Here is a 57,671-nt window from a genome sequence, read left to right as displayed (position 1 = left end):
AAATTTATTAACCTATCAAAACAAAAATACGCCCCAAAACTTGGTTCCTCCGTTCCCACGCTGTTGACTCTGATGCGTTGGATTAGGCTGACTTACTCACAATTAATAGTAATAGCGAAAATATAACATTGATTAACAGTAATAACATCAGTATAGAAAATATAAATTAGTTACTTACCTACTTACATCAAGCGGTTCAATTCATTTTTCGCTGTACAATAAACATATTTCGTGAGGGTAAATACAAAGACATTAAGAATAATCTTACGTCTTTGTTTGAAATTAACAGTTATTAAGCCAATAAGCCTCATTTTTTCAATCTAGCTAACGCATCTTCAGCCGCAGCCTTTTCTGCTTCTTTTTTATTGCGTCCTTTACCTTCACCGTATTCTTCACCTTCTACTAATACTTTAGCTCTAAACTCTGGTGCGTGGGATGGTCCCCCTATTTGTTCTGTTACATATTTGGGAGGATTTGTGATACCTTGAGCTTGTACCCATTCTTGAAATCGGTTTTTGGAATCAACATTTGAACGAGGTTCTACAATGTGTTCTGAGACAGATTCAAATAATGGTTCAATAATAGCTCGGAGTGGTTCAACATCGCAATTATTATCTAAATAATATGCACCAACGACAGCTTCAAATGTGCTACTGAGTAGGTTAGGGTTTTGAAAACCTCCATCTCTAATTGTGCCTTTTCCTAATCTCATTCTGAAGTCTAAACCTACTTCTAGGGCAAATTTTGCTAGTTGTTTTTCTTCTACTAATCCAGAACGACGACGAGTTAATTCATCTTCTCCTTTTTCGGGATGACAACGATACAGATATTGTCCACTGATGAAGTTGAGAATAGCATCACCGAGAAATTCTAAACGTTCGTTGTGTTCTCCTTCTCCTGGGTTTTCGTTGACATAAGAACGGTGGGTTAATGCTTGACGGAGAAGTTTTTCATTTGAGAATATCAGAAGTTTATGTACCTCAGATAATTTTTCTTTGATACGAGCTTCTTCCGCTTTTTCTGGAGAAAGCATGTTCAAAACTTCTTGTTTTTGCTTTTCAATAATATCTAGTTCAGAGGCGGAAATTACTTTCATAATTCTTGTCATACTATCAAGAGCGCGATAAGTATCATCTGTGGAAAACCTTGATTGATGCGCCCATTTATTTCTCACGTCAATTAACTCACTGACCAAAGCACGTTCAGCGTTACTTAGTTTTTTCTTGAAAACATTATCCCACTGCTTAATAATTAATTTTAGCAGAACTGAAACATCTTCTTGTAAAGTTTCTTCTAGATTTCTTCTGAGTGTTAGATCGTCAAATATACAAGATTTAGCTACTGATAACCAACGTTCACCATGTATTGTTCGCATTTCTTTTTCTACATAGGAATATAATCCTTGCGATAGAGTAGCTAAAGCTCTATTAATTCGTTCGTGATTACTAATAGCCATTGGACTGTGTGATGAAATTATACAATATATAATTTTACTGTTTTTAACAAGATGCTGTCTATACAAGAGATGTAAAATTTAGTACGCAAGGGCGGTCAGGATGCACACCCCACAACATTTATGATATTACAATGTGTAATTCGTTTATTTACAAAAGGCATTAGGAGGAATAATACTCAAGTTAGACATGGCGAAATACTGTTATTATAATAGATAAAAAGACTAAATTATCAATTCATGTCAGCTAAAGATATTTTCCATGATGCTGTAAAAAAAGGATTAGAAAAAGAGAGTTGGGTGATAACAGATGACCCTTTGAGAATTCGCTCAGGTAGGATTGATATGCAAATTGACTTAGGTGCAGAAAGAATGATAGCTGCTGAAAAAGGAGAAGAAAAGATCGCAGTTGAGATTAAAAGCTTTATTAGTTCCTCTAATATTTCTGAATTTCATACAGCATTAGGTCAGTTTCTTAACTATCGTTTTGCTTTGAAAAAACAACAACCTGAAAGATTTTTATATTTAGCAGTTCCCAAAACACCTTATGAGACATTTTTTCAATTGCCATTTGTAGTAGATGTGATTGAACATTTCCAACTGAGTCTAATAGTTTATGACCCAAATGATGAGGTAATTGTATTGTGGAAAAAATAGAAAAATATCGTCAATATATACAACAATTATTAATTGAATATGCTAAGGGAAGTCCATCAGATGAGGAAGTAGAAACACAACTGATTTTTGATAAAGAACGAGATCATTATCAGGTTGTTTATACAGGTTGGAAAAATCGCCGACCGATGTATGGTTGTGTTTTACATCTGGATGTTAAAAATGGTAAAATTTGGATTCAATATAATGGAACTGAGATAGATATAGCAGATGAATTAGTTAAATTAGGAGTACCAAAATCAGATATTGTGTTGGCTTTTCATGAACCTTTAATGAGACCATATACAGGTTTTGCGGTTGGTTAGTTGTAGATCCCCAAATTCAAGAAATCGGGGATCTAATTTTTCTGATTTTTAAAGTGTATTGATATCAATTCCTTTAGCTTGCAATTTTGCTAATAAGTCTTGATAATTTTGACGTTCTTGTTCCAATTGTTGATTTAATTCCAGAGATGTAAGAAACTTTCTTCCATCAGGATAATAAATTTCTAAATTGTCTGATGTTAACTCAAAACGTATTCCTAAACGTGGACTTATCCAACCATTAATTTCTTCAATTTCTTCTAACCATTCTTTTTGGCGAATAAGTCCGGTTAATTCTAGTGTTGTTGGTTCATAGATATAATATTCTTCTACTCCATAACGATGATAAAAAAGTAGCTTTCTCGCCATTTCTTGGCTACGATTTCCTGGCGATAGAATTTCAAATACCACCTGGGGAGCAATATTATTTTCTTCCCATTGTTTATAAGAACCACGTCTACCTTTTGGTCTACCAAAAATAACCATGACATCAGGTGCTTGACGGGTTTTTACACTTCCTTCTACTGGATACCAAAGCAAGTCACCTGCTATGAATACATCATTTTCTGAAGCAAATAAGATTTCTAAATTTTCTTTAATTTTAACTATCCATTCATAGTGTTCTGTATTTTCTGCCATTGGTTTTCCATCACTATCAGGGTAGATGATTTCTGGTTTAGTGTCTGGTGTGAATTGCTGTACCATATGTTTATCTCCGAAGGTCAATAATTTTTTCTTTGCTATAAGTTGAATGTGATTATCTTCATCAAAAAAGCCTATTTTCGTAAGTTGATGATATTTTTCTAGGGTGAAGCGTTTAACTTGAATCGTGGTTATACATCTTTCTTCTTTAGGAATTGTTTTTATATATATTCTAAATGTGCCAGAAATTGCTAGACTAAAACTATAATAACTATTAAGGAAACAATGCCTGCGCCTACTATTACCCCGACAATGACTGCTTTTCCACTGACAGCTGTAGTCGGTCAAGAAGCAATTAAGATAGCTTTGCTGTTAGCAGCAGTGGACCCTGGTTTGGGGGGTGTGGTGATTGCAGGCCGTCGCGGTACGGCTAAATCTGTGATGGCGCGTGCAATTCACGCTTTATTACCACCTATTGAAGTTGTTAAAGATTCTGTTAGCAACTGTGACCCGAACCACCCGGAAGAATGGGATGATAAACTGTTAGCTGAACAAAGACAGGAAATAGAAACGGAAATTATTCCTGTTCCTTTTGTACAAATACCCCTTGGTGTTACCGAAGACCGACTTTTAGGTTCTGTGGATGTGGAACAGTCGGTTAAACAAGGTGATACGGTTTTTCAACCAGGTTTACTGGCCACGGGTAACAGGGGTGTGTTGTATGTGGATGAAATCAATTTATTAGATGAACAAATTAGTAATCAACTTTTATCGGTATTATCGGACGGACGCAACCAAATTGAACGGGAAGGGATAAGTTTTCAACATCCTTGCAAACCGTTGTTTATTGCGACTTATAACCCAGAGGAAGGGACGCTTAGAGAACATTTACTTGATAGAATTGCGATCGCACTATCAGCAGACGGAGTTCTGGGTTTAGATCAAAGAGTACAAGCAGTTGAGCAAGCGATCGCCTATTCTAAATCTCCCACAGAATTCCTGCAACAATACAGCGAAGACATAGACTCACTCAAAACCCAAATACTCCTCGCACGGGAATGGTTAAAAGAAGTCACCATTACCCAAGAACAAATTATCTATCTGGTTAATGAAGCCATTCGCGGTGGTGTAGAAGGACATCGTGCAGAATTGTTTGCAGTGCGCGTAGCAAAAGCCGCAGCAGCATTAGAAGGACGCAACACCGTCAACGCCGAAGATTTACGTCGGGCTGTAGAATTAGTTATAGTTCCCAGAACAACTATTATTCAAACCCCACCACCAGACCAACCACCACCACCTCCCCCACCACCCCAAAGTCAAGACGACTCAGAAGAACAGCAAGAAGAAGAACAAGAAGAACAGGAAGAACAGCAGGAAGAACAGGAACAGCAAGAACCACCTGAGATTCCCGAAGAGTTTATCTTTGACCCAGAAGGGGTAATCCTTGACCCAAGTGTGCTTTATTTTACCCAAATGGCACAACGGCAAGGTAAATCTGGAAGTCGCAGCATCATCTTCTCAGATGACCGGGGACGCTATATCAAGCCAATGATACCCAAAGGCAAAGTTAAACGCATTGCCGTAGATGCCACATTGCGAGCCGCAGCACCGTATCAAAAAGCACGACGCGCTAGACAACCAGATAAAAAAGTCATTGTCGAACAAGGAGATATGCGTTCTAAGCGATTGGTGAGAAAAGCCGGCGCTTTAGTAGTATTTGTAGTGGATGCTTCTGGTTCAATGGCTTTAAACCGAATGCAATCTGCAAAAGGTGCAGTCATGCAGCTTTTAACCGAAGCCTATCAAAACCGTGACCAAGTATCTTTAATACCCTTCCGGGGAGAACAAGCAGAAGTTTTATTACCCCCTACCCGTTCCATTGCTTTAGCCAAAAATCGGTTAGAAAGATTACCCTGTGGTGGCGGTTCACCTTTGGCACATGGTTTAACTCAAGCCGTGCGGGTGGGAATCAATGCCCAAATGGGAGGCGATATTGGTCAAGTTGTCATCGTAGCAATTACTGATGGTCGTGGTAACATTCCTTTATCTCGTTCTTTAGGTGAACCCCAAGAACCAGGAGAAAAGCCAGATATCAAAGCCGAATTACTAGATATTGCTGGCAGAATTCGCGCTGCTGGTATGCAATTATTGGTAATTGATACAGAGAGTAAGTTTGTCTCTACTGGCTTTGCGAAGGAATTAGCCAAAACAGCCGGAGGTAAATACTATCATCTACCCAAAGCAACGGATAAAGCTATTGCGGCGATGACTAGGGGAGCGATCGCTGATATAAAATCTAGATAGTTGTTAGACCTATCTGTAAATTATGTTTTAACCCTTAACAAATCAGGTTAAGCTAATTTGTAGATAGGTTTATTTATTTTTATCAATATTATGGAGAATGTAGTCAATGCAACTTCTAACTCCAACTGAAGAAATGATGTGGGAACAAACACCCTCTTTAAACCACGTCACTATGTCTGATCAAGAAATAAATGATAAATATGAGAAGGGTGAGCAACGAATATTAACTGAATTAAACCGGGAAAAACTTCCGACTTTCGTTGAATCATTAAAGAAAACCGGATACATGGATGTTAGACCTTTTTATCAAAGAAGAGATAGGTGGGATAAAAAAAAGCAATCTCAACTGATAGAGTCTTTTTTGATTAATATTCCTGTTCCACCAATTATTCTTTACGAGAAAGAATATAATGTTTATGAAGTCATGGATGGTCAACAGAGAATTACTGCCCTGAGAGATTTCTATGAAAATGATCTTAAATTGACAGGATTAGAACTTTGGCCAGAACTAAATGGACGTACCTACAAGGAACTACCAGCCAAAATTAAAGCAGGAATTGATCGTCGCTCTATATCGACGATAGTTTTAATTACAGAGTCAACATCTAGTCCAGAAGAAGCATTATTTTTAAGAAAGCTTGTATTTGAGCGTGTTAACACTGGTGGTGTAAAACTCAGTCGTCAGGAAATACGTAATTCTTCATTTTATGGCAAATTAAATCAATTATTACTTGATTTATCAGCTAATCCAATATTTGCAGAAGCTTGGAATATTCCTATTAATGATGATGAAAAACTTCTGAAAAATAACCTCTATAAAAAGATGGAAGATGCAGAATTAGTTTTGCGATTTTTTGCATTGCGTAATACCGATAAATTTAGTAGGGGTATGGAAGGATTTCTCGACTTATATATGATGAAAAGTCTGTCGTTTTCTGATGAAGACATTGAATTTCTGAAAAACATTTTCATCCAAACTATAAATCTAGCTCACCAAATATATAGAGAAAACTTATTTAAGCCCTTTGATCCTCAGTCTGATACTTGGAAGGATAGATCATACAAAGCTTATTATGATGCCGTGATGGTCAGTTTTAGTAGACATTTGGCAGATGCAGATAGTTTAGTTGCTCGAAAGCCAAGACTCCTCGAAGAAACAAAGAGACTTTTTAGAGAAGATGAAGCCAAGCTTTTTACAGGTGGTGGAAAAACGCAAGATGATCTAAAAGAGAGAATCAAACTGTTCGATGATATGCTCTCTCAAGTCATAGCAGAGTAAAAAGCAATGTTTCAGAATCTGCTCATGGCTGTAAAAGCTAATATTTCTACAATTCGTTCCATTATTAAAACTAATGAGAAAATTCGAGAGATTGCTTTTGGAGATGTTTCTTTATATTCTGAAGAAACAAAAACAATCCTCGATGATATGTTTCAATATATTCCTGAAGTAACTGATTGGCGTGTTTATGATCATTGTGCTGTCGTCACTCGTTTATATGCTATTTATGAAACCTTTGTAGAAGACTTAATTCGAGATTGGTTAATTCTTTTACCAGGTTTATCTCTAAAGTATTCAGACTTAAACGAAAGTATTCGTAAAACTCACCAAAGTGGAGTAGGAAGACTGCTGCAAGAAATATTGAAGGAAGATAATAATAGATATAAAAATCTATCTGTACAACAAGTTATGCTGGGTTTATTGAATGGAGAATCTGGAGAAGATAAATATCAACTATTACCAGAGGCTTTTCTATTCCATGAACAGAATTTACGTAAAAATAGCTTAGAAAGATTATTAGCCAATGCTGGTATTTCTGAAAGTTGGAGTTGGATATTAACACATAGAGATATAAAATATTTTGTTGAAGAGATTAGAGCAAATGAAAATACTCCTGAACAAGAACTCAATACATTAATTAGTTATCGAAATGATGCAGCACATGGAACAAATATAGATGATTTTTTAGCAGCTAACGCACTCTTAGAATTATGTGATTTTGTTGAAAATTTATGTCAAGCACTCTGTGAGTTAGTGACGTGGCGAGTTCTTGAGAAGAAGGAATCAGAATCAATCGGTCAAGCACAAGTAATTGGTAAAATTACAGAGTGGTTGAAAAAACCTAAAGCTGCAATTTTAACAGCAGACAGAGAATATCCATTATCAGTTGGAAATAGTGTATTTTTAGTAGGTAAATCCTACTGTCAAGAAGCTACTATAAAGAGTATTCAGCATAATGGTGAGTCAATTTCTGAGATTAAAACAACCCCAGGAATGGAGATTGGGTTAAAATTTGATGTTGATGCCAGAAAAGATTTGCGTTTGTATAAATTAACGACTTAAAGCTGATATAAAATCTAGATAGTCTCATGTCAGCATCAGGATGTTGAGGATTTAAGGATTTACAGGATATAAAGACAAAAAAATCCTGTTCATCCTCTAATCTTGTCAATCCTGATTCAGACGAAGAATAACTAAGCACTTAAGACTTTTGACTCCACTGGTGGTTGCAAATAGCAAATCAAATCTTTCACACCTTTGTGTAGATAGCGCGTAACGGTCATCGGACTAGTACCAATTCTCTTAGCAGCATCCTTACGAGTCAATTCTTTAACTAAGACCAACTCAACTACCATCCGAGGCTTATCATCTAACATATTTATAGCCCCTTGGAGTTGTAATCTTTCCTCTTCCTGTTGCTGAAGCAGAGTAGTACGGGGACAAGGAAGAATATCACCTAAAGTTATTTGATAATCAGTGTAGTTAGCTGTAGTTGCATCTAAACTTAAAGGTATCCGGTTTTGAACAGCCAATTTACATTCTTGCCATTCTTGTAAAGAAATATTAAGTTGGGTGGCAATATCAATTTCTCTAGGAGGATGACCTAGAGATAGTGTCAACTGTTTACGAATTTTTTGCCCAGCATTGTAAAGTTCTTGCCAACGACGGGGTATTTTTAATAAAGTAGAGCGATCGCGCAAAAAATGCAGTATCTCTCCGCGAATATAAGGTATAGCAAAGGAACTGAACGCATATCCCTGGTGAGGATTGAAACGTTCAATAGCCCTGATTAAACCCAAATAACCAATTTGTTCTAAATCTTCATAAGGCTCATTACATTGATGGATAAACTTATAAGCCATCTTCCGTACTAAGCCCTTATGCACTTCTACAAGTTGATTACGTAGTTTAATTGAAGGTTTTTGGTGGTATAAGTGTATTAGCTCCATACCATCATACTGCACAGAGGACTCACTTGCTGCCATATCAATTCCTTTGTAGTAACTCCTTATTCCAAATGAACAGAGTTAGTATAATTTGTTTAAGACTGTAATTATTTTCCTTAGATTAGGCTAAATAAACCATAGTTATTTCACTGAATTTCAAATAAATTCAACGCATACTTCCGTAAACATACGGTATAGTTCCCATTTCTACAGCAGGGGAGCAGGGGAGCAGGGAGATGGGGAGCAGAGGAGAATAAATAACCTTCTGCCTCCTGCCTTCTGCCTTCTGCCTCCTGCCTCCTGCCTCCTGCCTTCTGCCTTCTGCCTTCTGCCTTCTGCCTCCTCTGTTAAAACCTTCTTTCAAACTCAATAACAGCACGACTATCATCTGTTAAATTTGTGGAAGCACGGACACGAAACTCTTCATTTATTCTGTAATTAATACCCCATTGAAAAGGGTCACTAGCTGTCAAAATTTTGATACTGGAAAGAGAAAATTTGCTGGAAATATCGACACCCGCTTCTAATGCTAATTCTAAAGTAGAGTTGCTTTTACCAGCTTCAGGTCTATCAGAAAGAATAGTAGGAAATAAACGCAGTTCACTTAACCCAAAAGCATCACCAATTTGGTTAAATGCAGATTGAAAGTTATTGAAAACAGCCGAACCAGCAATATTAATTAACCCTAATGTACTGTCACCACGTCCTTGGGTATCGACAAATCCACCTCCTAATAACGTGACAATTTCTGTTTGTGAGCGTGTGGGACTACTTTTCAGTTCTAAATTATCATTTAGCTTGCTCGCAGGTCCTTTGACGGTGGCTTCAACTCGTACACTTTCTAATGCGGATAATCCTGTAGAAACTTGTCTGCTGAGTTCACTGGTTTGGATTCCATCTAATACTTTAGCAAAGAGCTTAATATCTAAGTCAGGGTCACGGGGTTGAGAAGTTCTAAACGTTGCGGTATGTTTATAGTTACGAGCCAAATTGAATTGGGTTGTAAATAAATTTACTCCACCTTTAGTTAATTTGATAGTTCCTTCAGGAATAGGGTCACTTAAAGAACCAGTAACATTTAAATTGCCAGATGCTAGGAAGTTAAAGACGGGTGGACGGGCAATTTTTACGTTTTTTCCTAACTTTATTTCTAAGTTATTTAACTTTGTAATTCCGCTGTTAACATCGTTGATTTTGTTTTGTTTATTAGCTGCCAGCAGTGATGATTCAGAACGATTCTTAGATACGGTAGAGGTGCTAGATTCTGTTAATAAAACTTGACCATTAAATAATTCTATATTACCACCAATAGCTGGCTGTAATACAGAACCAGTAATTTGTAGCTGACCACTAGCGCCACCTTGATATAATGACTTGAGATTTAAAGCTAATTTTTCCAGATTTACGGTGAGAGGATTATCTATTTTTATATCTTGACTGTTAAAAATAGGAATTTCTCCGGCAGCTTCGATTTTACCATTACTAAACTGACCTTGGAGATTTTCTACTAATACTTTATCAAAATCAAATGTTGCCTTTCCAGAAACATTTGTGAGCTTATCTGGTAGAGCTTGAGCTTCAAAGACGGCATTATTAAGAGAGGCAATTCCTTTAACTAATGGTTGTTGTCTTGTTCCCCGGACAGTCAGGTCTATTTCTCCTTCTCCACTTTCAAAGGCTATTTGGTTAGTGAACAAGTTTAATAGGGCTAATCCTTCATCTTTTACTTGTACATCTAGACTAATTTGGTTATTATCTGGTTTGACGGATGCAAAAGGTAATTGATAGGGAATATTGCCTTTGATATTTACAGGTTCTGTCCCAGTAGCTACAACCTGACTGCCAAAGTTTAACCGTCCATTTGTATAACTGAAACTAGCAATAGCTGATTCTATTTGTTTCTGATTGAGAGTTCCTTCTGTGATGTTTAATTGTCCTCTGGCTTGAGGATTGGCTATATTACCTGCTAATGCCGCATCAATATTGAGATTACCTGTAATCCCGACTGGTAATTTGACGAAGTTGTTTAATAGTTGGATTGGGAAACGTTTGACTGTCAATTTTCCTGATTGTTCTTCACCACCGATATTACCAGTAAAGGCTATTAGTCTTTCTTTAGATGCGATGCGTAAAGGTTGTAAACGCAAAATGCCTTTTTCAAAACTACCTTCAGCGATAACTTTGTCAGCACGATAAAAACGATTTGGTTCTGTTTCTCTACCCCAAGTAAAGTTTTGTCCTTGTAAGTTAAACTGTAATGCTAGTCCGTTGACTGTGGCGGTATTAATATCAATTTCCCCGTTGAATATTCCCTTTAAGTCTGTTAAATCTGGAATGGGTTTGGATTCTAAACGTTTTTCTTCTTGTAATGCTAGGAGTGCCTTAATTTCCGATAGACGCTGAATTTGATTAAATAAAGGTTGTTCTGATAAACCTCGCGGGTTGGTTGTTAAATCCGCAGATGTACCGTAAGTTGGTGCTGCTAAACCTCTTTGTAAGTCTTGGAGTTCAAATATTTGAGCAACTGTGAGTAAATCTTGAATGTTGCCTTGGTTGATGTTTATTTTGGCTTGCAGCTGTGGTCCGGTGGTGGTTTGTTTGAGGGTAGCGTCAAATAGGTAGCGGCTTTGGTCTTTGGTAAATTCGCTGCTGGTGAAGGTGGCTATATTATTGTTGTAGTTAAATTGAGTTGTGAAGCGATCGCCTCTAATTCTAGCAAGTTTCGGTTGTGCGATCGCAATATTTCCCCTGGTGGCTAATGTCTTTTGATTAATTTGCAAATCTCCAGTTAAAAACCCAGCTAATGCACCTTTGCCCAAAAAAGTATTATTAGGTAAATTTAAATTTAAGGCTTGTAAGGGGAAATTATTGACTTTAACTGCCCAATTATCGCCTTTTGCTTGACCTGTGGCTGATGCTTGCTGCCATTTTACTAAAAAGGCATTAGCTCGATTATTAGAATTTAAATTAGCTGCTAGTCTGTCACGTTTACCTGCAACATCCAAATTCAACCCCCGACCTTGCACGAAATTGATGTTACCAGTTAATAACGGTTCAAAGGCAAATTTCTGAACTTGTAAATTTCTTAAATTCAGAGTTCCCACAACATTTGGTGTAGTTGGTTTTCCTGTAATTTGTCCTCGAAAATCTACTTTTCCTATCACATCTACAGCATTAGGAAATTTTAATGGTAATTGTTGGAGGTCAAAATTCTGTGCCTGCACATTCAGATTTAATTGAGTAATTTCTGGTATGCCTGGTTGTTGAGCATTAGCTAAAATATAACCACCAACATTTAAATTTGCCGTTCTGGCTTGGGGAATCGTCAGTTGTTGACCATTCCAAGATATTGCTGCATTTAAAGGAGAATTAATTCCCGGAATCCCTCTACTAAACTGCACTTGACCAGCAGCACGCACATCAGCTAATTTAGCAGAACCCAAAAGACCTGCAACTTGTAACTGACCAGCAAATTGACCTTGCAACTGTTTATTTAAACGATTTAATTCCACACCTGAACCAGCAACTACAGCTTGGTAACGACCATTAGCTACTTGAACATTAGCCGCTGTAACTGTTCCTCCAGCCAGATTTAGCTGTCCTTTACCTGTAGCTTGAATAGTTTCTGGTTTAAAAGATTCCACCGAACCGGCAACGTTAAATTGACCAGCTAATCTTCCTTGTAATTGGGGTGGAACAGTTGCTAATTTCTGCAAAGGCACATTTTTAGCTTCAACTTGTGCCTTATAGCGACCATTACTAACTTGAATATTCTTCGCTATAATTTTGCCATTATCAACTGCTAAACTACCTTCACCAATAGCACCTAAAGTTTTGAGGCTAAAATTTTCCGTATTACCTGCAATGGTGAATTTTCCAGCAATGGGATTATTTAAAATCGGGGGAGATTGTTTCAATATCTGCCCTAAATTCACATTATTTGCTATCAAATCAGCATTAAAATTTTTATCTTCTAACTGAAGACGAGAAATAGCAATTCTGCCGCCAGCAATGTTAATACCAGCCCCTTCCGAACGAATATTAGTCACTTTAAAAGGTCCAGAAGTTCCTGATAGCAATAACTTACCGTTAAATTCTGCTTCTTTTAATGAGATATTTTCTAATTTTTCTTCTTTAATAAATGGTGTTAACTTCACACCATCAACTTGAGCGACAGCTTGCCAATTTTGAGAATTATAACTACCATAACCGCGCACCGTATTACCAGCGATATTGACTGCAACATCACGGAAAGAAACAGTGCGGTCAGAGTTAATAATAGTTTCACCAGTAGCAGCGTAGGTAGCTTGTGGTGCTTGCCATTTTACCAAAGTTTGGACATTACCAGCGACACCATTAATATTAGCTGTGGCGGAAACAGTACCGATTTGGAACGTAGGTTTAAGATTATTAGGTTTAAAATTATAAAGTTGTGCGATCGCATCCCCTGGAACATTTGTAGCTGTTAAATTCACATTCATTTCTGGGGACTTACCAAGTTTAATGATGCCCCCTCCTGTCACAGCACCACCGACAGCAGTCTGTCCTTGAATATCCTTGAGAGTAATTACAGCATCACGACTTGCAAGTTCAAATTTACCACTAATTTTTTGGAAATCAACTTTATCAACTTGAGCAGTTTTGATATTAGAAACCGTACCAGAAAGCACCGGATTAGAAATTTCACCCAATATCTGCAAATCTGCCTTGACTATACCACTCACAGGAAAAGGCGACTTAACTTTCAGAGTTTCTAGGGCATGGGATAAACTCACTGCGTTGACACGACCTGTCAATTTAAAACCATTTTCCCTATCAATTAGACCTTTAACAGCTAAGGGGATTTTGCCATAGTTACTAACTACATTATCTAGCTCTATTCCCAATCCTTGAAACTTGACATTTCCCTGACTGTTAATCAATGGTTGAGTTACTTTGGGTATTTGCAGTGTTACCCCTTGCAAAGCAGCACTGCCATATAACAAAGTTTGCTGTCCTGGTATCAACTGAATTTGTAAATCACCATTAACTCGACCTGTTTGCAAATTCAATGGCAATTTAACTAAACGAGTCACATCTGCGGCAAGTAAATCTTTCCCTCTGAGCTTTAATTTACCTTCTAATTTTGCTTGGGCGCGAATATCTCCTTCCAGAAAAACACTACCACCATTCTCTGGTTTTCCTGCTAAATCAAACCTAATTAATTTATTATTTTCTACCAGTCGAGCAGTTCCATATAATCCTGAAAATACTACAGGGACTGGGAACTGGGAAGTTGATATTTTTCCCCCTGCGTCACCTATGCCCTGATTTCCTACTAACACCAACTTGGCATTACGAAACCGCAGTTTATCTAAATCGGTTTTAATTAACCCCTGTTTACCAGCTGGGGCTATGGTAGTTGTGATCCAACGTTGTTGGTCATCTTGTTGAATATAAATATTTGGGTTGATTAAGGTAACATCTAATTTTAGATGGCGGTTAAAAACCAACTGCCAAGGATCAAAACCCACATCTACAGCTTCTATGGTAGCCTGATCTGTATCCGTAGGTGTTGCTGGTATTGCAGAAGCGGCAAACCTTACCCCTGTCAGAGAAAATTCTTTTACCTGTCCAAGTTGAATGGGACGGTTAAGAGTATTAGTCAGATTTTTTTGTGCCAATGGTGCCAACTCTTTTTGGATAAAATCCCGCAACCGCCAAACACCACCAATAATTAAGAGTAGCAGGAATGCTCCTAGAGCAAGGCCACCACGACTCAATATCATCAACCATAGGCGTTTAGGGCTTTTAGTTGGGGTATAAGAATCTGGACTGGAAGAGTTAGACATTGATTTTCAGTTTTTAAGTGCCGGATTTATTGGGCAAACTGTATAACACATAGCACAATATCAAACTGTGCCACTTCTAGGATACTGTTATCAGTGACCAGTTGTTATTGGTTATTCTCCCCTGTTGCCTGTTTCCTTTTCCCTGATTAAATAAAAATAGTATAGATAGTATAGACCTCAAGGGTTAGATGATGCGTGTTTTTGTACTAATTTTCAATGTTGGCACTGATAATGAAGGGATTCACTCAATTAGAGCGGGGAATCGCAATAAAATCATCATGTTTGAGTCGGAAGATGATGCCACACGCTTTGCTTTAATGTTAGAAGCTCAGGATTTTCCCGAACCTACAGTTGAGGGTATGGATGCTGAGGAAATCAAGGCATTTTGTGAAAGTGCGGGGTTTGATTGGGAAGTTGTTCCAGAAAACGGTGATTTAATCATGCCCCCGGAATTGAATGTGGAAGAGACTGATTGGAAACCAGATTCTCAAACAGAGGATCATGATGATTCCTTCCGTCCTGGTTCAGCAAGTGAGACTGTACAGGAAATTCCTAATTCTGAACTAGACAGTATCCGTCGCAAACTAGAAGGTTTATTGTAGTTATTCAGGGAACAGGGAACAGGGAACAGGGAATAGGTGCAAATAACAATTGATAATTAACAAAAAAATGACAAATTTGCAGGAACGCGGGCATCTTTTGACGGAACAGGTAAATCCTAATAGTCTGAATTTAGACCAACTTAATGCGCTGGAGTTGGTGGAATTATTTAATCAAGAAGACCAAACAGCTGTAGCTGCGGTTGCTGCGGCGAAGGTTGAGTTAGCAGCAGCCATTGAACGCACAGCGGAACGGTTACATCAAGGTGGACGTTTATTTTACATTGGAGCGGGTACTAGTGGGCGATTAGGGGTGTTGGATGCGGCTGAGTGTCCTCCAACCTTCTGCACACCTCCAGAGTTGGTACAGGGGATTATAGCTGGTGGTGCTGGGGCGCTATTGCGTAGTTCTGAGGGGTTAGAAGACCTAGCGGAAGATGGAGAAAGTGCGATCGCTCAACGTCAAATTACTCAACTCGATGTAGTCGTCGGTATCACCGCTGGGGGAACTACTCCCTATGTTCAAGGTGCTTTAAAAGCTGCTCGTCAACGGGGGGCTTTAACTGTTTTTATTGCCTGTGTTCCTGCTGAACAAGTTTATTTTGATGCTGATATTGATATTCGCTTGTTAACAGGCCCGGAAATCTTGGCTGGTTCTACTCGTTTGAAAGCTGGGACTGCTACTAAACTGGCTTTAAATATGCTTTCTACCGGGGTGATGGTGAAATTGGGTAAAGTTTACGGTAATAGAATGGTGGATGTGGCGGTAACAAATCAAAAATTACGCGATCGCGCTTTAAGAATTTTACAAGACCTCACTGGCTTAAGTCGAGAAGCTGCCGGTTTTTTACTAGAACGCAGTGGCACAAAAGTTAAACTAGCTTTATTAATGCAGTGGACTGGTTTAGATAAAGTTGCCGGTGAACAACTGCTATCCACACATCAAGGTAATCTTCGCGCTGCTGTTGACAGTTACAAACAAGATCAACATCTATGAAAATTACCAAAGAGGCCAATCTCCTGTTCTTGTATGCAAAAAACAGCACAACAGAATTAAGCACCACGGCATCAATTTCACAAATCTGTAGCACAGGTTAATAGTTTTTGCACCTGAGCAGAAGATTTATCTACAACTAGCTCAATTTTGCCCTGGGCGTTACGATACCAAGATGTGGCTTGCACAAGCATCTCTGGAGATTGAGGTATTTGGGCTTTGACAGCGCCGATTTTGCGGTATGCAGAGATGTCGCGGATATCTGACCAGGTGCGATCGCTCCTCACTTCTTGTATGGGATTTTGCGGTATCCCACCCCGTCCTGTGGCGATAAAACTACTACCACGGGTGTCTGTACAACCTGTAGCTATTTGTTGGGATGGGTCAGTTACATTTGTTGGTAGTTCTACTAAACCGGAATTGGGGTCAACACCAACTGTATTCACTTGCACTGTACCACTTAGCCCCAGTTGGGAACTAGCAGTGATGTCGTTTTCTGGAGTCAGTTGCTGACGAAATTTTAAGCCAAAGATGCCCTGAGTAGTAATGTTGATATTGCCACCATCACCATTCAAAGCGTTGGCAATAATATCGCTGTTTTCTAACCCAACAATCACCGGAGAGTTGATGTTGATATTGCCACCATTACCATTACTACCTGCTTCGACATTAATTTGACTTTCATTACGACTCAAAAGTATATTTGTTAATGCTAGATTGATGTTACCGCCTTTTCCAGATGCCGTAGTTGCAGTAATTGCCCCAGTATCTAAAAATAATCGGCCTGCTTGGATGCTTAACTCTCCTGCATTACCAATACCTTGATGAGTGACGCTGATCATACCTCGATTACGTATGGTTAATTGCTGAGTATTTATGTTAATAACACCTGTGTTCCCGGTGGGAGAGTCTGGAAGCTTAAACAAGTTACGATTAATGGCATCTAAAAGGGAGGCATTAGCAATGATCACTGCGAAATTATTTTCACCATCTATCAGAATGTCATTGGCTTGGATTGTTAAAGTCCCAGCATCACCAGTTCCCACAGTCGAGTTGCTGATGATCCCACCATTAAGAACGAGTAATTGATTGGTTGTGATTGTGACATCTCCAGGTTTGGCACTGCTATAGTTGACGCTATTTAAAGTACTACTGCTGCCACTTATAGGATTGATACCGCTAATGATTAAGCGATCGCTTACATTTAAAGTAACAGCGCCATTGCTTCCCAGATTACTGACCTGGTTAGGATCTCCAAGTCCACCAATCACTGGTACAGTAATCACTCCCAAGGTAGCACCATCTTGTATAGATAGTATTGGTGTCGTTATTAACACATTGCCAGTATTCCCAGAGCCAGTGCTGAGACTGCCAATAAAGCTGTTTTGAGTGGGAGAAATGGGTGACACTCCGACTAAATTGCTAGATTCCCCCACAACTAATGTAATATCTCCAGCATTACCAATTCCTGTACCAGGTATGCCCGATAAGCGAGAAGTAATGGTGCTAATTGTTCCCCCATCAATGAGATTTAATTTACCTGAAGAAACCCTGATATTTCCACTATTACCAGTCCCAAATGTGAGAGCGTTAATACCACTGGGCTGAGACCCAATGGAATTCAATCCCAAGGCATAAATCTCATCTGCGCCATCAACCGAAATATTTCCACCCCGTCCAGTTGCTCCAGGAGATACGGTTGTTCTGACTGTAGCACCATCTTCCAGTATGAGTTTTCGAGCTACCAGGGCAACATCTCCCCCATTTCCCGCTCCATAGACTTGACTGGCAATCCGACTATTAATATTAATAGAGAAGAAGAAAGGAGATTGCAGAGCAACGACACCATTAGCCGCAATGGTATCTGCTACCACTTCCACTTTACCTGCGTCTCCTGCACCTAAACTGAGGGTTTCAATCGCTGCACCATCCTTTAAAGTCAATTGTCCGGCGTGAATCTTGACTGCTCCCCCATTTCCTGTTGCTCCAGGAGCTACTTGATTGACAATCCAAGCACTGGGAGCTTGAGCAGAAGGATTGACACCAGTCAACAAGAGCGATCGCTCTGCATTCACTGTAATATTACTGCCCTGTCCATTACCAACAGTTGCACCAGCAATTTGTGATTGGTCGAGGCGAATATCTCTCCCTACGACTTGAATTCCGCCAAATGGATTACCTACAGGATGAGGATTCCACAAGGAGGAACGTTGTGTAAAGTGAATATCGCGGAAATCTTGCACTTGTCCATAATCTAGCTGTAATCCTGTGGGTGTGGAGATTAAATTAACTGTCCCACTCCCGACTGCACCGATTTCAATTCGACCGACTGGTGCAGTAATTACACCCCCTGTAAAGTTGATATCTCCACCAACTAAGGCAATGGTCTTTGTCGGACTGCCGATTATTCCTAAATTATTGGTCGGGACAATCCCATCATTACCTTTTCCACTGACTTGAATTGGTTGTGGATTACTACCCATTTGCAAGCCAATCGGCACACTCATTGTTAACAACGGCGTAAAACTGGAATTCGTGGCACTAAATTCTACTCCATCAGCAAATTTAATACTATTGGCTGTTGTCGCTACAAATGAACCACCAATATTTAAGCTGGCATTTTGCCCAAAAATAATCCCGGAGGGATTGAGTAAAAATAAATTAGCACTACCCTTAGCAGTGATAGTACCATCTATGTGAGAAATATTACTACCAGTTACCCGACTAAATATATTTTGAATATCAGTAGCATTATCAAATGATGCAGAACTACCTGTAGGTAGGGAGAATTGGCTGAAGCTATGAAATAAATTATTGCCGACACGATCGCCGTTAGTGATGCTATAATGATTACTACCACTCACAGTCGTGTTGAGAGTCCCGTCGGCAATAACCTGAGCGCCAACACCACTGTGATCAAGAGTAAATGTCAAAATTGCACCAATTACGCTCAAGCCAACAATAGCTACTTTCATAAACTCATTTGTTATTTTTCATGCCATGCCATATATATTATTCCCAATACAGTATTTTTTCTAACTTCTTGAGATACTGTAATCAAGTTTTAGGTACAGCAGCACAGGTTAATAGTTTTTGCACCTGAGCAGAAGATTTATCTGCAACTATCTCAATTTTGCCCTGGGAGTTACGATACCAAGATGTGCCTTGCACAAGCATCTCTGGAGATTGAGGTATTTGGGCTTTGACTGCGCCGATTTTGCGGTATGCAGAGATGTCCCGGATATCTGACCAGGTGTGATCGCTCCTCACATCTTGTATGGGATTTTGCGGCACACCACCCCTTCCCGTGGCCACAAAACTACTAACACTTGTATCTACACAACCTGCAACGATTTGTTGGGATGGGTCAGTTACATTTGTTGGTAGTTCTACTAAACCAGAATTGGGGTCAACACCAACTGTATTCACTTGCACCGTACCACTTAGTCCCAGTTGGGAACTAGCAGTGATATCGTTTTCTGAAGTCAGTTGCTGACGAAATTCTAATCCAAAAATCCCCTGAGTCTGTATGTTAATATTGCCACCTTTGCCTTGAAAGGCATTGGCAATGATATCACTGTTTTCCCGTCCCAAAATGATTGGTGAATTAATGGTAATATTGCCTCCATTACCGTTACCTTGTGCCGTGGAGGTAATTTGGCTGCGATCGCGCATTAACAGCAAATCTCCTATTTGCAAGCTGATATCACCACCATTACCTGATTCTGTTTGCGCTTGAATTAACGCTTGATTTTTCAATTGGATTCGCTCGGTAATAATTTGCAGATTACCTGCGTTTCCAGTACCTTGGCTAGCAACTGTGACTGTTCCACCATCTGTGAGTGTGAGTTTAGGTGTAGTAATACTGACATTACCTGCATTTGCTGTCAGTATATCTGGCAAACCAAAAAATTGTCGTATTTGCGGACTGAAACGCATAACAGAAGAGCTAATACTACTGTTATTACTACTACCACGACCAGTAATAGCGATCGCCTCACTAGCATTGATTTGGACATTGCCGCCATTACCAACAAATAATGCCGATGAACCAATTATTCCACCATTTAATATCTGCAATTTACCAGTATCTAATCTCAAATCTTTGGCATTTCCATCAGCAAAGGTAGTCATACCAATAAAACTAGCAAGTCCATAAGGATTTTCACCCATAACGGTGGTATTTTGATTGCGAATCATGACCTGACCACTGGAGCCACTACGAAATGTCACTGATGATAATGAAGCGCCCGCAGAGACTAATAAATTATTCCCATTAACCACAATATCACCAGCCGCTCCTTTTCCATAGGTGCTAGTGTTAATGGATGTCACTCCAATGGTATTGACAGGTGAAAAACCTGATACCTCTATATCTGCGGCTTGAATCTGGATGTTACCACCGTTAGCAGTTCCATAGGTTAAAGTATTAATTCCTGAACCTTCTTGGAGTGTCAAACGGGGAGTAATAATACTGATATTTGCACTTTCTCCAGTTCCCAAGGCTTCCGCACGAATCCAACTGCGAATTTTTCCATCGGGTGTAGTACCAATCATCGCGATCGCTTCTGATGCTTGCAAGTTAATATTGCCACTGGGAAGATCCCCATAATTCTGGGATAAAATCAACGAACCATCGGTAAAATCTATATTTCTTCCCTGGAGTTGAACTGCACCGGAGTTAAACCCACTCACATCTAATAGCGATTTTTGTGTTAATTGAATGTCAGCAAAACTTTGTCCCTGCTCATATTCCAATTTATAACCCTGAGAAGTTGGCACTAAACTAACTAATCCTGTACTTCCCAGACTCCCTAATTCGATTTGACCCGTTGCCGCACTCAAAATCGCACCATCCAAAGTGATATTTCCACCCACTAATGCTAGGGTTTTTCCTGACTGTACTTGTAATTTTGTGGAGCTAGGATTGCGAATGATAGGAGAAAAACTATTAAGACTATCTAGGCTATGTCCTGTCCCTTGGACTTGTATCGGTGAGGGATGATTACCCATTTGCAAACCCACAGGTACAGTCATGGTTAATAATGGTTTAGCGGCAGGATTTACAGCACTAAATTCCACCCCATCAGCAAATTTGATGCTATTGGCTGTCGTGCCAATAAATGAACCACCAATATTTAAGCTGGCATTTTGACCAAAAATAATCCCCGCTGGGTTGAGTAAAAATAAGTTGGCACTCCCATTTGCTTTAATTAAACCATCAATTTGGGAAGCATTACCACCAGTTACACGACTAAAAATGTTTTGAATATCAGCAGCATTGTTAAATGATGCAGAACTACCTGTAGGTAGGGAGAATTGGCTGAAGCTATGAAATAAATTATTGCCAATATGATCGCCGTTAGTGATGCTGTAATGATTACTACCACTCACAGTTGAGTTGAGACTCCTATCAGGAATCACTTGAGCGCCAACACTACTGTGATCAACAGCAGATGTCAAAATTGCACCAATTAAGCTCAAGCCAACAATAGTTACTTTCATATACTCATCTGTAATTTTTCCTTGTATATATATTGTTCCCAATAAAGTATTTTTTTAAACTTATTTTAGAGAATGTAGTCAAGTGTTTGGCACAGCAGTACAGGTTAATAATGGTTGCACGTGAGTAGAAGATTTATCTGCAACAAGCTCAATTTGTCCTTGGGTGTTACGATGCCAAGAAGTAGCTTGGACAAGTGTTTCTGGAGATTTTGGTATTTGGGCTTGTGCTGATTGTGTTGTTTGGAATGCAGTTAAATCGCGGGTGTCAGACCAAGGGCGATCGCTCCTCACTTCCTGTGTAGGATTTTGCGGCACACCACCCCTTCCTGTGGCAACAAAACTACTACTGCTTGGATCTGCACAACCTGTAGCGATTTGTTGGGATGGATCAGTTACATTTGTTGGGAGTTCTACTAAACCGGAATTGGGGTCAACACCAACTGTATTAACTTTAACTGTGCCATTCACCCCAAATTGCGAACTAGCGGTAATATCATTTTCTGAAGTGAGTTGCTGACGAAATTCTAATCCTAAAATACCCTGAGTCTGAATGTTAATATTGCCACCTTTGCCTTGAAAGGCATTGGCAATGATATCACTGTTTTCCCAGCCAAAAATGATTGGTGCATTAATGGTAATATTGCCGCCATTACCGTTACCTTGTGCCGTGGAGGTAATTTGGCTCTGATCACGCATTAAGAGCAAATCCCCTACTTGCAAGCTGATATCACCACCATTACCTGATTCTGTTTGCGCCTGAATTAAAGCTTGATTTTTCAATAGGATTTGCTCGGTAATAATTTGCAGATCACCTGCGTTTCCAGTACCTTGACTAGTAACTGTTACTGTTCCACCATCTGTAAGTGTGAGTTTTGGTGTGGTAATACTGACACTACCTGCATTTGCTGTGAGGATATCTGGCAAACCAAAGAATTGACGTAACTGCGGACTTAACCGCACAGTAGAAGAGTTTATATTACTGTCATTGTTACTACTGCTACCACTAATGGCGATTGCTTCACTAGCATTGATTTGGACATTGCCGCCATTACCAACAAAGAATGCAGATGAACCAATTGTTCCACCATTTAATATTTGCAAATTCCCAGTATCTAATCTCAAATCTTTGGCATTTCCATTGGCAAATGTAATGATACTAATATTGCTATAGAACCCAGAAGGATTTTCACCCATAACGGTGGTATTTTGATTGCGAATTATTACCTGACCACTGGAGCCACTACCAAATGTCACTGATGATAATGAAGCTCCCCCAGAGATGAGTAAATTATTGCCATTAACCAAGACATCTCCAGCTGAACCTTTTTCATACGTGCTAGTGGTAATGGCTGTTACTCCAGTGGGATTCAGGAGTGAAAAACCAGATAACTCTATATCTGCTGCTTGAATCTGGATGTTACCACCGTGAGCATTTCCATAGGTTAAACTATTAATTCCTGAACCTTCTTGCAGTGTCAAACGGGGAGTAATCACACTGATATTGGCACTAGATCCAGTTCCCAAAGCTTCCGCACGAATCCAACTGCGAATTTTAGCATCGGGTGTGGTGCCAATCATAGCGATCGCTTCTGATGCTTGCAAATTAATATTGCCACTGGGAAGATTGCCATAATTCTGGGATAAAATCAACGAACCATCGGTAAATTTTATATTTCTTCCCTGGAGTTGAACTGCACCGGAGTTAAATCCACTCACATCTAATAGTGACTTTTTTGCCAGTTGAATGTCACCAAAAGTTTGTCCCTGCTCATACTCCAATTTATAACCCTGAGAAGTCGGCACTAAACCAACTAATCCTGAACCTCCCAGACTCCCTAATTCTATCTGACCTGTTGCCGCACTCAGAGTAGCACCATCCAAAGTGATATTGCCACCCACCAATGCCAGGGTTTTTCCTGACTGTATTTGCAATTTAGTAGGGCTAATCTGGGAGATTACAGGAGAAAAACTATTAATAGTGTTGAGGATATGTCCTGTACCTTGGACTTGTATTGGTGAGGGATGATTACCCATTTGTAAACCCACAGGTACACTCATTGTTAATAACGGTTTAGCAATAGGATTTACAGCACTAAATTCAACCCCATTAGCAAATTTGATGCTATTGGCTGTTGTGCCAACAAATGAACCACCAATATTTAAGCTGGCATTCTTACCAAAAATAATCCCCGCTGGGTTGAGTAGGAATAAATTGGCACTCCCATTAGCACTGATTGAACCATCAATGTAGGAAGTATTACCTCCTATCACCCGACTAAAAATATTTTGAATATCAGCAGCATTGTTAAATGATGCAGAACCGCTACTAGGAACCGAGAATTGGCTGAAGCTATGAAATAAATTGTTGCCGATATGAGTACCATTAGTGATGATGTAGTCATTACCACTACTACTCACAGTAGAGTTGAAGGTTTTATCGGGAGTTACCTGCGCGTTAACACCATTGTTGTAAACAGCAGATATACAGATTGCTACAAGAAAACCAATACCAACAAAATGGAATTTCACAATACTTTTGCTAAGATAAGAGGATAAATAGGTAAGGCGTTTTTTAGTAGAGTTATTGTCTCTCACAACGAAAATTCAAAAATCACTCTTCCGCCTATGCCCGATATCTTATCACTGTTACAATGCCTTCTACCACAGATCAAGGCAACAACCATGCTGTTTCTAAACCTGCTTCTTATCAACGTTGTTGTAAAATATGCCAAGTTGCAATAAAAAACAATGATTACTTAATTACTGTATAACTATATTATTTATTAAGTTTAATAAAAATGCGATCGCACTTCTGCCACCACAAAAAACAGCCTAGATTTGTTAACCAAATAGTCAAAATCTAGGCAAAGTGTTGATTGAGTTTTCTGAAAAGTATGCCAGGAACGAGACTTGAACTCGTGACACGAGGATTTTCAGTCCTCTGCTCTACCAACTGAGCTATCCCGGCGCGGGCTTTTTTTATGTTCGCCACGATTACTAAATTTAGCAAAAGAAAAAGGATTTGTCAAGTAGGTTGCTAAAAAACTTTTAGGCTGCTTTTATCCCTAATTTAACCCAGGTGAAAACGACGACGAACACCAGGAACTGCACCAAAACAATACTAGGACCAGAAGCTAGGTTAAACAGACCAGAGACCATAATTCCAGCGATGCTACTGCTGGAACCAACAAGGACTGACATCAGCAAAAACCAGCTAAAATGGTGACTCATCAATTTAGCGGTGGCTGCGGGAATTACTAAAAAGGCGTTCACGAGTAAAACCCCGACGGCTTTAATGGCTACGGCTACGGCTAAAGATAGTAAAATTACAAACCCATAACGATATAATTTAACAGGAACGCCTTGTACCTGGGCAACATCCGGGTTAAGGGTTAACAAAATTTGCGATCGCAATGTTGATAATAAAAATATACCGCTACCCACAAGTACCAACAGCGTCAAAATTAAATCTATAGCATCAATAGCCAAAATATCGCCAAATAGTACAGCCATCAAGTTTCCGCGATATCCTTTAATCATGCTGGTGAGGATGACACCGATCGCTAACGCCCCTGATAAAACTATACTAAGAATGCTATCACTGGCTAAATCCGTTTTGTCAATTAGGTAGAGGACAATTACACCAAAAATTAAGGTAAATGGCAACAACATCCATGTAGGATTTATGTTTAATAACACGCCTAAAGCCACACCTACTAACGCCGCATGGCCTACAGCGTGACTAAAAAATGACAACTGGCGCAACGTGACAAAACAGCCTAATAAACCGCCCAGTATTCCCATTAATACAGCACCGATAATGGCACGTTGCATGAAAGGAAACCCTAGCAATTCCACTAAATTATGACTATTTGTAATAACTAACAAGTTGCTTTGAATATTAATCAACAAATTCATATCTCTGTTTTATAGTAATTTCTATCTATCCTGTAAATAGATTATCGGTTCTTGCATAGATTTTATGGTAATTGAGGATTGATAAAAACAAAACCCTTACGGAGTAAGGCTTATAAAAGATTATGCCCAATATTTTTAATGAAATGCCGACACAATAAGGCTTTCAACTATTTTGAACTGGGTTCTCCATAAAAAGTACCGAAGAACCATTTGTTATTTAGTTTGCCATTGTTGGGTAATTTGATTTCAAAATCTTGTTGATTTTTTTTGTATCAGTTAGGAAACAGATAACAAAATTACATTCTGTCACCTGTCACCTCATTCTACTGAGAAAGCGTTTCAATAATGGGTCGCACTAACCAGTTAAAACCAACTTTTAATTGATGTTCTAAGGTTGGTAAACGATACAAATAAGCTAAACGACGAGCGATATATGCTAAAGAACCATCTAATTTGATACCTAAACCGGTAAGGGTGGCGTTGTCTACTCCCAAGGCCATCATTTCTCCTAATTGTTGATAGCGGAAGGGAAGTAAAGGACGATTTGTTAAAGATGCCCAGATGTTCCAAGCGGTATAATCAGCTTGTTGAAAGGCGACTTGTGCTGTAGCTGGTACTTGCTTTCCTTCTGTATCAAGACAGTCTGCTAAGTCTCCTAAAGCAAAGATTTCGGGATGTTCTAGGACTTGCAGGGTTGGTGTGGTGGTGATTTGTCCACGTTGGTTTTGCTTGAGGGGTAGGGTTTTTACTACTGGGGAAACTCTTGTTCCCACTGTCCAAATTACTAAATCTACGGGAATTTCGTCTACTTGACTTTTATACTCTAGGGAGATGGTATTTTCTCCGATTGAGACTACTTTGGTTTCTAAGTCTATAAACACGCCTCTGGTATCTAAGGCTTTTTTCGCAGCTTCACGGTTAAATTCTGGGGAAGTTCGCAAAATTTGATCGCTGATTTCAATTAGGCGGAAGCGTCCTTTTTCCCCAATTCTATCTGCAAGTTTACAAGCTAATTCTACGCCGCTGTAACCTGCGCCAACTATGGCGATACGAATTTTGTCTGTTTCTGATGCTTCTAAAACTCGTAGGCGTTCTTCTAGGTGATAAACGTCAGTGATGCTACGGAAGGGGTGAGCGTAGGTTGTAGCGCCGGGAACTAAATCAAGGGGTGTTTCGCCACCTAATGCTAATACTAATCGGTCGTAGGCTATTTCTGTTCCGTTTTGTAATTGTACTTGTTGCTTGTCGGTGTCGATTTCTGAGACAACTGCTTGATGAAAACGCACACCTGTTCCTTGTAGTAGTTCTTGGTATGGTGGGGCGATTTCCCAGGCTTGGAGTTCTCCAGTGAGGAGTTCGTAGAGGAAGGGAGAGAAGAGAAAGCGATCGCTCTGATCGACTAAGATGATCTCAGGTTTGGGTGTAGATTCCCACGGTAATTGGCTTAAACGCAGGGCGGTGTACAGTCCACCAAAGCCGCCACCTAGTATACAAATTCTTGTAGTTGCTTGAGTCATAGTTTTTATAGGAAGCTAAATCCCACCAGGTCATTATATTTTAGTGTAATGATTTATTGCGCTCTATTGCCATTAACCAACAATCCTGATATTTGCCCTCATAGAGTTCATGAGATGGTAACAGCTTAATTTTGACAAATCCACATTTTTCATAGCAGCGAATAGCACGGAGATTATTGATATTGGCATCAATAACAATTTTTACAGCTTGCAGTCCAGTAAAAATATAATTTATCACGGCTGAAAGCACTTTTGTACCAATTCCCTGATTCCAATATTGAGTTTCACCAATAAATAAATCAATTCCATACACATCTTCTGTTTTTTCTAGAGAATACATTTCTCTAATATGTAATGGTAATTGATTGAGAGCATAATATTGTAAATAACCAATTTCTATATTTTGATAAGAAAAAATACAGGGAAATAAAGGTTCTTTTCCCAAAATTCTAGGTTTATATGTTTGTACAACTTTTTGGAAATCATAAAAATCATCTCTCCCACCATAAAATTTTAATACTTCCTCATCGGAACGCCATTTTTCCATTAACAAATAGTCTTGTTTATCATCTCGCATGGGACGAAGTTTAATTTCGTCTTTGATAATTAGCATACCTTGTAGTTAATACAACCTAAGTTTTAACTATTTTGATTTGATGCTGGTCTAAATTCAGCTATAACTTGAATTATATCTACAATATTAGCATTAAATTCATCTAATTGTTCAGCAGGTATCCAATATTCTTGATGTTGAGAACTACCGACAGTTTGCACAGTGTATTGATTGAGAAATTCTGTTTTTACCTGAAATCTTGTTACATAGCCCACATATCCAGAAGCTTTGTCTTTCGTGTTCCAATCTCTAGCAATTTGTACAGCATACTCTTCATTGAGTACAGGATAAAAAATCGGTTGAAAAGGAAGTCGAGGCGGAAAAGCTGTATAATTGCTGCCAGCGATTAAATCAAGTTCTGCTTGACCAACTGGACGAAATAATATTGTAGTATTACTCATAATCAATTATCAAAAAAAGCTCAAAAAAAGCAGCTGAAAACACTATAAATTACCCATTTTTATAATTACCCTCATGTACAGTGATAACTAGTTGATTATTTCCAAATCATAGGAGCTATAAAAGCCATCAGCAACAAAAAAACAATTTCTAAAACGTAGCTGACATACACAGTGCTATTTAGCAACCCATCCCACAAATAACCCTTACGTTTAGGTTGGGGGGCGCGTTTCAAAGAATGACTCCAACTAGTGTAAATACTGGGACTTTGGAAACCACAGGTATTCCTCAAAATCAACTCAATTTCCGAGACACGGGGATAGAAACCACGCTGAAAATGTTTCCATTGACTTTCAAGAATCCAGAAAAATATAGGGATAGCGCAACCGATGAGGGAAATTGCACTAGCATTAGTTTTTTGCTGTAACATCAATGTTAAAACAGCACCAGTACCAGTAATTCCCAGTGCCTTAATCACCCAAATTTGTTTATTGTAATCTTCAATAGTGTTTTGGAGAAAAAAGTATTCTTGTTTAAGCAAATCTAATTCAAAATCACTGAGAGGTTGAGATTGAGATTCAGTTGGTAATGGGTTAGACATTCATCACAGAAGAATTCACTGAGATGAAATTAGCATAAACTGGGCTGAGTACAAAAGATGTTTCTATACAAAAAACGCAAAATAAAGCAGGAGTCAGGAGTCAGGAGTCAGGAGTCAGGAGTCAGTAGTTAAACTGGCTTGTTGTCCAGCTTTGAATTTAGATCACGCAGGTGGACTTTGATTGTGTAGTAGCGTTCGCGAAGCGTGCCGGAGGCTCTATTATATTCGCCGTTGAACTTAGTTTGTATAGCTATGAATTCATTCGTTAGGGCTTGGTGCAAGATGCGTTTTAATCCTGTTCATCCTTAAATCCTGGACATCCTGTTCGCGAAGCGTGGCGTTAGCCATTTCTGACAGTCCTAACTAGCAACTTACCCCGAAAATTCAGTATAAACCAGAGAATTTAGTTAAAATCTAACAAAGTCAATTAAACTGTGTTCAATTACGACACATCAGCATCCCCTATTCCACACACCATGACGCAATGGAATGACTACCTCGAATCACTCTGTAAAGATTACGCCCAATGGTGGAATGCTTACACCCTGACAGACGTAGTGGGAAAGCAGCGAATAGAGCAGAAGCAGTCACCATTGTTATTAGATTTTATGGTGCAGACAGTACAATCTGCCAAGGAAGAAAGAAACGAAACCCAGGAGAAAATTGAGCGTTTAGACGTGCTGGCAGGGTTGCGAAAGTATGCCCAGGAAAACGTTTTGCTAGTCGGGCGGCCTGGTTCGGGAAAATCGACGGCGTTGGTGCGGTTGTTGTTGGAAGAAGCAGAAAGAGGCAGGGGGGCAGGGGTGCAGGGGTGCAGGGGAGGAAATTCATCCTCTAACGTTGTAGATAAGGGAGTTGATGGGTTAGGTAAAATCCCTATCCTAGTAGAGTTGCGTTATTACCAAACATCGGTGCTGGATTTAATTCGGAATTTCTTGAAGCGCCATTGCCTACTGCTGGAGACTGCAACCATAGAACAACTCCTGTTTAACGGGCAATTTTTGCTGTTAGTGGATGGTATTAACGAATTACCCTCAGAGAAAGCGCGACAAGATTTGTATACGTTCCGGCAAGATTACCAAAAAACTACGCCGATGATTTTCACTACACGGGATTTAGGCGTGGGGGGTGATTTGGGCATTACTAAAAAGCTGGAAATGCAATCCCTGACAGCAGAACAAATGCAGCAGTTTGTCCGCGCCTATTTACCCCAACAGGGTGAACAGATGTTGCAGAAGTTGGGCGATAGGTTGCGGGAGTTTGGGGAAACGCCATTGCTGCTGTGGATGCTGTGTTCATTGTTTCAAGCCACAGGAGACATCCCGGCAAACTTGGGTTTGGTGTTTCGCCAATTTACCCAAAGTTATAACGACAAGTTGAAGCCAGATATCCCAGTTACAGATGAGTCTCGGCGTTGGTGGTTATCGTTATTAAAACATCTGGCATTTTACATGACCACCGGGGATAAGCTGACAGAATTGAATGTTGCCATACCCAAGTCAAAAGCAGAAGATGTTTTAACTCAGTTTTTGCAAGCTGAGAAATTTGATAGACCCCGTGACAGAGCATTACAATGGCTGCAAGATTTACTTAACCATCACTTAATTCAACTCGGTGCAAATGACCAAATTGAATTTCGCCACCAACTAATTCAGGAATATTACACGGCAGAATGTTTGCTCAAGCTGTTACCAAGCCTTAATGATGAATGTTTCCGGCGAGAGTATTTGAATTATTTAAAATGGACTGAACCCCTAAAATTGATGCTGGGATTAGTGGATGATGAAGCCCTAGCAGTGCGAGTGGTGAAGTTAGCCTTAGAAGTAGATTGGCAGTTAGGGGCAAAGTTGGCAGGAGCAGTAAAGCCAGAATTGCAACAACAGACAGTTAATTTAGTTGCTGAGTTAGAAATTCCTTTACTATTTAAAATTTGGCTTTTAGGCTTAACAAAATCTGACAAGGCACTTCCTCATCTCAATTCATTACTAGAACATGAAGACTCTGATGTGCGTTCAAATGCGGCATCTGCTCTGGGCGAAATTAAATCAGAAAACGCAATTACTGCATTAATTCACTTGTTAGAAGATAAAAACCCTGATGTTCGTTCGAGAGTGGCATCTGCTCTGGGCAAAATTAAATCAGATGTAGCGGTTTCTGGTTTAATTCAATTACTAAAAGATGAATATTCTCGTGTGCGTTTGATTGTTGTAACATCCCTGTATATATTAAAATCAGATGTGGCAATCCCTGGGTTAATTCCATTGCTAGAAGATGAAGATGAAAGTGTCAGGTATTTTGCTACATATGCCTTGGTAGAAATTCAATCAGAGTCTGCCATTACAGAATTAATTAAATTACTAGAACATGAAAAATATGATATACGTTTAAATGCGGCCTTTCATCTAGAAAATATTAAATATGAGGATGCAATACCTCAAATAATTGAATTACTAAAACATGAAGACTCAAATGTGCGGTCTCGTGCAACAGACGCGCTAGAAAAAATTAAATCAGAGAAGGCGGTTCCTGGATTAATCCAATTGCTAGAACATGAGAACCCTGGAGTGCGCTATAGTGCAGCAGACGCTCTGGGAAAAATCAAATCAGATACTGCGATTCCTAGTTTAATTTCATTGCTAGAACATGAAAACTGGAATGTCAGTTACAATGCCGCATCTGCTTTGGGAGAGATTAAATCAGAAGTAGCAGTTTACAGATTAATTCAATTGCTAGAACATGAAAACTCTGGAGTGCGTTTTAGTGCAGCGTATGCTTTGGGAAAAGCAAAATCGGCAGCGGCAATTCTTAGGTTAATTCCACTGCTAGAAGACAAAGATAGTATTGTGCGTTCGAGTACGGCAACTGCCTTGGGAGACATTAAATCAGAGGTGGCAATTCCTAGATTAATTCGATTGTTAGATGATGAACACAACAGTGTTCGCTCTCGTGGGGCGTTAGCTCTAGGTCAACTGAAATCAGAAATGGCGATTCCTGGGTTAATTAAATTGTTAGAAGATATAGACCCTAATGTTCGCTCAAGTGCGGCATCTGCACTGGGAGACATTAAATCGGAAGCAGCAATTCCTGAATTAAGTCGATTACTAGAAGATAAAAATAGTAATGTGCGTTCGAGTGCAGTCTTTGCCTTGAATAAAATCAAACCAGAGGTGGCAATTCCCGGTTTGGTTCAATTACTAGGACATGAAAATTCTCATGTGCAGTATAATGCGGAATCTGCCTTGAAAAAAATCAAATCAGAGACAGCAATTCCCAAGTTCATTCAATTACTAGAACATGAAAACTCTAAGGTGCGGTATTTTGCAGCATCTGTCCTGGGTGAAATTAAATCAGAAGCGGCGGTTCCTAAGTTAATCCAATTGCTAGAAGATGATGACTCATATGTAAGATTCTATGGTGCATATGCACTGGGTAAAATTAAATCAGAAGCGGCGGTTTCTAAGTTAATCCAATTGCTAGAAGACGATGACTGGATGGTAAGAACTAAGGCGGCATTGGCATTGAAAGAAATAAAATTAGATGCTGCTTCACCACAGTTTATGAACTTGCTCAAAAATCATAAATTTGTATCAGCACATAATGGAGATATGTTCCGTTTTGTACTAGAAGCACTTGAAGCAATACAAATAAACTGCCGATACTATAGATGCTTAACTAAACTAAAAAATCAACCAGATATTTCACAATTCCAGCCAAGTAAAACATCCCTAATGTACATCCTCCACCTCTCAGACTTGCACTTCGGCACACCTGACCAAGCCAAACTCTGGTCTAACCAACTAGCAACCGACTTGCAAAACGAACTCGATATTCCTCACCTTGATGCCCTCATTCTCTCCGGCGACATCGCCAACAAATCAACGCCTGAAGAATACGCAGCAGCCCAACAATTCTTGCACAACCTCTGCCAAGATTTCACCCTCCAATCTGAACAAATTATCATCGTTCCCGGTAATCATGACCTCAACTGGCAAGTAGCGAAAAAAGCTTACCAATTAATTGACCGTGACGAGTATGAGGGAGAACTGAAACTAGGTGAATATATAGAAGAAAGTGCGAGTGTCATTCGCGTGCGAGAGGAAGAAAAATACAAACAACGCTTTGAACACTTCTGCAACTTCTACCAAACCATCAAACAAGAATCCTATCCCCAAGACTATGACCAACAATACACCCTAGCCCATTTCCCCAACCACAACCTACTCATACTAGGGTTAAACTCGGCTTGGGAATTGGATCATCATTACAAATCCCGTGCCAGCATTAACATGAATACCCTTAGCAACGCCCTGACAGAAATTCGCCGCAACCAAGATTATAAAAACTGCCTGATGAAAATAGCAGTATGGCATCATCCCTTAGATAGTGCTTGGGATGACCGCATCAAAGACCAAAGCTTCATGGAACAGTTAGCTGTAGCAGGTTTCCGCTTCTTTCTGCACGGTCACGTCCACCAAGCCCAAAAAAGCTTTTATGAATACGACGCAGAACGGGGACTGTTTCGCATTTGTGCGGGAACATTCGGTGCACCCACCCACGAACTCACCACCGCTGAACCTTGGCAATATCACTTATTAAAGTTAGAAAATAATACCCTCACCGTCCGCAGTCGCAAACGCAAAACCGAAAACGGCGTATGGGAAGCGGATAATTGTTGGCGACAAGGTAAGGGTAAAGGTTCTGAGGATTTTTATCAATTGTCAATTGATAATTGATAATTGTTTGATTTAAGGTTTAAAACTTCTCGTTTCCAGGAAAAAATAAAATAATGTAGAGACATTACATACAACATCTCTACAAGGATTTAAAAACCCGCATATTTAATTTTCATCAGATGTCTTTTAGACCATTAATTACCACCAGACATGACAGCTTTATGATGTATGGCGGGGTCTTCTGGCTTTCTGTGCCAATTTCCTTCTCTGTCTGCTTCATATTCATTATGAACACTATTCCATGCTACTTCTAAAGCACCATCTTCATTCATTCCATCACTTTGAGCAGCATTGAAAGCAGCTACAAAAATCTGTTGAGCGTGTTCTGGTAGTCGTGCTTGGATATCTTGAGGTAATTCATCTATTTTGTTATAAGGCATAAATTAACTCCGGCTATTTCAGTTAAGTTTATGTTAATAAGTAGTTCATTATTTTTCCTCTTTCTAAAAGAATAGATTTACATGATTGTCCTTTCTATGGATGGAGTTTTAAAAAAATAAAATTCTTACCATGTGATGATTCCATCCCATTTTTCTAATGTTTTAGCACTAATTCCTGGGACTTTTTCTACATCTTGTAGAGATGTAAATTTTTGCTGTTGACGGGCAATAATTATCCTTTGCGCTAACTTTTTACCCACTCCTGGAAGTGTTTCTAATTCTTGTTGTGTAGCGGTGTTGAGATTAATTTTCGTAGTTCTTAATTCTGGTAGAGATGAAGGAGTTTGAATTTGCGGACATTTTTTAACTTCTGCGTCAATTTTAGCTTGAATATTTGGTGGTAATCCTGGTTTCATTTTGGCGTAAAGACGGTTAAATTCCCGCTGAAAATGAGCCGCTACGGTAGGATTTTCAATTACTATTAATGTTTCATCATTGCCAGTATTAGCAGCTTCTGACCAATTGTGTGAACCTGTAATCACAGTTTGGTTATCAACAACGGCGAATTTATGATGAAGTAAATCGCCTTTGGCTAAAATAGGTACACCGACTGTATTAATGGGATTTTTCCAAGGATTATTATCAACTTCATATTTACAGTTATCACTTAAAGCTAATCCCATCATATCTAAAGCTTCACTGTAGGAACGATAAGCAAATTGCGGTTCAATTAATGCCCGAATTTCTACATTTTGGTTGTGACGATTTTCTAAAATGTTGGCAATTTTTTGATCTGAGAATACAAATAATGCCATATCAACTGTTTTGGTAGATGAATCTAAGGTATTAGCGATTAAACCATTACTGGAATTACTCCAAGGTTGAGTTGGGGATGTAGGGGAAAAATGTACGCTAATTTTTGTCTCACCTAAATTTATTGATTTGGGTAAACGCACAGGTTTTTTCAAGCCAAATTTACTATCTGGCTGACCTCCTGCACCATCACCCCACATAATATTAAACTCTTCAGTCAATAAATTTGCTAATTCTGGACTGTCGATTTTTAATAAATTGTTGGCATTACCTAAACTGCTAGAATTACTAATATCTCCTGATGTGTCACTTAATGTAAAATTAGCGGAAGTAATAATGACAAAGCGATTATCTACAATCACAAATTTATGATGCATTAAACTGCTACCCGCAGAACCATCTGCTTTATCATCTATCCAAGGAATTTGGGAGTTTTGGATCATGACTAAAGCATCACGTTGATTAATTTCATCAGTTGTGATTTGATTATCTTGGTTAAGATCAACAAATTTGCGAAATTCTTGATATCGTTCTTGTTCTCTTTTTTCTAATTTCTGTACTTCCGCTGCACTCAAGCTACTCCAAGGACGAGAATAGTTATTTTCTAAAATTATCCTCACCTTGACACCAGCTTTTTGTTTTACGGCTAATGCTTGAGCAATTTTAGGTAAACGTAATTCTTGGACTGCTATATCTATGGTAGATTTCGCTTGGGATATAACATCAATGATCTGTTTTTCTAAGTCGTCTCCTAAGCGGGTTTGTTGACGGTAAGTTTCTTGGTATTCTGATGATTCAGCATGGTTGAAGTAAACTTGAATTAATGGATCTTGTGGTAATGGTGCGAGACGCTGATTTGAGGATTGGACTTTTTGACAACCGCCGAGAGTCAATAGGAATAAAAAGATATAAGATAGAAATCTGATATGAGGAAAAATAAACACGGTAATTTGATCAAAATAGATTGAGGGTAGACATTATTTATTATTGCCCATAAGGTGTATGTCGAATTATGTAAAAAACTGGTTATATCACTGATGGTAAAAATCCACCCATTAACATAGAATTACTTGGTTTTTTTCCTGATTTACCAAAGTAACGGTACGTGCTTGATGATCTCAATTATGATTTTATGCAAATATATCTAGATTACAGTGCTACTACTCCTACTCGACCCGAAGCGATCGCTACAATGCAAGCAGTCTTACATCAACAGTGGGGTAATCCTTCTAGTTTACATGAATGGGGCAATCGTGCAGCATTGGTTGTGGAACAAGCCAGAATCCAAGTTGCAGGTTTAATTAACGCTGTTCCCGAATCAATTATTTTCACTTCTGGGGGAACGGAAGCAGATAATTTAGCAATTATGGGTGTGGCTCGATGTTATCCTGTACCACAACATATAATTATTTCTAGTGTGGAACATTCCGCTGTTTCTGAACCTGTGCGAATGTTAGAAAATTGGGGTTGGGAAGTTACCCGCTTAGGTGTAGATGGTAAAGGTAGAATTAATCCCAAAGATTTAAAAGCAGCTTTGCGACATAACACTGTTTTGGTATCTGTGATTTATGGACAAAGTGAAGTGGGAACTGTGCAACCGATAGCAGAATTAGCAAATATTAGCAAAATTCATGGTGCTTTATTCCATACAGATGCGGTGCAAATTGCGGGACGTTTACCTATAGATGTAGAGAATTTAGCGGTTGATTTATTGAGTTTATCTAGTCATAAAATATATGGGCCATTGGGTGCAGGTGCTTTATATGTGCGTCCAGGAGTGGAGTTAATACCATTGTTAGGTGGTGGTGGACAAGAACAAGGACTGCGTTCAGGTACACAAGCAACACCTGCTATTGCTGGGTTTGGAGTAGCTGCGGAGTTAGCAAGACAGGAATTAGACACGGAAAGATTCAGATTAACTCAATTGCGCGATCGCCTCTTTACCAAATTAGCAGATGTTCCTGGTTTAATTCCCACAGGTGACAAAATTCACCGTTTACCCCATCATCTCAGCTTTTATTTAGAATACGCCGATGGCGAAAAAATTAGTGGTAAAACTTTAGTCCGTCAGTTGAATTTAGCAGGAATTGGCATTAGTGCCGGTGCAGCTTGTAATAGTGGCAAATTAAGCCCCAGTCCGATTTTATTAGCAATGGGTCATTCACACAAAGCCGCTTTGGGAGGAATTAGATTAACTTTAGGAAAACAAACAACCGCAGATGATATTGATTGGACAGCAATTGTTTTGAAACAAGTTTTGCAAAGATTGACAGCCGATTTATCCTTAGTGGGATAGCTTTAGTAAAAATCCAGTAATCGCTAATTTATTTTTATTATTGGTCAAAAATTTTTATGACAGAACCCAATTTAGTCGCACGCGCAACTCAGGGGGATACTATCGCCATTACCTCTCTGTTAAACCTAACGCTGCAATCTCAGGACATAACGGCCAAAGTGCAAATTAAGAATCGCTGTTTGCATATACTTCTGGAATCCCCACAAACTCCTGATCAGCAGTCAGCTATTTTTTTAATTCAAAAAACCATAAATAATATCCAAATTACATCAATTGAATCCATCAAAGTTTATGGACGACAAATAGGAAAATCTCATGCAGATTGGACAGAAATATTACCATTACCAGCAATAGAAACTCAAAACATAGTCCAAAAAACTCCAAATCTTCGCCAACTAGCAAAACAAGGTGATGTAGACGCAATCAGATTATTGATTAATCGGGCTATAGAGCATAAAAATATAATGGCACTGATTAATTTACAAGATAATTGTTTAGACATTATCCTCGAATCCATTGATATTCCCAATGAAACTATTGCTACTACGTTAATTTTTAGAGAATTGAAAACTTGGAAAACTAACTTAATTTCAACAGTCAAAATTCAGGCTAAAAAAAGTGGAGATAATTTTTTTAGTTGGAATCAAGAGTTAGATTTAATATCTGGGTATGATTTACCAAAATTATCGCCTCAATATCCATCTAAAGTTACTAAAATTAGTCAGCCTAAAAAAACAAAGTTTCCAATAAAAATTGATTTTAAGAATTTAGATCACTTTCAGGCAGGATTGATTATATTGATAGCTATTTATGGGATATTTGGCAGTTTAAACCCAGGATTAGATGGTCCATTTATGTGGTTACATTTTCCAGATTTAGCTATCCATGAAACAGGACATCTCATATTTATGATCTTATTTGGTTCTGGCAGTTTCATGCACATTCTGGGTGGTTCATTAACTCAAATATTATTTCCTGCTGCTTTTACTATCTACTTTTTCCTATACGGTCAAAGATACTCTAGCGCCATTACACTATTTTGGACAGCCCAAAATTTTATGGATGTTTCTGTATATATTAAAGATGCTCAAGCGCGAGAGCTTCCTTTAACAGTAGATGATCCTGATGCCCATGATTGGTATAATCTTCTTAGCTGGATGAATATATTAGAATATGATCAACAAATTGGTAATTTTGTCTATTTTATCGGATTTTTAATATTCATTGCTTCTATTTTATTAGGAATTTATTTTTCTCAACTTCCAGAAAAGTTCAAAAGGAATTAGCTTATCATTTAGACTGATATGGTGAGTTGATAACTGTGATTTTATTCCCACCAGTTCTTGAGCCTAAAGATAGCTTTTCAAATAAAATCGGCAATATCTAAACCCATAAAATACATTAACTGCAATTAATAAACCTGTACCTAAATAAGCTTGAGTACCAAGAAAAATATAAATACTTGCTGCTAAAACTAAGATAATTTCTACCAAAGCCACAATCCTACCGTAATGATTTATATCCCAATAGGAAAAAGGACTAATAAAACGATAATTACTAAACGGGAAAAAGTGCCTATGGGCATCATCATTGTGAACAGGCAAATCTAATAAAGAGTGTAGAACCATACTGATACAACCCACCTCAATCACTTGCCAATTAGCAATGTGACCAATTAATATCCCCAGCAAAGCTAAAGGAATAGAATGAAACGTACTCACAACAGCTTGCCAAAAAGGCTGATAATAAACCTCAGACCAAATCTGTTTTTCTGGTAAACGGTAAACAAACTTCATCAAGAAGTAGAACACAAAGATGGGAATATCTGGAAGGACTGCACCAATCAGAATTGCTGGACTAGAATGAGTTCGGATTTGTTGATTAAATATCACCAAATTTAAAATAGCGTGACTGGGAGTATTCATGAGTAAATACCGGTGCAGGATTAACAGTTATATATCGTTTCTGAGTAACCATAAATGTTGAAATTACCTCATAATCTGCCCACTTTGCCCGAAATCATCAATGATTTACCAAATATTTCTGGCTGGGAAACAGAAGTGCTGTCTGTAGTCAACCATGATCAGCCTGTATTTTTACCAACCACCAATCTTAAATTAGCAGATATTAACGCTGTATTTGCGATCGCTCTCCACATGCACCAGCCCACTATACCAGCTGGACAAAGCGGTTCACTCATCAGCAATCTGCAATATATGTTTGAACATCAACACGAAGGAGACAACCACAACGCAAACCCCTTTGCTTACTGTTACAGTCGCATGGGAGACTTCATCCCCGAACTAGTAAATCAGGGTTGCAATCCCCGTGTCATGCTGGATTATTCTGGTAATCTTTTGTGGGGACTCCGACAAATGGGACGAAGTGACATCCTCGACAACCTGAAACGGATTACTTGCGATACCACCTATCAGCCTTATGTAGAATGGCTAGGGACAATGTGGAGTCACGCTGTCATTCCTTCCACCCCCATAGCAGATATTAAACTCCATATCCTTGCTTGGCAACATCATTTTGCAGCAATTTTTGGTTGGGAAGCACTAGCAAGAGTCAAAGGATTTTCACCCCCAGAAATGCACCTCCCAAATCACCCAGATATCCTATTTGCATTTATTAAAGCCCTCAAAGAATGTGGATATCTTTGGTTATTAGTACAAGAACATACAATAGAAACAATTACTGGTGAATCTATCACCCAAAAACATTTACCACATCGTTTAATTGCTCGCAATTCCCAAGGAGAAACAATTAGTATTACTGCCTTAATTAAAACCCAAGGTTCAGATACTAAATTAGTCGCCCAAATGCAGCCATATTATGAAGCTAAAACCTTATTTAAACAACAATTAGGTTCTCATTTAGTACCACCAATTGTCAGCCAAATTGGTGATGGTGAAAACGGTGGTGTAATGATGAATGAATTTCCCAGCGGTTTTAAACAAGCCTGGGGGGATATGGTACAGCATGGCGGAGGTAAAACCGGAGTAGTTGGTGTATGTGGTACAGAATATTTAGAATTATTAGCAGATGCAGGATGTCAAACTGAAGACTTTCCCCATTGTCAACCAGTGGGACAACATCAGATTTGGCAACAAATTTCCGCAGATGATTTTTCAGCAAATGCTGTAGAAAATGCCATTCAAGAAATTAAAAAAACTAATCCTCACTTTCATGTTGATGGCGCATCATGGACTAATCATATTAGTTGGGTGCAGGGATACGAAAATGTTTTATCTCCCATGTATGAATTAAGTAATTCATTTCATCAAAAGTTTGACCCATTATTAGCCAAAAACTCAGGTGAATCTATCACCAAACAAACCCACTACCGTCAGAATTTATTACATAACTTGTTGCTGCAAACAAGCTGTTTTCGATATTGGGGACAAGGTGCTTGGACTGATTACGCACGGGAAATATACAAACGCGGACAGAATTTACTTTAACGGTGCTTCGTTCATTAACTAGAAGAATTTTATCCAAATTCTTGATAAATATCCTCTAATGACGACTTCAGAGGGAACAGAAAAAACTCATATTTAAAAACATGAGATTGAAATAATGAAACTGTTTTTTTTCGTGCTACGTATCTCGAAAAACATCCTTTTTTTGACTGAAGCTCTAAACTCATAACTAAAGTTTCTTATCTGTTCCCTGTTCCCTGTCCCCTTTTTTTTGTAAGAAAGCAATCCCAGCTATTACCCCTAAACCAAGTATTGTGCTTGGTTCAGGAACTGATTTTCTCGCAATCACCTTGAAGTCAGGGCCTTTATAGTTGGCTTGAGATGTTAATCTCAGACCACTTAATTTACTAACTCCCAAGTCTTGAAGACTGACTCCCCAAGAACCTACTTTTTGATCTTCGTTTATTTCTGTTGTATTGATGCGGAAATTAGCATAGTTATTGCTATTACGAGTCTCTATAATTTTCTTAAAGTTACCAATGACATTACCAGCATTATCTAGTGCTTGAATACCCAAATCACTATTCATACCTCGTTCCCAAAAGAACAGGTTATCTAGTCCTGAGTTATCTGCAACAATCTGGCTATCAAAAAAAACATCAATGGTAAAAGCACCAATATCTTCTGTATCAATGATGTTGTTTAAATTATTATTACCTAAAAATGCAGCAATCTGACTACGTGTAGGATCTTCTGCTGTTGGTAATGGAGAAGTGGCGTTATCACCTCTATCGGTACTAGCTGCACCGCTGTTTGCAGACTGATTTCGGGGTGTATTGTAAATAATTTTAGCTGTGGAAACGTAAGAGAAGTTATTAAATGTTGTTCCATTCTGATGAATGGAATTTAATATGACATTGTTTTTAGTATCAGTGTAGCTAACATTGCTAATCAAACTTGCAGCTTTAGCAGAATCAGCACCCGCTAAAATAGCACTAAAAAGCAAGCTAAGAGAGATAAATACACTTTGAGTTTTCATTAATTTTTCCTAAATATAAATTGATTATTTCTTGAGTTACAGGAGTCCCATTTGAGTTTTTTACTAACTCATTAGATCAGGTAATAGGGAACAGAAAGTAAGCCCCACGACAAAATTAATTACATATTGTCAATTTGCTAATTCTTTACCAGTCAAGGATTCCAAAGCAGATTTTGGTAATTAATGTTGCCCGAATTAATTATTTTTATTTGGCAATCATTGAGGATTGCGATATATGCAATTAAAGTCATTATCGTTAATGGTAAGTAAAATTGAAAACCGAGAATATACGGTATATTTTTTATTTTTACTGCGACAAATAAAGTGCTGATTATTTGGTTTATTGAGGGGAAAAATAAATATGTCAAGTGTATTAATACGTAGATTTAAGATTACAGAATATTAGTTACTTAAGGATCTTGATAGTAAGAATACTTTCTATCTTTCATTATGGAAAGACCCAAATATTTCCGCAGTTATGACTAGGGAACAAAGGGTATATATTCTCAGTGTAAATACTGGCATTAAGGTAAAATTTTTATGTTTTCCCTAAAAAACAGGAATTAAAAATTCAGTGAATCACAAACTTATGTGTTTAGACTATATATAGATATATATAGATTTAGATATAATTCAGCAATTATATATACAGCGGTTTGCGTAGTTAGGAGGTACAACATCTAAATTCAAACCTATACACAAAGCCAGTTTTACTCCTGACTCCTGACTCCTGACTCCTGACTCCTGCTGTATATTGTATCTGGTTTCTCAATACCCTAATCCCTACAACCCTTTCATGACGAGACGACAATGGACTTGCAGTTTGAGGACTTTTGTAGTAAAAAGGCAACCATGGTAAATACCAAGCCTAAGCAAAACCAACCCAAATCAAGGATAAAATCAACCAAGAGTGATTGTCACATAATTTAAATAACTGTAAATACGGTCTGAAACAAAGGAGAAGCTTCAGTAACTTATTATCTTAAAGGTGGGTGATTGAGCGAGGAAATCAAAACTACAGCAGAAGTCCTAGAATCATGAATCAGGAGTAAAAAAGGCTTGTAATTTGGCTTTTAACCTAGATTCTGTAAGACCTTGGCTGTTAATATGCTGTATGTGTGAGGTTTAGATCATTCCAGAGATATTAATGTTTACATTTCCCGATTTACTATTGATCCCCGTTTAATCCTGATTTGGATAAAATGACTAGGCATAACCCTAAAACTCAAAACCGCTTTTGACTGCGACATGATAATGAATCAACTTAACAATGGTTTCACCCTATTTCTAAGTCTGCTAGTCGAGGCGATGCCTTTTTTGCTGCTAGGGGTGTTATTTTCCACTTTGCTGCTGTTTTTTATTGATGAACGCAAATTGGTAGAAAAGATGCCCAAAAATCCCCTGCTAGGGGCTTTAGTTGGCAGTATGATTGGCTTTTTATTTCCGGTGTGCGAGTGTGGTAATGTGCCAGTGGCGCGGCGGTTATTGATGCAGGGAGTACCCACACCGGTAGCAATTGGCTTTTTACTAGCAGCACCAACAATTAACCCAATTGTAATTTGGGCAACTTGGACAGCATTTAGAGATCAACCAGAAATAGTAGTGTTAAGAGTTGTACTGTCTTTAGCGATCGCTACTATTATCGGTTTTGTGTTTAGCTTTCAACAAGACTTAAGCCCCTTCTTACAACCTGCGATCGCACGTTATCTGAAATATAATCCACCCGCTAAACCAGAACCTAAACGCAAGGGAAAATATTACCAGGTAGAAGAACCAGCAACGGCTAATACTATCTTGCAATCAGGAACTTATATTCTCGGTGGTAAAGCAGGTATATCTACAAAGATAGGTGGTATAAACCAAACAAATATCCCAACTTCTAATCTTAATAAACCTCTTAAAGATAAACTCCGTCTAGTATTGGATAATATCATCCAAGAATTGCGGGAATTAGGAGGAGTAATGGTGTTAGGAAGTGCTATTGCTGCCGCGATTCAAGTCTTAGCACCCCGTGAATTCATCCTCAGTTTAGGTGCAGGGCCAATTACTTCAATTCTGGCTATGTTGGTTTTAGCCGCAGTAGTATCAATCTGTTCTACAGTCGATTCTTTCTTTGCTTTATCTTTTGCTTCCACCTTTACCAGTGGTTCTTTGTTAGCATTTTTGGTATTTGGTCCGATGATTGATATCAAAGGTGTGGGTTTGATGTTATCAATTTTCAAACCTAAAGCCCTATTTTATTTATTTGCTTTAGCCGGACAATTGACATTTCTCTTTACCTTGCTTTTGAATCTGCACGTCATGTAATTTTTGGCAGCTATCTGTGAAACTTACCACTGACTTAATAACTCAATAAATAATGACTTCAATCCAAAATCAAAAACAAAAAATCAAAAATCAGTTACTTCCTTGGCTGGATGTCATAGCAATCACAGCCTGGGGAATCTTAATGTTCAAATACTGGTTTACAGGCAAACTGAATTTATTGATTCACCCTGATTACTTTTGGTTAGTAATTGTGGGTGCAGTAGGGTTATTAATTGTTGGTTTTTTTAAAGGGATACAATTGTGGCAAGAACGCCGTCGTTATGAAGCACCTAATAACCAACAACAACATATAAATTTATTTCCTCCTGGTTGGGGTAGTGCCTTATTGTTAACCACAGCAATTTTAGGATTTATCATTACTCCCCGCGTATTTGCCTCTCAAACAGCACTTGAACGAGGTATCACCGAGTTATTAGGAGCGACACGCGCCCAACCCCAAGCATTTCGCGCTACCATTCGACCAGAAGAGCGATCGCTCATAGACTGGGTACGCACACTGAATGTCTATCCAGAACCAGATTCCTATACAGGGCAAAAAGTCAAAGTCCAGGGATTTGTTATCCATCCCCCAGAACTAGATCAAAACCACTTGTTATTAGCGCGATTTGTGATTACTTGTTGTGCCGCAGATGCCTATCCAGCAGGATTACCAGTTCAACTGGCAGAAAACCGCAATCAATACCCACCAGATACCTGGCTGGAAGTAGAAGGACAAATGATCACAGAAAACATCGCTAATAAACGTCAACTCACAATCAAAGCCTCCTCCCTCAAAAAGATTCCCCAGCCCAAAAATCCATATAGTTATTAAAAAAAGGGGAGCAGGGGAGTAGGGGAGCAGGGGAGCAGGGGAGCAGGGGAGTAGGGGAGCAGAGGAGCAGAGGAGAGATAATAACTAATAACTAATAACTAAGAACTAATGACAAAATCCTATAAATTTATTCAACCACTAGATCGTGTTGCGATCGCTCTCATGATCCTCTTGAGTCTACTGATCAGTTTTGTCATCTGGCAAGGTGATGCAGTCAAGCCCATAGTCCGCAACTTCACCTGGCAAAATCAACAAATTGGCGCAGAAGACACAGCTTTCACACTCACTTTTAGCCGTCCAATGGACACCAAAAGCGTAGAAGAAAATTTAAAAGTCTGTCCAGTAGAAACCAAAAGCGAAGAACAAAACTCAACAAACTGTCCAGTTCTCGCAGGTAAAATTAGTTGGGCAGGGCGAAGACTAGTTTACACACTAGTAACACCAGCACCTTATGGAACAACTTATCAAGTTACATTGCAAGGAGCAACAGATAAATTTTCCCAAAAAGAAGGAAAAAAGAGGGAAATTCAACCCTTTACAGGCAACTTTATCACACGAGATCGCGCTCTACTTTACATAGGAGCTAATGAACAAGAGCAGGGAAAATTAGTAATCTATAACCTAACCCAAGGACAAAAAAAGGTACTTACCCCCAAAGACCTAATTGTCATGGACTTTGAGCCATTTCCAGATGGTGACAAAATCTTGTTCTCCGCTCGCTCTTCTAAAAATCCAGACATACTCTCAGCCCAACTCTATACAGTCACAACAGGAATTTCTAGCAAAACTGGTCAACAACCACAACCACCAGGCAAACTAGACCTGATTTTAGATAATAAAGACTATCAAAACTTAAAATTTGACCTATCCCCTGATGGAACATCAATTGTTGTCCAACGAGGCAAAATAGATAATCCAGGCGACTTTGGGCTATGGCATTTATCAACAACTCCAGATAGTTCAGGAACAAAACCCACCGCAAACCGCTTACAAAGCCAACCACCAGGCGACTTTCTTATCACACCCGATAGCAAAGCAGTAGCAGTTGCTCAAGGACAAGGAACAGCAATTTTATCCCTTCAAGGAGATACTACCAAACCACTAGATTTTCTACCCCAATTTGGCTTAGTTCAAGCTTTTTCCAAAGATGGTTCACAAGCCGCAATGGTCAAATTTAATACTGACTTCACGCGAGATTTATTCCTAGTCACCAATCAAGGCGTGCAGAAACAACTATTAAAAACCACAGGCTCAATCCTTGGTTGCAATTTTGATCTTGCCTCACCCACCCTCTACTGCTTAATAACACAACTAATATCAAAAGAACAATATATAGAACAGCCTTATTTAGTCGCGATTAACCTCAAAACCGACCAACAAAAACCACTCTTAATGCTACCCCCAGCCCAACGCAATGTGCAAATGAGTTTAGCACCCGACGGTTTGGGTATAGTGTTCGACCAAGTAGTACCAATAGAAAACTCAACAACCACATTACCCGCAAACACCTTAAAAACTGATGATGGTGAACCGATTGCTACCAGCAGTCTGTGGTTAATGCCTCTTTTACCCATCGCTGATGCAGCCAACATCGAAATCAAACCAGAACAACTTCCCTTGGTTGGTTTTCATCCTCACTGGCTACCTTAAGAGGAGCAGGAGGGCAGGGGGAAAAATTTCTTTTTTCTCCTGACACCACTGCGTGGAGTTAGCCATCCTTTTCCTGAATTTTGATCTTATTAGTAAAATTAGATACATTTATCCCAAATAATATCTACCAAACAGCAGTAGTTGAATGAATACGTCGGGGATCATAATATTCTGTAGCAATTTAATATAACTTTTAACCTACGTCAAGTAGGTTCATACCCTCTACCACTTAGGGACAAAAAGACTACATCATAAATAAACTTGACGCACAAGAAACTGACATAGCATTGTCAGTATTATTAGCATCAAGCAATTTTAGATTTTGGATTTGCGATTTTGGATTTACCCTTGGGCTGGAAATCAAAAACCTTGTGTGTTTAACTGCTTGTTTCGACACAAATTTTTTTTCCATCCTGGTTGTAAAACCAAGACACTGTATTTATTATTACTAATCCCAAATCTAAAATCCCTCAATTCTAGATTCACAATTAGGACACTCTCTCATCACTAGTACCGCTAGGCGCAAGTTAAAAATCAAAAGTCAAAAATCTTATGGAGTAGGCTTTTCGTCTATTTTAGATGGTTGATATATTTACGCCGTACTCACTTTACTAGTACAACTGGGCGGAAATATACAGACAGTTAGCAACAGACAAAAAATAAAATTCCTTAAGTATTAAAGCTTTCTAGCTGATAGCTGCCTTCATGTACTAGCCACTAATGCTGAAAGAGAGTTAAACTTGGCTTCTAGAGGAAATCCTGATTGCCTACGGCAATTGAATGTATTTGATCAGCAATGCTGGCAATAGTATTGCTGAATATTTTTAAGCAGGTGGGTCAAGAGTGATGAATATAGCTGACACCTCAAATAACGGCACTGTGATTGAACCCCTAAATTCTCCAAATTCGCCACTTTCAGAGCAGGCGGGTTGTCCTTTTTACTCAGTTGTGCATGATGAAAATATGGAAGTGACTAATTTACCACTCCTGAACCCAGTCACCGATGTCACCAATGGGCTACACCTACAGCAGTGTGAATCTTCAAATACAGAGAATTTGAAAAATCATCCACAACAGGATTGGGTTGCTGAACCTGACAGTGAAAAACAAGCCGTTGTGGACTCAGAATTTCAAAAATTACTGACATTGAATCAAGAGTTAAGCACAGCTAATAGTGATTTATACAGTCAGGTGGAGCAACTCAAACAGGAATTAGCAGAAGCAGAAAAGATTTTGCAATGGCAAAAAAAACGCTCCAGCGTGACTGATTCGATGCTAAATCAACAAACTCAGGAACTTGCAGCCGCTCAAGAGCAAATTCAGTCTTTGTTTCAACAGTTAGAAACGGCTATACAAACTGTTCAACGACAAGATATTTTCATCGAAACTCATAAAGCACAGTTACAAATTAGCCAACAACGCCTAGCTCAATTAGAGCGCGAATGCTCATTGCTACAAACTAATTACAGCGAACAGTCTCAGCAGCTATTACACTCAGAAAATACTGGTCGGGAGTTACGGACTCGACTGATGCGTCAACAACGTCAAACGCTGCAATTTAAAGCGGCTTTAGAAAAATGTCTAGATACCTCCGTTCCTAACTATGACACCCTAGAAGACAAAACTCATCATCCCCACGACCTAACTGGTGGACACACAAGATTCTCTAGAAAAGCACGATCTTTGTTTCCCAATGCACAGCCTATTAAACCTTGGTCAGCAGAATCAGATTTTGTCAGTGATGCCTGTGGGGGATTACACCAGCTTACAGATAATTCATGGGTAGAATCGTCAACTCCATTCCCTCACGAGCAAAATTCCTCTGCTCCTGTTTCAGAATCTTCTGATCTGTGTTCAGATGAAGACAATACTCTCACATCCACAGAAATCGCTGCCTCTTTAGAAGTTGATGAATTAATTACATCAGAAACTGCGTCTTCTGGTTCTTCCCACCTAGACCAGCAGTTAGAGAGTCTGATTCAAATGTTTTTTACCTCCCAATCGACATCAGTAACTCCACCCGCTACGGGAGATACTCCAAACAATCATCAAACTAATTTGTCCATTACGGAAGATGCTGAAGAACCAAAAAGGATAATTGAAGAGAATTTAGAACCGGAAATCAATTCTGGTGCTGGAGCAGAAAATTTGTTAATCGCTCCAACTAATGAACCACCAATAACTCCCACTTTTCCACATAAACAGATAAATGCAGGAGACAGTGAGGACTATTGGGCTGAAGTTTCACCATCTACATCATCTAAATTGCCTTTACACAATTTTTCCCTAGAACCAATGGGTGAATATCACCAGGAAAATAAATCGCCTTCTCCGTTGATTTATCCCCAGCGTCCACCCAAGGGACGTAAATCATTAGCATCTGTGGAATTACCCAGTTTCCCCCCACCAGAATCATCAATTAAAGGTCAATGCTAAAGAATTTATAGCAGGTGAAAGTTAACAGTTAACAGTAAATTGGGGAAATTAACGTTTCACGTCTTACGTCTGACCAATGACTAATGACTAATTTGAGTTACTGCTTTTGAGTTAACTTTAACTGCTTGATTATGCCGCTGTGGTTTACCAGTAGAAATTCCATAATTAATGGTTAATAATTGCAACCATAATCCAGGATAACGGGGTTCTAACCAAGATTGACTTGATTTCAGAAAGTGTGAAAACCATCTACTTAAGAAAAGGCTAATCAGGGCATGACGACTAAAGTTGAAATAATTACCTAACCACCTCAATAAGTCTTTTGAACCAGCCATTTGCCATATCCACAGCAGTAAAGCAGGATTTTTTCTGGCTGCTTTTAAGGCTAACCGGTTAAAAGTTAACCAATCGCAACGATCTTTAATGAAATTATCTGCGACTTCTGGGGGTTCATCTGCTAATAAACCAAAGAAGGTATTGAGCATGGAGTTTACCCTTTGGGGTGGGATAAATTTCCCAGTGGGAACCATCATTCCTTTGGAAAATAACCAGGTGACAGAAACGTTGCTTTGATAGGCACGAATTTGGTTTAAGTGCTGAAAGCTCAATAGGTTATGTTTCAGGGCTGTATTTAATAGGCTAGTTAACCGTTCTAGGTTGCGAACGAGAGAACCAAATCCTGTAAAAATCAGGGGAGACTGAAGGGAAGCTGCATCACCAATGGCGATTAATCTATCAAAGGCAATGGTGCGATCGCTATTACTGACACTAAAATGCCCTGGTATATAGCCAAAAGTCGGCTTCTTCCACACCAGCTTATCCATATCACAGCGGCGATACTCCGGCAAAATCCTGAAAAAGTCCTCATACATCTCCAACAAAGAACCAGGATTTTTCTCATTCACCTCATGGTAATGAAACAGATAAATTGTTAGTTCCTCCTCAACCCCAGGAAACAATTCCCAAATCAACTGTCTACCGCGCGAAATATCCCCGTGGCTGTAGAGAACATCTCCATACTGGGAATCCCACACACCAGGCTCAAACCCCTTCTCAATTACTGCTCCCACAGTCGGACACACACTATCAAAAGCCCGACCGCCATTTAATTGCCAAGCAATAGGAGAAGCAGTTCCCATTGCATCCACTAACAATCTTCCACTCACTTCCTGCACATTACCACTAGGTAAATTCTTGACAGTAATAGTAACCTGTGCATTGCTGATATCAGCCCGAATAAACTCAGTTTCATCCCAGATATCACCACCAGCAGCTTTGAGTTTTTCTCCGCATACTTGCAGCAACTTATCTGAATCTAAAGCGATATTTAGCACCGTCGGTGTATGCAGAATCGGCGCTTTCAGACCAGAAGGATTATTGGCATCAAAAAATTTATTGAAACCGTCTTTATACTCCCTGGCAATAATGCTTTCTAACTCAGCACTTGTCAGCAAGCCCAGATTTACCAAGCTTTGAATTTCATCACGAGAAATATTCCATTCCCGGTTCATTCTGCCAAAGGGCAAACGTTCCACCAACAGCACTTTATAGCCCAACTTTGCCATCAAAGCCGCATGAATTGCACCTAAAGCACCACCGATATAAATGAGGTCATATTCAGGATTCTGACTTTTGTTCCTTTCTTCCCCCTGACCAGAAAATAAAACCTGACGGGGCTGCTGAGGATTTCTGACACCTTCACGCCAACGTTGCTCCCACCAGTAAGCACGCTTGAGATCATATTCCCCATTTGGCATTTTCTGAAAATACTTGACAGTTAGGGGATAATAAGATTCTAACTCTGCGAAAATTGACTTTTGAGCATCAATTTCCGGCGGTTCTGGATAACTATGCGGAAAGCGGCTGCGGATTCCTGCCCTTAGACGTTGAAGAATTTGCTCCTCATTCGCAAAAGGTTTCTCTGCCCAACGGAATACCTTGAGATAAGTAGTACGTTGTACCGACCAGACAAATACAGACAGTTCATCTGGCATCCTCTCCGTCACAGACACACCAGGCTTTCTCAAGCGAAAACCTTCTGGGGTAAGCAATTTCTCTCCATTACCTGGCGCAAAATCCATTTGTAGCCAGTTGCGTACAGCCGCAGTATCTGGAGTAGGAACTTCTACATAAAGAATCTCTTTCATATTCTGCTGACATCTCCCATCAATCTACTCACTAAGAAAGATTTGACAAAGGCAGAAAGTACGTTAGACTCCGCCCTATCAGTTGCATCAAGATTTAATTAAGAAACTTTAATAGGTTGTTAAATTTAGTAATCATTTTGGAACTTCTGTAAACTCATACCATGAATTATCCTATCCCAGACAGTCCCCAAGAAATTTTTGCACTCCGACAACAGCCAGTTGATGAAGAACTGGTAGCCGCGGTAATTGCCGGAGTAGTCAAACTTGTCCGCGCACAGGGTCAATCCTTAGAAGAATTAACTGCCGAGGTCTTAGAAGATGATCTGGTCTTAGATAGACAACAACGACGCTGGTTAAGTAAGTTGGTTGCCCAAGCTTGGGACAGTTTTCCCTAAATTCATCGAGTTTTTACCAACGCCTCCTTAAATTGTGCTGCGGTTTGAAATTGAATTTGCGGTTTTTCTGTTAAAGCTAAATCTATCACTTTTGCTAACTTTTCAGGAATTATCACGTTGAAGAAGCAAAAACGCAAAGGACGCGAAGAGAAGAAAGAAGAAGATAAGCTATTAAAACATTTAAGTTGCACATTGAGGCAAGCAGAGGCGCAGGGGAGCAGGAGGGAAGAATTCACGGTTTTTCCCTAAAATTAAAAATATGCAAATTAAATGTCCAGCAGCTTATCCTGCTAAATCCTGATATAGATGAAATATTTTGTTGAAAATAATATGTTTGGCAAATATCAAACCCATATATGGGCGCATATTTTTCACCAATGACATAATCATAATGAAAGTTCAGAAATTTGTCAATAGCTTGAGGATAAATATCTGAGTAGAGACATTTAAGAAAACGCCTCTACAAAATCTATTCCTCCTAAACTTTCAGAGCCTTTTCAGCTTGGAAATGCAACAACAAACCATATTCCAATCCTTCAACGACAGCTTGATAGGAAGCTTCTAAAATATTTGTAGAAACTCCTACAGTTGTCCAACGTTGTTGACCATTTCCCGACTCTACTAAAGCGCGAGTTTTTGCGGCTGTACCCGTATTTCCGTTGAGAATTCTGACTTTATAATCTGTCAACTCAAAGTCAGCAATTTGCGGATAAAAATTCACCAAAGCTTTACGCAAAGCGGCATCTAAAGCCGCTACTGGTCCATTACCTTCTGCTACTTCCAGAATATTTATACCATTTACACCTACTTTCACCGTTGCTAAAGAATTAGTAGTTTCCTTCACCTCTACTAAATCACAGTGGACTTGAAAACCTTTAACTTCAAAAAACTGTTCTCGCAGTCCCAAAGCTTCATACATTAATAGAGAAAAACTGGCTTCTGCGGCTTCAAATTGATATCCTTCACTCTCCAATTCTTTCATACGTTGGAGAATTTGCCTGGCTTGGGGATCATTTTTATCTAATTCCATTCCCAAAGACCGAGCTTTAGCTAAGACATTACTTAAACCAGACTGTTCAGAAATAACAATGCGGCGACGATTGCCCACTTGTTCCGGTTGAATATGTTCATAAGTCAACGGGTTACGTTCTACCGCAGATACATGAATACCACCTTTGTGAGCAAAAGCAGAACGACCCACATAAGGCGCGTGTTCATCTGGTGCGAGATTGACAACTTCGCTGACAAACCGACTAGTTTCTGTAAGTTGATTTAGCTGGTGTTCACCGATACAACTATAACCAAGCTTTAACTGTAAATTGGGAATCACAGAACACAGGTTAGCATTACCACAGCGTTCTCCATAACCATTAATTGTACCCTGCACCATCTTCGCCCCTGCCAAGACTGCTGCTAGGGCATTAGCAACTGCCATCTCTGAATCATTATGGGTGTGAATTCCGATTTGGGGAAGTGGAGATTGGGTGAGAGTTTTTTCTGTATTCCCAGTCCCTAGTCCCCAGTCCTCAGTCCCCAACACCACATTTTTAACAATTTCAGTAATTTCATGGGGCAAAGTTCCACCATTAGTATCGCATAAAACTAACCATTCAGCCCCTGCTGTGGCGGCTGCTTTTATTGTCTGGAGAGCATAGTCAGGATTTTGTTTGTAGCCATCAAACCAATGTTCAGCGTCATAAATCACACGCCGTCCTTGAGAACGGAGATATAAAATTGTATCGCTGATCATGGCTAAGTTTTCTTCTAGACTGGTCTTGAGTCCTTCAATAACGTGCAAATCCCAAGACTTACCAAAAATTGTTACCCAGCGAGTACCCGCAGACAGTATGGCTTGCAGCATTGGTTCGTCTGCTGCTGTAGAGTTAGGACGACGAGTTGAGCAAAAGGGAACTATTTCTGCTTGTTTAAGCGGATTTTCTTGGAGTTGCCAGAAAAATTGAACGTCTTTAGGATTAGCTCCTGGCCAACCACCTTCAATAAAGGGTATGCCTAATTCATCGAGTCTGTGAGCAATGCGTAACTTATCTTCTATAGACACTGATAGTCCTTCCCGTTGTGTACCATCCCGGAGAGTAGTGTCATAGAGCCAAAGTTGATTTGAGGGAGTCGTGGTCATAAAATTGAGACCTGAGAGACAACTTTGTGGCGATGTGCCAATATATAGCAGGTGACAGATGATAGGGTGAAAAGTCTGTTGAGGACTTGGCAGTTGTGGTACTTGTGCGGTTAAAGTAGTAGGCGAACTGTCAGCAGCAAATTGGCGTGATCAAACGAGGCTATTTCGCTTCTTCTCCATTTTCCTACAACTGACTTACGTTTAGCTTGTCAAACTCAGATTTTAGGTGATGTGAATGTAACAAAATTTGACGGTTTTTTGGGAATAAATACAGTTGCCCAAAATTTAGCTAAACTTCCTCAATTTTGCTCATTTTTCTAGTTGAACACGAATAATGAGTGGGTTTTGGCGATTCTGACTGTTCATAATGCTATTTTCGTTGTATGATCCAGCCATGAAGTTAGTTGAATGTCATATCATCACAAAAAAGCATCCTTTCTGGTCGTCCATTGATCATAAGGCGTTTTTGTCTACAAATTTGTTTAACTTAGCTAATTACCATTATCGGCAATATTTCTTTCAACACCACCAGAAATTCAACTTTCATCAACTCTATCACCAATTGTCTGAAACTGATGATTACAAAGCCTTACTAACTTTAGTTAGTAAGCAAATTATCAGCAGATTAGGTTCAGTATGGATAAGTTATTTTCACACTATAAGAGCCTGGAATGAACATCCAGAAAAATTTTTAGGACAACTGACAATTCCTAAATATAAAGATAACTTAAAAGGGCGAAATCTCTTACCACATCTTCATGAATCAATCTCAAAAAAAGCCTTTAAAAAGGGAATTTGTCTCCTGTCAATGAGTAACATCAAAATTCCCACATTGCTAAAGGAAATAATTGAGGTGAGAGTTGTTCCTAAAAGTAAGGGAATAAAAGTAATAATTACGGAAGAATCTTATACATCCCCAGCCAGTGCTTTAGATGGTGATACTTTTCCTAAATATGGGGATAAAAAACCTGAATTTAAGGGGGAAATAATGGCTGGAGGATTGTATACAACCGGGAATATGAGGTTATTAAATGCCGTTATTAATGGGTCATTTAATATGATGAAAAAAGTAATTCCTGATGTCTTTGACCAAGGAATAAAGGGTTTGCCGTTTAACCCTGTAGTGCTTGATCCACTACAAATGACTAGACTTGCCGACTTTGAGCAAGTTTTGGTCAAGGTTCTCAATTAGTTTGGACACCAGAAGGTTAAAAAGGAGAGAAACAAGATGGGTAGATGGACACCCTTGATTTTGATGGCTGGCGGTGTGGCAATTTTACTAGGTACTTTACTAGGGATTAATTTTCCCATGGGTGGACAGCAAACTGCTAATGTTCCACCTGGTCGCAGAGCATCTAGCGTTCTTCCAGCTAATATTAATGTTAATAGCACGGCTACTAGGGATGATGCTGAAGCGGCTACTAGAAATAATTCTGAAACTGCTAACAGCAATAATTCTGCACCTGTCAACGGGAATGATTCGGAAATTGCGAATAGAAATGGTTTTTCTGATGATCCCAGCCGAACTAGTGTAGCTCAAAATAACGCTTCTACTGAGCCGATTGGAACGGTTGATAATGCACAAGACACCAATAATGATAATTCCACAACTGAGACTAGCTCAAATTCAGGTAATACGAGTCAGGACAAAGAACCTATTCGTGCTTTGTGGTAAGTTCTGAGTCTTGAGTAAATAAGTTATTAGTTATGAGTTATGTAATTATATATGACTTATAACTAATGACTATTGACTAATGACTAGCGACGTTTTAATTATTGGTGGTGGCATTATCGGGTTGGCTTGCGCTGTGGAGATGAAATTACGTGGTGCAAATGTAACTGTGCTTTGCCGTGATTACGCTGCTGCTGCCAGCCACGCTGCCGCAGGAATGTTAGCTCCTGATGCGGAAAATATCGCCAATGAAGCGATGCTGTCTTTGTGTTGGCGATCGCGTGCTTTGTATCCCAACTGGACAAGCAAATTAGAAGAAATAACAGCTTTAAATACAGGTTACTGGCCTTGCGGTATCCTCGCACCAGTGTATCAGGAGGCAGGGGAGCAGGGGAGCAGGGGAGCAGGGGAGCAGAGGAGCAGGGGAGAAGTATCAATTTCCCAATCTCCAAGGTTTTGGTTAGACAAGGATGCTATTAACGAATATCAACCAGGATTAGGCGCAGATGTAGTTGGTGGCTGGTGGTATCCTGAAGATGGGCAAGTTGATAATCGGTCTTTGGTCAAAGTTTTGCGGAATGCGGCTGTGTCTTTGGGTGTGGAATTCCAGGATGGAGTGACAGTAGAAGCGATCGCTCAACAGCAAGGACAAGTTATAGGTGTTCAAACTAACACTGGTTTTCTTCGCGCTGACCATTATCTTTTAACTGCTGGTGCTTGGGCAAATCAATTATTACCCTTACCAGTGCGTCCCCGCAAAGGGCAAATGCTGCGTTTGCGAGTACCAGAATTTGTGACAGAATTACCTTTGACGCGGGTGTTATTTGGTGAAAATATTTACATTGTCCCCCGTCGTAATCGCTCTATAATTTTAGGGGCAACTAGTGAAGATGTGGGTTTTACTCCCGATAATACACCAGCGGGAATTAAGAGTTTACTCCAAGGTGCAACTCGTCTGTTTCCACAATTAGAAAATTATCCTATCCAGGAAATGTGGTGGGGATTTCGTCCTACTACCCCTGATGAATTACCGATTTTAGGCGATAGTCATTGTAAAAATTTAACTTTTGCTACTGGTCATCATCGCAATGGTATTTTGCTTGCACCAGTCACAGCCGTGTTAATTGCTGATTTGATTCTGTCACAAAAAACCGATCCTCTTTTAACTAACTTTCACTATTCGCGCTTTCAGAATACACCCTTGCAAACTCAGTCATCTACGACAACATCCATGCTTACTCATCCTGCTAATTTCACTAACGGACATAGTAAAAATTTATCTCTACAACCTGCGGATCTGAAACTGCAAGATTCAGGATTAATAATTGCTGGTAAAACTTTTCACTCTCGGTTGATGACGGGAACTGGTAAATATCGCAGTATTGAGGAAATGCAGAAAAGCGTCGCTGCTAGTGGGTGTCAAATTGTCACGGTAGCTGTGCGACGGGTACAAACCAATGCACCGGGACATGAAGGTTTAGCGGAAGCTTTAGATTGGGGTAAAATCTGGATGTTGCCTAATACTGCTGGCTGTCAAACTGCGGATGAAGCAATTCGGGTGGCACGTTTGGGACGGGAAATGGCGAAGTTGTTGGGACAGGAAGATAATAATTTTGTCAAGTTAGAAGTTATACCTGATGCTAAATATTTATTACCTGATCCCATTGGCACTTTGCAAGCCGCGGAACAGTTGGTAAAAGAAGGTTTTGCTGTTTTGCCTTATATTAATGCAGACCCGATGTTAGCCAAGCGTTTAGAAGATGTTGGTTGTGCAACGGTGATGCCTTTAGCAGCGCCTATTGGTTCAGGACAAGGGCTGAAAACTACTGCCAATATTCAGATTATTATTGAAAATGCCAAGATACCTGTGGTGGTAGATGCGGGTATTGGTGCGCCTTCTGAAGCTGCACAAGCGATGGAATTAGGTGCGGATGCGTTGTTAATTAATAGTGCGATCGCACTGGCTGAAAATGCCCCAGCAATGGCTTATGCAATGAATTTGGCAACTGTAGCCGGTCGCATGGCTTATTTGGCGGGAAGGATGCCGATGAAAGACTATGCTAGTGCTAGTTCTCCTTTGACGGGGACTATTACTGCTTAGTTTTGTTCAGATCCCCGATTTCTTGAAGAAGTCGGGGATTTTAGTTTATATACTTTCTTGTAAAACTTTACTTTTATACTGGATTAAATCACCATTATCTTTACCATTTTGTTGTTTAAGACGTTTCTTAAGTTTAATTTCTACAGAACTATTAATATCAGGTGTGGGATTTCTATTTAATACTATACGTGCATATAGTTTAAATTCTTGTATTTCATCTTTTAGTTTAGTTATAGATGAATCTATTTGTCCAAGTGCCTTTTTTAAATCATGTCCTTTTAGCTCTACAAAAAACGCTGATTTATCTTCACAGGATATAATTAAATAATCACATTTTTCACCTTCTTTGATTAAACAACCATCAACCTTTATTTTACAAATCTCTTTATCTTTATCATTGGTGACTCTATACTCTTGTTTATTCCCAGAATCTTTGACAACTAAGGTTTTTCTATTATCACAAAATTCTTTACATTCATTATTTTGAAAAAAATCGTTACACATAGTTTAGTCATCCAGGTTGAACAAATCATTAAATTTGTCATTAATTATACTGGATGCACTATCTATTTTTTCTGCTTGAATTAATTTCAGTTCTGGATCAATTATTGATTCATAGTGATCTTCAGAAATAAAGTAAGCTGAAATCCGAGCAGGATCAATCCAACTTTTACCATTAACAATACTTTCTACTGCTTCTCTTTCATCACCAATTTTTTTTGTACCTACT

The 57,671-nt window shown here is 39.1% G+C and carries 40 protein-coding genes, 1 tRNA gene, 2 pseudogenes and 1 riboswitch (2 of these 44 only partly in view); of the genes and pseudogenes, 20 read left to right on the top strand and 23 right to left on the bottom strand.

All coding sequences use genetic code 11. The features are described 5' to 3' along the window. Positions 1-99: riboswitch (cyclic di-AMP (ydaO/yuaA leader) on the bottom strand (it extends 98 nt beyond the left edge of the window). 208 nt (positions 100-307) lie between these two features. After that, positions 308-1,033, bottom strand: a complete 726-nt coding sequence (gene rnc / locus ACLLO5_RS21505; protein WP_413176153.1) for a ribonuclease III — start codon at positions 1,031-1,033, stop codon at positions 308-310. A 108-nt stretch (positions 1,034-1,141) separates the two neighbouring features. After that, a pseudogene (locus tag ACLLO5_RS21500) lies at positions 1,142-1,375 on the bottom strand (Swt1 family HEPN domain-containing protein); the annotation flags it as partial. 318 nt (positions 1,376-1,693) lie between these two features. On the opposite strand from ACLLO5_RS21500, the gene ACLLO5_RS21495 reads away from it, so the two are divergent. Beyond that, complete coding sequence (locus tag ACLLO5_RS21495; RefSeq protein ID WP_413172529.1) at positions 1,694-2,110, top strand: XisH family protein; 417 nt, start codon at positions 1,694-1,696, stop codon at positions 2,108-2,110. Then, positions 2,098-2,433 (top strand): XisI protein, encoded by a 336-nt coding sequence (locus tag ACLLO5_RS21490; protein WP_413172528.1) that lies wholly within the window; start codon positions 2,098-2,100, stop codon positions 2,431-2,433. Before ACLLO5_RS21495 ends, ACLLO5_RS21490 begins: the two co-directional genes overlap by 13 nt. A gap of 48 nt (positions 2,434-2,481) precedes the next feature. Here the strand turns inward: ACLLO5_RS21490 and ACLLO5_RS21485 are convergent, their stop codons facing one another. After that, positions 2,482-3,135: a Uma2 family endonuclease gene (locus ACLLO5_RS21485; protein ID WP_413172527.1), complete on the bottom strand. Its 654-nt coding sequence runs from the start codon at positions 3,133-3,135 to the stop codon at positions 2,482-2,484. A gap of 222 nt (positions 3,136-3,357) precedes the next feature. Between ACLLO5_RS21485 and bchD the strand changes: the two genes are divergently transcribed. From bchD to ACLLO5_RS21470, 3 genes are all read left to right on the top strand, one after another. Continuing rightward, the gene (bchD, locus tag ACLLO5_RS21480; RefSeq protein WP_413172526.1) at positions 3,358-5,376 is read left to right on the top strand and encodes a magnesium chelatase ATPase subunit D; all 2,019 of its coding nucleotides are present in this window, start codon (positions 3,358-3,360) and stop codon (positions 5,374-5,376) included. Between the two features lie 106 nt (positions 5,377-5,482). Further along, positions 5,483-6,655: a DUF262 domain-containing protein gene (locus tag ACLLO5_RS21475; protein ID WP_413172525.1), complete on the top strand. Its 1,173-nt coding sequence runs from the start codon at positions 5,483-5,485 to the stop codon at positions 6,653-6,655. A 6-nt stretch (positions 6,656-6,661) separates the two neighbouring features. Continuing rightward, positions 6,662-7,717 (top strand): MAE_28990/MAE_18760 family HEPN-like nuclease, encoded by a 1,056-nt coding sequence (locus ACLLO5_RS21470; RefSeq protein ID WP_413172524.1) that lies wholly within the window; start codon positions 6,662-6,664, stop codon positions 7,715-7,717. 131 nt (positions 7,718-7,848) lie between these two features. Here the strand turns inward: ACLLO5_RS21470 and ACLLO5_RS21465 are convergent, their stop codons facing one another. Then, entirely contained in the window at positions 7,849-8,640 is a 792-nt protein-coding gene (locus ACLLO5_RS21465) for an RNA polymerase sigma factor SigF (protein ID WP_413172523.1), read from the bottom strand. A 308-nt stretch (positions 8,641-8,948) separates the two neighbouring features. Beyond that, a complete protein-coding gene (locus tag ACLLO5_RS21460; protein ID WP_413172522.1) occupies positions 8,949-14,432 on the bottom strand; it encodes a translocation/assembly module TamB domain-containing protein in 5,484 nt (1,827 codons plus the stop codon). A gap of 191 nt (positions 14,433-14,623) precedes the next feature. Here ACLLO5_RS21460 and ACLLO5_RS21455 point away from each other — a divergent pair, with 191 nt between their 5' ends. Together ACLLO5_RS21455 and murQ are read left to right on the top strand one after the other, a co-directional pair. Then, the gene (locus ACLLO5_RS21455; protein WP_413176151.1) at positions 14,624-15,034 is read left to right on the top strand and encodes a DUF3110 domain-containing protein; all 411 of its coding nucleotides are present in this window, start codon (positions 14,624-14,626) and stop codon (positions 15,032-15,034) included. Between the two features lie 67 nt (positions 15,035-15,101). Continuing rightward, positions 15,102-16,028, top strand: a complete 927-nt coding sequence (murQ, locus tag ACLLO5_RS21450; RefSeq protein WP_413172521.1) for an N-acetylmuramic acid 6-phosphate etherase — start codon at positions 15,102-15,104, stop codon at positions 16,026-16,028. Between the two features lie 77 nt (positions 16,029-16,105). On the opposite strand, the gene ACLLO5_RS21445 is transcribed toward murQ, so the two are convergent. From ACLLO5_RS21445 to ACLLO5_RS21405, 9 genes are all read right to left on the bottom strand, one after another. Then, positions 16,106-19,000, bottom strand: coding sequence for a filamentous hemagglutinin N-terminal domain-containing protein (locus tag ACLLO5_RS21445; RefSeq protein ID WP_413172520.1), 2,895 nt, complete (start codon positions 18,998-19,000; stop codon positions 16,106-16,108). An 82-nt stretch (positions 19,001-19,082) separates the two neighbouring features. Beyond that, positions 19,083-21,530: a filamentous hemagglutinin N-terminal domain-containing protein gene (locus ACLLO5_RS21440; protein ID WP_413172519.1), complete on the bottom strand. Its 2,448-nt coding sequence runs from the start codon at positions 21,528-21,530 to the stop codon at positions 19,083-19,085. 78 nt (positions 21,531-21,608) lie between these two features. Continuing rightward, on the bottom strand, positions 21,609-24,059 hold the full coding sequence (locus ACLLO5_RS21435; RefSeq protein WP_413172518.1) for a filamentous hemagglutinin N-terminal domain-containing protein: 2,451 nt from the start codon (positions 24,057-24,059) through the stop codon (positions 21,609-21,611). A gap of 366 nt (positions 24,060-24,425) precedes the next feature. Then, positions 24,426-24,498, bottom strand: a tRNA-Phe gene (locus ACLLO5_RS21430). Positions 24,499-24,578: 80 nt separating this feature from the next. Next, complete coding sequence (locus tag ACLLO5_RS21425) at positions 24,579-25,448, bottom strand: metal ABC transporter permease (RefSeq protein WP_413172517.1); 870 nt, start codon at positions 25,446-25,448, stop codon at positions 24,579-24,581. A 323-nt stretch (positions 25,449-25,771) separates the two neighbouring features. Beyond that, positions 25,772-26,965, bottom strand: a complete 1,194-nt coding sequence (locus tag ACLLO5_RS21420; RefSeq protein WP_413172516.1) for an NAD(P)/FAD-dependent oxidoreductase — start codon at positions 26,963-26,965, stop codon at positions 25,772-25,774. 40 nt (positions 26,966-27,005) lie between these two features. Further along, positions 27,006-27,578 (bottom strand): GNAT family N-acetyltransferase, encoded by a 573-nt coding sequence (locus ACLLO5_RS21415; protein WP_413172515.1) that lies wholly within the window; start codon positions 27,576-27,578, stop codon positions 27,006-27,008. A 26-nt stretch (positions 27,579-27,604) separates the two neighbouring features. Next, on the bottom strand, positions 27,605-27,979 hold the full coding sequence (locus ACLLO5_RS21410; protein WP_413172514.1) for a hypothetical protein: 375 nt from the start codon (positions 27,977-27,979) through the stop codon (positions 27,605-27,607). A gap of 95 nt (positions 27,980-28,074) precedes the next feature. Next, on the bottom strand, positions 28,075-28,578 hold the full coding sequence (locus tag ACLLO5_RS21405) for a hypothetical protein (RefSeq protein WP_413172513.1): 504 nt from the start codon (positions 28,576-28,578) through the stop codon (positions 28,075-28,077). A 476-nt stretch (positions 28,579-29,054) separates the two neighbouring features. Here ACLLO5_RS21405 and ACLLO5_RS21400 point away from each other — a divergent pair, with 476 nt between their 5' ends. Continuing rightward, positions 29,055-33,311: a HEAT repeat domain-containing protein gene (locus ACLLO5_RS21400; RefSeq protein ID WP_413172512.1), complete on the top strand. Its 4,257-nt coding sequence runs from the start codon at positions 29,055-29,057 to the stop codon at positions 33,309-33,311. 134 nt (positions 33,312-33,445) lie between these two features. Here the strand turns inward: ACLLO5_RS21400 and ACLLO5_RS21395 are convergent, their stop codons facing one another. Further along, on the bottom strand, positions 33,446-33,691 hold the full coding sequence (locus ACLLO5_RS21395; RefSeq protein WP_413172511.1) for a ChaB family protein: 246 nt from the start codon (positions 33,689-33,691) through the stop codon (positions 33,446-33,448). A 125-nt stretch (positions 33,692-33,816) separates the two neighbouring features. Continuing rightward, on the bottom strand, positions 33,817-35,448 hold the full coding sequence (locus ACLLO5_RS21390) for a DUF655 domain-containing protein (protein ID WP_413172510.1): 1,632 nt from the start codon (positions 35,446-35,448) through the stop codon (positions 33,817-33,819). Positions 35,449-35,636: 188 nt separating this feature from the next. On the opposite strand from ACLLO5_RS21390, the gene ACLLO5_RS21385 reads away from it, so the two are divergent. Together ACLLO5_RS21385 and ACLLO5_RS21380 are read left to right on the top strand one after the other, a co-directional pair. Further along, a complete protein-coding gene (locus tag ACLLO5_RS21385; RefSeq protein WP_413172509.1) occupies positions 35,637-36,800 on the top strand; it encodes a cysteine desulfurase family protein in 1,164 nt (387 codons plus the stop codon). Between the two features lie 56 nt (positions 36,801-36,856). Beyond that, complete coding sequence (locus tag ACLLO5_RS21380) at positions 36,857-38,086, top strand: hypothetical protein (RefSeq protein WP_413172508.1); 1,230 nt, start codon at positions 36,857-36,859, stop codon at positions 38,084-38,086. Positions 38,087-38,149: 63 nt separating this feature from the next. Here the strand turns inward: ACLLO5_RS21380 and ACLLO5_RS21375 are convergent, their stop codons facing one another. Further along, a complete protein-coding gene (locus ACLLO5_RS21375) occupies positions 38,150-38,725 on the bottom strand; it encodes a hypothetical protein (protein WP_413172507.1) in 576 nt (191 codons plus the stop codon). A gap of 54 nt (positions 38,726-38,779) precedes the next feature. On the opposite strand from ACLLO5_RS21375, the gene ACLLO5_RS21370 reads away from it, so the two are divergent. Further along, the gene (locus ACLLO5_RS21370; protein WP_413172506.1) at positions 38,780-40,267 is read left to right on the top strand and encodes a glycosyl hydrolase family 57; all 1,488 of its coding nucleotides are present in this window, start codon (positions 38,780-38,782) and stop codon (positions 40,265-40,267) included. A 187-nt stretch (positions 40,268-40,454) separates the two neighbouring features. On the opposite strand, the gene ACLLO5_RS21365 is transcribed toward ACLLO5_RS21370, so the two are convergent. Further along, entirely contained in the window at positions 40,455-41,264 is an 810-nt protein-coding gene (locus ACLLO5_RS21365; protein WP_413172505.1) for an exosortase-dependent surface protein XDP2, read from the bottom strand. 1,254 nt (positions 41,265-42,518) lie between these two features. Here ACLLO5_RS21365 and ACLLO5_RS21360 point away from each other — a divergent pair. The 4 genes from ACLLO5_RS21360 to ACLLO5_RS21345 all read left to right on the top strand — a co-directional run bounded on the left by ACLLO5_RS21360 (position 42,519) and on the right by ACLLO5_RS21345 (position 48,489). After that, positions 42,519-43,571 (top strand): permease, encoded by a 1,053-nt coding sequence (locus ACLLO5_RS21360; RefSeq protein WP_413172504.1) that lies wholly within the window; start codon positions 42,519-42,521, stop codon positions 43,569-43,571. Between the two features lie 52 nt (positions 43,572-43,623). Further along, positions 43,624-44,403, top strand: coding sequence for a TIGR03943 family putative permease subunit (locus tag ACLLO5_RS21355; protein WP_413172503.1), 780 nt, complete (start codon positions 43,624-43,626; stop codon positions 44,401-44,403). A gap of 108 nt (positions 44,404-44,511) precedes the next feature. Then, a complete protein-coding gene (locus ACLLO5_RS21350; RefSeq protein WP_413172502.1) occupies positions 44,512-46,053 on the top strand; it encodes an Ig-like domain-containing protein in 1,542 nt (513 codons plus the stop codon). A gap of 846 nt (positions 46,054-46,899) precedes the next feature. Next, on the top strand, positions 46,900-48,489 hold the full coding sequence (locus ACLLO5_RS21345) for a hypothetical protein (RefSeq protein WP_413172501.1): 1,590 nt from the start codon (positions 46,900-46,902) through the stop codon (positions 48,487-48,489). A gap of 80 nt (positions 48,490-48,569) precedes the next feature. Here the strand turns inward: ACLLO5_RS21345 and ACLLO5_RS21340 are convergent, their stop codons facing one another. Next, the gene (locus ACLLO5_RS21340) at positions 48,570-50,636 is read right to left on the bottom strand and encodes an NAD(P)/FAD-dependent oxidoreductase (RefSeq protein ID WP_413172500.1); all 2,067 of its coding nucleotides are present in this window, start codon (positions 50,634-50,636) and stop codon (positions 48,570-48,572) included. 161 nt (positions 50,637-50,797) lie between these two features. On the opposite strand from ACLLO5_RS21340, the gene ACLLO5_RS21335 reads away from it, so the two are divergent. Then, positions 50,798-51,031, top strand: a complete 234-nt coding sequence (locus tag ACLLO5_RS21335; RefSeq protein ID WP_413172499.1) for a hypothetical protein — start codon at positions 50,798-50,800, stop codon at positions 51,029-51,031. A 2-nt stretch (positions 51,032-51,033) separates the two neighbouring features. Here the strand turns inward: ACLLO5_RS21335 and ACLLO5_RS21330 are convergent, their stop codons facing one another. Next, complete coding sequence (locus ACLLO5_RS21330) at positions 51,034-51,267, bottom strand: hypothetical protein (protein WP_413172498.1); 234 nt, start codon at positions 51,265-51,267, stop codon at positions 51,034-51,036. A gap of 242 nt (positions 51,268-51,509) precedes the next feature. Beyond that, the gene (gene cimA, locus ACLLO5_RS21325) at positions 51,510-53,168 is read right to left on the bottom strand and encodes a citramalate synthase (protein ID WP_413172497.1); all 1,659 of its coding nucleotides are present in this window, start codon (positions 53,166-53,168) and stop codon (positions 51,510-51,512) included. An 82-nt stretch (positions 53,169-53,250) separates the two neighbouring features. Here cimA and ACLLO5_RS21320 point away from each other — a divergent pair. The 4 genes and pseudogenes from ACLLO5_RS21320 to thiO form a co-directional block, all read left to right on the top strand. Further along, positions 53,251-53,489: pseudogene (locus tag ACLLO5_RS21320) on the top strand (hypothetical protein); the annotation flags it as partial. Positions 53,490-53,535: 46 nt separating this feature from the next. Further along, on the top strand, positions 53,536-54,360 hold the full coding sequence (locus ACLLO5_RS21315; protein ID WP_413172496.1) for a hypothetical protein: 825 nt from the start codon (positions 53,536-53,538) through the stop codon (positions 54,358-54,360). A 36-nt stretch (positions 54,361-54,396) separates the two neighbouring features. Further along, a complete protein-coding gene (locus ACLLO5_RS21310; RefSeq protein WP_413172495.1) occupies positions 54,397-54,843 on the top strand; it encodes a hypothetical protein in 447 nt (148 codons plus the stop codon). 79 nt (positions 54,844-54,922) lie between these two features. After that, on the top strand, positions 54,923-56,941 hold the full coding sequence (thiO, locus tag ACLLO5_RS21305) for a glycine oxidase ThiO (protein ID WP_413172494.1): 2,019 nt from the start codon (positions 54,923-54,925) through the stop codon (positions 56,939-56,941). Between the two features lie 45 nt (positions 56,942-56,986). Here the strand turns inward: thiO and ACLLO5_RS21300 are convergent, their stop codons facing one another. Then, positions 56,987-57,445 (bottom strand): hypothetical protein, encoded by a 459-nt coding sequence (locus ACLLO5_RS21300; RefSeq protein ID WP_413172493.1) that lies wholly within the window; start codon positions 57,443-57,445, stop codon positions 56,987-56,989. A gap of 3 nt (positions 57,446-57,448) precedes the next feature. Beyond that, a protein-coding gene (locus tag ACLLO5_RS21295; RefSeq protein ID WP_413172492.1) for an AAA family ATPase crosses the window boundary here: on the bottom strand, positions 57,449-57,671 show its 3' portion. 1,094 nt of this gene lie beyond the right edge of the window; 223 of the gene's 1,317 nt are visible here — the last part of the coding sequence; the start codon falls outside the window, past its right edge — the gene reads right to left on this strand; the stop codon is at positions 57,449-57,451.

Origin of the sequence: Anabaena azotica SJ-1 (genome assembly GCF_047275885.1) — a bacterium.
Classification (GTDB): domain Bacteria; phylum Cyanobacteriota; class Cyanobacteriia; order Cyanobacteriales; family Nostocaceae; genus Trichormus_B; species Trichormus_B azotica_A.
The sequence above is the reverse complement of the archived record's forward strand: the minus strand, read 5'-3'. Positions and strand labels throughout refer to the sequence as shown.

Coding starts and splice junctions, on each gene's coding strand:
- rnc (WP_413176153.1), bottom strand. CDS start 1,033: ATGCTTTCTCCAGAAAAAGCGGAAGAAGCTCGTATCAAAGAAAAATTA.
- ACLLO5_RS21495 (WP_413172529.1), top strand. CDS start 1,694: ATGTCAGCTAAAGATATTTTCCATGATGCTGTAAAAAAAGGATTAGAA.
- ACLLO5_RS21485 (WP_413172527.1), bottom strand. CDS start 3,135: ATGGTACAGCAATTCACACCAGACACTAAACCAGAAATCATCTACCCT.
- bchD (WP_413172526.1), top strand. CDS start 3,358: ATGCCTGCGCCTACTATTACCCCGACAATGACTGCTTTTCCACTGACA.
- ACLLO5_RS21475 (WP_413172525.1), top strand. CDS start 5,483: ATGCAACTTCTAACTCCAACTGAAGAAATGATGTGGGAACAAACACCC.
- ACLLO5_RS21470 (WP_413172524.1), top strand. CDS start 6,662: ATGTTTCAGAATCTGCTCATGGCTGTAAAAGCTAATATTTCTACAATT.
- ACLLO5_RS21465 (WP_413172523.1), bottom strand. CDS start 8,640: ATGGCAGCAAGTGAGTCCTCTGTGCAGTATGATGGTATGGAGCTAATA.
- ACLLO5_RS21460 (WP_413172522.1), bottom strand. CDS start 14,432: ATGTCTAACTCTTCCAGTCCAGATTCTTATACCCCAACTAAAAGCCCT.
- ACLLO5_RS21455 (WP_413176151.1), top strand. CDS start 14,624: ATGCGTGTTTTTGTACTAATTTTCAATGTTGGCACTGATAATGAAGGG.
- murQ (WP_413172521.1), top strand. CDS start 15,102: ATGACAAATTTGCAGGAACGCGGGCATCTTTTGACGGAACAGGTAAAT.
- ACLLO5_RS21445 (WP_413172520.1), bottom strand. CDS start 19,000: ATGAAAGTAGCTATTGTTGGCTTGAGCGTAATTGGTGCAATTTTGACA.
- ACLLO5_RS21440 (WP_413172519.1), bottom strand. CDS start 21,530: ATGAAAGTAACTATTGTTGGCTTGAGCTTAATTGGTGCAATTTTGACA.
- ACLLO5_RS21425 (WP_413172517.1), bottom strand. CDS start 25,448: ATGAATTTGTTGATTAATATTCAAAGCAACTTGTTAGTTATTACAAAT.
- ACLLO5_RS21420 (WP_413172516.1), bottom strand. CDS start 26,965: ATGACTCAAGCAACTACAAGAATTTGTATACTAGGTGGCGGCTTTGGT.
- ACLLO5_RS21415 (WP_413172515.1), bottom strand. CDS start 27,578: ATGCTAATTATCAAAGACGAAATTAAACTTCGTCCCATGCGAGATGAT.
- ACLLO5_RS21410 (WP_413172514.1), bottom strand. CDS start 27,979: ATGAGTAATACTACAATATTATTTCGTCCAGTTGGTCAAGCAGAACTT.
- ACLLO5_RS21405 (WP_413172513.1), bottom strand. CDS start 28,578: ATGTCTAACCCATTACCAACTGAATCTCAATCTCAACCTCTCAGTGAT.
- ACLLO5_RS21400 (WP_413172512.1), top strand. CDS start 29,055: ATGACGCAATGGAATGACTACCTCGAATCACTCTGTAAAGATTACGCC.
- ACLLO5_RS21395 (WP_413172511.1), bottom strand. CDS start 33,691: ATGCCTTATAACAAAATAGATGAATTACCTCAAGATATCCAAGCACGA.
- ACLLO5_RS21385 (WP_413172509.1), top strand. CDS start 35,637: ATGCAAATATATCTAGATTACAGTGCTACTACTCCTACTCGACCCGAA.
- ACLLO5_RS21380 (WP_413172508.1), top strand. CDS start 36,857: ATGACAGAACCCAATTTAGTCGCACGCGCAACTCAGGGGGATACTATC.
- ACLLO5_RS21375 (WP_413172507.1), bottom strand. CDS start 38,725: ATGAATACTCCCAGTCACGCTATTTTAAATTTGGTGATATTTAATCAA.
- ACLLO5_RS21370 (WP_413172506.1), top strand. CDS start 38,780: ATGTTGAAATTACCTCATAATCTGCCCACTTTGCCCGAAATCATCAAT.
- ACLLO5_RS21365 (WP_413172505.1), bottom strand. CDS start 41,264: ATGAAAACTCAAAGTGTATTTATCTCTCTTAGCTTGCTTTTTAGTGCT.
- ACLLO5_RS21360 (WP_413172504.1), top strand. CDS start 42,519: ATGAATCAACTTAACAATGGTTTCACCCTATTTCTAAGTCTGCTAGTC.
- ACLLO5_RS21355 (WP_413172503.1), top strand. CDS start 43,624: ATGACTTCAATCCAAAATCAAAAACAAAAAATCAAAAATCAGTTACTT.
- ACLLO5_RS21350 (WP_413172502.1), top strand. CDS start 44,512: ATGACAAAATCCTATAAATTTATTCAACCACTAGATCGTGTTGCGATC.
- ACLLO5_RS21345 (WP_413172501.1), top strand. CDS start 46,900: ATGAATATAGCTGACACCTCAAATAACGGCACTGTGATTGAACCCCTA.
- ACLLO5_RS21340 (WP_413172500.1), bottom strand. CDS start 50,636: ATGAAAGAGATTCTTTATGTAGAAGTTCCTACTCCAGATACTGCGGCT.
- ACLLO5_RS21335 (WP_413172499.1), top strand. CDS start 50,798: ATGAATTATCCTATCCCAGACAGTCCCCAAGAAATTTTTGCACTCCGA.
- cimA (WP_413172497.1), bottom strand. CDS start 53,168: ATGACCACGACTCCCTCAAATCAACTTTGGCTCTATGACACTACTCTC.
- ACLLO5_RS21315 (WP_413172496.1), top strand. CDS start 53,536: ATGCTATTTTCGTTGTATGATCCAGCCATGAAGTTAGTTGAATGTCAT.
- ACLLO5_RS21310 (WP_413172495.1), top strand. CDS start 54,397: ATGGGTAGATGGACACCCTTGATTTTGATGGCTGGCGGTGTGGCAATT.
- thiO (WP_413172494.1), top strand. CDS start 54,923: ATGACTAGCGACGTTTTAATTATTGGTGGTGGCATTATCGGGTTGGCT.
- ACLLO5_RS21300 (WP_413172493.1), bottom strand. CDS start 57,445: ATGTGTAACGATTTTTTTCAAAATAATGAATGTAAAGAATTTTGTGAT.